Origin of the sequence: Limnobacter sp. CACIAM 66H1 (assembly GCF_001601825.1) — a bacterium.
Taxonomy (GTDB): domain Bacteria; phylum Pseudomonadota; class Gammaproteobacteria; order Burkholderiales; family Burkholderiaceae_B; genus Limnobacter.
Window position 1 is genome coordinate 1 of record NZ_LUJK01000003.1, and the last position, 55,925, is coordinate 55,925.

Genomic DNA, 55,925 nt, shown 5'->3' on the forward strand with positions numbered 1-55,925 from the left:
TGCTGGTTGTTGATGCTTCACAGGGGGTGGAGGCTCAAACCGTGGCCAATTGCTACACGGCGTTGGACCTCGGTGTCGAAGTTTTGCCCGTGTTGAATAAAATTGATTTGCCACAAGCTGATCCTGAAAATGCCAAGTCCGAAATTGAAGATGTAATCGGCATTGACGCATCAGAGGCCATCGCCATTTCAGCCAAAACCGGTCTGGGTATTGATGATGTGCTTGAGCTGATCGTCAACAAGGTGCCACCCGCTCGCGGCAGTCGCGATGCCCCTCTACAAGCCTTGATCATTGATAGTTGGTTTGACAATTATGTCGGTGTGGTGATGCTGGTTCGAGTAATCAATGGTGTGCTCAACCGCAAAGACAAAATCAAGCTGATGGCCACAGGCGACACCTACATTGCAGACGATGTGGGCGTATTTACACCCAAGTCAGTTGCGCGTGAATCGCTATCAGCGGGTGAAGTGGGCTATATCAACGCAGGCATCAAATTGCTTGAAAGTGCCAAAGTGGGCGACACCGTGACCTTGGCCGGCAAGCCTGCTGACAAACCCCTGCCAGGCTTCAAGGAAGTGCAGTCTCAGGTGTTTGCTGGCTTGTTCCCTGTGGAATCAAATCAATATGAAGCCTTGCGGGAGGCCTTGGACAAACTGCGTTTGAACGATGCGGCCCTGAATTACGAACCCGAAGTGTCTCAGGCCTTGGGTTTTGGTTTCCGCTGCGGCTTTTTGGGCATGTTGCACATGGACATTGTGCAGGAGCGCCTGGAACGCGAATTTGACATGGACTTGATTACCACTGCTCCTACGGTGGTGTACGAAATCAAGCAGCGAGATGGCACCATTCTTCGTGTGGACAATCCATCGAAAATGCCTGATCTGAGCCGCGTTGATGAAATTCGTGAACCGATTGTGACCGTGAATTTGCTGATGCCACAGGAGTATGTGGGGTCGGTGATGACGCTGTGTACGGGGCGGCGTGGTACGCAAACCAACATGGTTTACCACGGTCGGCAGGTACGCATCACATTTGAGATGCCGATGGCTGAGATCGTTCTCGACTTTTTCGACAAACTGAAATCGACTTCGCGTGGCTATGCGTCCATGGACTATTCCTTCAAGGAATACAGGCCAGCAGACATTGTGAAAGTGGACATGTTGATTAACGGTGAGAAAGTGGATGCCTTGTCGATCATGGTTCACCGAAGCAATGCGGTTTACCGTGGCCGTGCAGTGGCAGGCAAAATGCGGGAAATCATTTCCCGTCAAATGTTTGACGTGGCAATTCAAGCGGCGATCGGCGCCAATATTATTGCCCGTGAAACTGTGAAAGCCTTGCGTAAAAACGTGTTGGCCAAGTGTTACGGCGGAGATATTTCACGCAAGAAAAAGCTGTTGGAAAAGCAGAAGGCAGGCAAGAAACGCATGAAGCAGGTCGGTAACGTGGAAATTCCGCAAGAGGCGTTTTTGGCCATTCTCCAAGTGGAAGACAAATAACAATGAATTTTTCCCTGATCCTGTTTTTGCTGGTGTTGTTCACCGGCTTTTTCTATGTGCTTGATGTGTTTGTGTTCAAGCCAAAACGAAAAATGGCAGCAGAGCAAGCCTTGGCGGGTGCAGGTGCCACTGCCAACCTGAATGGTGATGCAGAAAGGCGAATTCGCCAGCAGTACATGAAGCAGCCCCTGTGGCTGGAATACAGTGCAAGCTTTTTTCCAGTCATTTTGTTTGTGTTTGTGTTGCGCTCGTTTGTAGTGGAGCCGTTCAAAATTCCATCAGGATCGATGATTCCGACGTTGCTGATTGGCGACCTTATTCTGGTGAACAAATTCACCTACGGCATTCGTTTGCCCATCGTCGATAAAAAGATCATTCCAATCAATGATCCTCAGCGTGGCGATGTCATGGTGTTTCGTTACCCGCTTGATCCCTCGCTTGACTACATCAAGCGTGTGGTGGGCGTGGGTGGTGACGTGGTCGAATATCGAAACAAGAAGCTGTCGATTAATGGTCAAGTTCTGCCGGTGAAAGAACTGGACAAGTACTACGATCCCAATAACTTCTCTTATTCACTGCAGTTTCAGGAAACCTTGGGTGGCAAAAAACACCTGGTGCTCAATGATGAAGACGCGCCGCCGTACGTGATTGGCGCGCAGACTTTCAAGAATCGGGACAACTGCAAGTACGACGTGACCGGCTTTCGTTGTGTGGTGCCACAGGGGCATTACTTTATGATGGGTGACAATCGGGACAATTCCAGCGACAGTCGCATTTGGGGTTTTGTGTCCGATGAGCAGGTTGTTGGCAAAGCGTTTTTGGTGTGGATGAACTTCAATGACTTTTCCCGAATTGGCTTGTTTCACTAAAGCCAGCCAGGAGGAATTGAGTGGATAGTTCAAAGTATTCAAGTCTTGAAGCGGCATTGGGGTACTCGTTCAAAGACCAGGCCTTGCTTCACCTTGCCTTGACACATCGCAGCTACAGCAGCCATCACAACGAGCGTCTGGAATTTCTGGGTGACAGTGTACTGAACTGCGCGGCTTCCATTTTGTTGTTTGAAACGCATCCCGACATGGATGAGGGCAAAATGTCGCGTGTGCGCTCGCATCTGGTCAAACAGGACTGCTTGGCCATGGTGGGTCGCAATCTGTTGCTGGATCAATATTTGTTTCTGGGTGCTGGCGAGCTTCGCAGTGCGAAAACCATCAAAGACAGCATTGTGGCAGACGCGCTAGAGGCACTTTTTGGTGCCATCCTCCTGGATTCGGGCTTTGAGGCCGCACGCGATTGCGTGGTGCGTTTGTTAAAGCCCGTGATGCTTGAAACTCCAATCGAGTCCATGGGTAAAGACCCCAAAACCCGCCTGCAGGAATTGCTGCAGGGTAAGCGCATGAAACTGCCCATGTACCGCGTATTGGTCGAGGGTGGAACTTCGGCCAGTCCCGAGTTCAGTGTGGAATGCGAGGTTGAAGACCTTGAAATTACCAAGGTCGGGCAGGGGCATTCTCGCCGGGTGGCTGAGCAGCACGCCGCGCAAGCGGTGCTTATCGAATTGCTTGAACGGGAGTATTCCGATCCCAATCAAGCCAGCAGGAGGCAATGACATGGCCGAATCAAAATGCGGCGTGATTGCCGTGGTGGGGCGACCCAATGTGGGTAAGTCCACGCTCATGAATGGAATGATCGGCGAACATTTGTCGATTACATCCAGCAAGCCACAGACTACCCGTCACCGGGTTCTCGGCGTGATGACTGAGACCGTCAAGGACGTGCCAACCCAATTTATTTTTGTGGACACCCCCGGCTTTCAAACCAAGCATTCAAACGCCCTGAATAAAACCATGAACCGAGCGGTGCTTACTGCGCTGGCCGATGTGAATGTCATTTTATGGGTAATTGAGCAAGGCAAACTCACGCCGGCTGACTTGAAAGTGCTTGAGCTCTGCCCCAAGGGTGTACCGTTGGTGGCGGTGGTGAACAAGGTGGATTTGCTCGACAAGAAAGCCGAGATGTTGCCCTTTCTTCAAAAGGTCAGTGGGCAACGTAATTTTGATGCCATCGTGCCGTTGAGTGCGCAGGCCATCAAGAATCTGGATGCGCTAAAAGAAGCTGTGTCAGCCTTGTTGCCCGAGCAGCCTTTTTTTTACGACGAAGACACTCTCACAGACCGTCCTGAAAAGTTTCTTGCTGCTGAGCGCATTCGCGAGAAGCTGTTTCGTCTGGTGGGCGATGAGTTGCCTTATACCTGCACGGTGGTCATTGATAAATTTGAGATTCAAGAAGGTCGCCGGGTTATCTATGCTTCGATTCTGGTGGATCGCTCCTCTCACAAGGCGATGATTATTGGCAAGGGTGGAGAAAAACTGAAGAGAATCGGCTCGGAAGCGCGGCAGGACATGGAGCGATTGTTCGGTGGCAGCGTGCATCTTGAAACTTGGGTGAAGGTGCGCAGCGGATGGGCTGACAACGCGACCCTGCTACAAAGCCTGGGGTATGAATAACACCCGATCCAACACGGATTTTGCCTATGTACTGCACAGCGTGCCGTACAAGGAAACCAGTTTAATTGTTGAGCTTTTTTGCAAGGAACACGGGCGCCTGCCAGTAGTTGCGAAGGGGGCGAAAAGGCCACATTCTGGCTTGCGGGCTGTTTTGGTCAGTTTTCAGCCCCTGTCTGTGCGTTTTACAGGCAAGTCTGAGGTAAAAACCCTGGTTCAAGCGGAGTGGCTGGGCGGTTTGATGTCCCCGGATGGTAAAGCTCTGTTTGCGGCTTATTATCTGAACGAGTTGTTAATGCGAGGGTTGAGCCGTGAGGACACGCATCCCGACCTTTTTGAGTTGTATCAAAATACTTTGCTGGGGTTGGCTGGTGGCGATGACATGAATGTGTGTATTCGTCAATTTGAGGTTGGATTGCTTCAGTCTCTTGGCTATGGTCTCGATTGGCAGCAGGACAAGGCGGGTGCGGCAATTGATCCTGATCGTCACTATGTGTGGCAAGACCAGGAAGGCTGGGCTCCCTCAGACGGGGTAAGTGTAAACAATTCGTTGAACAGCAGCGTTGAGCAAACGGTCCAAGGCTTGTGGATTGTTGAAATTCAGAATGGCATATGGTCAAAGTCCGCTGCGAGTGTCTTAAAACCGATTACCCGCAAACTGTTGATGGCTCACATCGCACCCAATGGTTTGATGTCTAGAGTCTGGATGGAGCATTTGTTAAGAGCATGATTGAACTTGGTGTAAACATTGATCACGTGGCCACGATTCGCCAGGCCCGTAGGGGGCACGAGCCCGATCCTTTGCGTGCTGCCTTGTTGGCGGAGGAATATGGCGCGGATGCGATTACTGTGCATGTTCGTGAGGACAGGCGCCACATGCAGGATGAAGACGTGCGCAGAATCAGGCCTTTGATCAGCACCCGAATGAACTTCGAGTGCGCAGTGGTTGAGGAAATGATTCGATTGGTTGAGGATGTGAAGCCTCAAGATGTGTGTTTTGTGCCCGAACGCCGGGAAGAGGTAACCACTGAAGGCGGCCTGGATGTGATTGGCGGTTTTCATCTGATTGCGCCTGCTGTGGCACGCTTGAAAGACCAGGGAATGCGAATTTCGCTGTTTATTGATCCAGACTTGGATCAAATTGAGGCTGCCTTGAAGTGCGGTGCGGACGCGATTGAGTTGCATACTGGGCGTTATGCCCATGCCTTGGGACCTGCGGTTGAGCTTGAGTTGTCAAGAATCCGCAAATCGGCCAATTTCGGGGTTGCCGAGGGCTTAAGGGTGAACGCCGGGCATGGCCTGAACTACGACAATGTGCAGCCTGTGGCCGCGATTGAAACCATTTCAGAGTTAAACATCGGGCACAGCATCGTGGCCAATGCGGTGTTCATGGGTTGGGAAGGTGCAATCAAGAAAATGAAAGAACTCATGATTTCGGCGAAGCTGGAATCAATTAGACCACGATAGGTGAACATAGGTTTGATTGCCTCATGATCGACGATATTCTAGGTTTGGGTTGTGACGTTCTAGAAGTGGACCGTTTGGAGGGTCTGCTGCGCAAGGGCAGGGATGTGTTTATCAAGCGCGTACTGACCCCGGCCGAAATTGATGAGTATGAGCGTCGGTCTGACAAATCGGCCATTCGAGGCACCTTGTTTGTTGCAACACGCTACTGCGCCAAGGAGGCGTTTTCCAAGGCCATGGGCACTGGAGTGGGTGCAGAATTTTCATTTCAGGATTTGTCGGTGTTGAACGGCGATTCCGGGGCGCCCGTTTTGGTCTATTCCGAACGTTTGCAGAATTGGTTACAGTCCCGCAGGGCTCAGGCGAGAATTTCAATCAGTGATGAACAAAATTACGTAATGTCCACGGTTATTTTGTATTCAAAACAATAATTTAAGTTAAGGAACTCAATCGATATGTTAGGTCCATTCATCATTGGTTTGACGGGTTTGACCTTATCCAAGGAGGACATTGAACGCATTCAAAATCCGGCCGTTGGCGGACTTATTCTATTCACGCGAAACTTTGAAAGTAAAGCCCAACTTATTGATTTGGTGGAATCTATTCGATCAAATGGTGGCTCGAACAAGCCGGTTTTTGTGGATCACGAGGGTGGCCGGGTGCAGCGCTTCCGGGATGGTTTTACCGCAATTCCCTCCATGCGCCAAATTGGTCAACGCGCTGAAACTGATTTTGATGATGCTGTGCTTTTGGCCAGAGAGGCTGGCTTTGTCATGGCCGCCGAGTTACGCGCCTGTGGCATCGACATGAGTTTTGCGCCAGTGCTTGATCTGGATTGGGGCAATAGCGAGATCATTGGTAACCGGTCGTTCGGTAAAGACGCCAGAATGGTATCCCGTCTTTCTGCAGCCTTGATGAATGGCATGGCCTTGGCAGGCATGCAAGCCTGTGGAAAACCACTTTCCTGGGCATGGTTGGGTGAGTTTGGACAGCCATTTGGCTTTGCCTCACGACAATCGCTCATTGAATGAAATTTTGAAGGTGGATGCGCTGCCGTATCAATTGAATTCGACCTTGAATATGGCCAGTATCATGCCGGCGCATGTGGTGTATTCGGAGGTGGACCCAATGCCGGCCTGTTTTTCCAGCTTCTGGATTCAAGAGGTATTGAGGGTGAAGTTCAGTTTTGACGGTGCAGTGATCAGCGACGACCTGGACATGGTGGGTGCACACGGTGTGGGGGATATTCGTGCCCGAGCCAGCGCCGCTTTGCAGGCGGGTTGTGATGCAGTGCTGGTCTGTAATAATTTTGATGACATCGATACCCTGGTAAATAACCCGGTGCCCGAAGTTCATGAGCATATGGAAGTGCGCAACCGTCGCCTGGGTCGTTTGTTGTCCGGGCAATCGCTGAATTGGGAAAACTTGCGCCAAAGTTACATGTACCAGGCTGCAATCGACCGAATTACCAATATTTGAAAACAGTCAGTAGCAGGGGTTGTGACGGTTTTTGAGGATAAAAAGAAAAAGCCGCCAGCGCATTAACTGGCGGCTTTTTCTTTGGGTTTGTTGCTTATTTGACTTTGGCGTTCGATAACAGCTTGCCCTGATACTCTTCCCACTTGTCATTGATCATTTTCTGTTCAAGTTGTGGGCGAATCTCTTCGAGCTTGGGTGGTGTGGCCTCCCTTGTGTCGGCCAGCAGGATCACATGGTAGCCAAATTGGCTTTTTACTGGAGCCTTGGTGTATTCACCTTTCTTCAAACCGACCATCGCTTGGGAAAACTCGGGTACAAAGCTGTTGGGGTTGGCCCAGTCGAGGTCACCACCATTGGGCGCTGAGCCTGGATCTTTCGACTTGGCCTTTGCGATGTCTGCAAACTTTCCACCTTTGCCCAACTGATCGATAATTGCTTTGGCCTCAGATTCCTGCTCAACCAGGATGTGGCTGGCGCGGAATTCGCTGCCACCCATCATTTTGGCGATTTCCGCGTAGGCTGCTTCGACCTCTTTGTCAGTCAATTTCGTGTTTTTGTAAAAGTCCTCACGCAATGCATTGGCCAAAATAGCCTGGTTCATCATTTGAACCTGGTACTTTACTTCGGGGGAGCTGCCCAGGCCTTTTTTAACGGCCTCTTGCTTCATCACTTCTTGATTGATCAGTTCTTGGCGAATGGTGGCGCGCATTTCGGGAGAGGCAGCCTGGCCGCGCTTTTCCTGTTCGGCCATGATGAAGTCAACCAGGGCGCTAGGAATGGACTGGCCATTCACCACAGCGGCGTTTTGAGCGTGTACGGGTGTGCCCAGAACCAAAACGGCGGCCAGGCAAGTTGCTTTCAGGGTGGTTTTCAACATAACAAAATAACCTTGTGTCTCAGAGAGTTAAAACAATGGGCTTGGCTCGAATCCCGGTGCGCGTCTTCTGTTCAGTTCCCTGTGGAGCCTTCGGTGGAGTCCTCAGTGGAATCTATAGCCAAAGCATGGATTTCTTTTTTCATCCATTCTGCCAAAGCATCATACACGAGACGATGGCGCGCTAATGTTCTTAGCCCATTGAAGCGTGCAGACTTCAGTTTGACCCGGTAGTGCCGACCGCCAGACTTCGCACCTTCATGGCCTGCATGCAAATGTGATTCATCAACCACTTCGACTTTGGCATTGAGTGCGGTTTCAAGACGCTGTTTGATGTCTTCACTGGTGACCATGTTTTACTTGGCCTCGCTGCTTTGTTCATTCGTTTGCTTCATGTGTTTGGACATGTAAAAACCTTGCCCAAACACGAAGATCAGAGTGGCCCCCAAGGAGCCGAACAATTTGAAGTCTACCCACACATCGGTTGAGAACGAGTAGGCAACCACGATATTCAAAACGGCCATCACCACAAAAAAGCCTACCCAAGCCCACAATAAATTGACCCAAACCGGGGCGGGAAGATCGACCTGGCCTTTCATCATCAATTCAATAGGATTGCGCTTGAAGGCGTAGGCGATCAGGAAGCCTGCTGCCATCGCGAGGTAGAGCACAGTTGGCTTCCATTTGATGAAGGTTTCATTTTGCAAAACCAGTGTGGCGCCACCAAACACCGCGATCAGGATCAGGCCGATCCATTGCATGTTTTCCACTTTTTTGCCGGTGGCTTTTTGGTAAACAATTTGCAGCACCGTGGCCACAATGGCGACTACCGTGGCCAGCAAAATTGGCAATTGCGCAGTTTGCACTTCCGCATTGGAAATGCTGCCCAATATGGGTTCAAGCATGGATTGCGCCTGTTCTGGGTTGCTGCCAGCCCATTTGAAGCTGACAAAGAACAGAACAATCGGTAGAAAATCGAGTAACAGTTTCATGTAGTAATTGTAGTTTGGTTATGCCGGTGCTTTACGCCGATGAGTCAGAGGCAAAGGGTTCAAACGCCAAGCTGACTGAGTTGATGCAGTAGCGCAGGCCCGTTGGGGCAGGTCCGTCCTCGAATACATGCCCCAAATGCGAATCGCATATCTTACAGGTCACTTCGGTTCGAATCATGCCGTAGCTGCGGTCTACGTGTTCTTCAACATTGTCGGGGTTCAATGGTGCGAAGTAGCTGGGCCAGCCGCAGCCGGAATCGAACTTGGTGTCGGATGCGAACAAAGCGGTTCCGCAGCAAATGCAACGGTAAATGCCGGGCTCGTGGTGATCCCAATACTGCCCGGTGAACGCACGCTCGGTGCCTTTCTTGCGGGTAACTTCGAAGCTGGTGGGCGTGAGTTCTTCGCGCCACTGGGCCTCTGTTTTGATAACTTTTTCAACCATGATCGTGTCTCCGTAATTCATGACGAACAGCTCAGCACCAATGATTTTGCCCAGTCGGGTGGCTGTGCCGTGTACTCATTTGGAAGTTGCGCCGCATTGTAGGGGTCAGACAATGCGGTGAACAATCGGTTCACCTCTGTAAATTCGCCTTGCTGCGCCCGCTCAATGGCGTTTTGAAGCAGATGGTTGCGCAACACGAAGGCTGGGTTGGTCTGGTCGAGTTTCTTTTTCCAAGCCTGGATATCCAGGTTTTGACGGTTTGTCGCCTCTCGCCATTGTTTAAGCCACAGTTTTGCGTTGTTCACCTGTGCCTCGTCGCCCAAAGCCAAAGGGAAGAAGGCGCTTTTCTGCCAACTGGCGAAGTTTTCCTCATGGGTAGCACTTGGATTCAGCGCTGAAATTGACCTGAAAAACCGCGTGAAATCGAGTGAATGTTCGTGCAGGAATTTCAGTGTGTTCTCAATCAGGCTGTCCACCGCATCGCCTTGCTCGTTGGGTAGGCCCAGTTTGCGCGCAAATAAAGCACTGTGTTCGGCATGAAATGCATCGGCAAAGCTGTCCAGCAGGTTTTGAAGCGTTTCTTTGCTGTCGGGGATCAGTGGGCTTAATGCTTGAGCCAGTGCGTATAAGTTCCAATGGGCAATTCTGGGCTGGTTGCGATAGCTGTAGCGGCCCTGGTGGTCGGAATGGTTGCAGATGTGGTCAATGTCGAAACCATCGATGAAACCATAGGGGCCATAATCAATGGTCAAACCCAGAAGGCTCATGTTGTCTGTGTTCATCACGCCATGGCAAAAACCCACGGCTTGCCACTGGGCAACCATGCGGGCAGTGCGCGCGATGACCACACCCAGCCACTGAAGCAAACCGGCATGGAAACTGGCTTCCGTATCACCAAGGTCGATTTCAGGATGATGTTGCTCAATGTGCCAGGTCAGCAAGTTTCGCAGCGCCTGGAGCTGGTTGGTGTAGCAAAAAAATTCCACATGGCCAAAGCGCATGAAGCTTTCGCTGACACGACACACAATGGCGGCTGTCTCCGTCGTTTCGCGAAACACCGGGTCCGCACTCGCCGTCAGGCTGAGTGCGCGGGTGGTGGGTATGCCAAGCGCATGCATGGCTTCTGAGGCAAGATATTCCCGAATAGACGAACGCAACACCGCACGGCCATCGGCATGGCGGGAGTAGGGGGTGGGGCCAGCGCCTTTGAGTTGTAGCTGACGGTATTGTTTGCCTTTGCGAATCTCGGCGATCAGCAAGGCGCGGCCGTCGCCAAGCTGTGGCACAAATTGCCCGAACTGGTGCCCGCAATATACGCTGGCTTTACTTTGGTAACCTGGAAATGGCGTGTTGCCAGAGAGAACATCAATACCCTGTGTGCTGCTCAATTCTTCAGCATTCAAGCCCACTTCGGTGGCCAAAGCGGTGTTGAGGTGAACCAGGCCAGCTTCTGTACGGAGGGGTGTGGTGGGCACCTCAGCAAGATAAGGCGTACCCAAACTTGCGTATTCTTGAACCAAAATAGAATCGTGATTATGAAACAAAGGGCGGTCCTGAAGTATAGTTTCGTTAAACAACCCCACCATTGTAGTCGGGTAAGGCGGAAGAACAAACGTAATAGCTGGAGGAGAGAGCGCAAATGCAAGGTTTGATGATGAACATGCCCCTGTTGATTTCATCGGTGATGGAACACGCGGAGCGGCACCACCCACACGTTGAAGTTGTATCACGCCGTACGGAAGGCGATATTCATCGAACCACCTATGGCGAAGTGGCCAAACGCGCCAAGAAGTTGGCCAACACCCTGACTGAACTTGGCGTACAGCAGGGTGAAAACATTGCGACTCTGGCGTGGAATGGTTACCGCCACGTTGAAATTTACTATGCTGTATCAGGCATGGGTGCGGTCGTACACACTTTGAATCCGCGTTTGTTTCCGGAGCAATTGGTGTACATCATTAACCACGCGAAAGACACCATGGTGTTTTTTGATAGTACGTTTGCGCCATTGATCAGGGCGATTGCGCCTGCGTGCCCCACCGTAAAGCGTTGGGTACAAATGTGTGACGAAGCTGTGATGCCCTCTGAACCAGCTGTGGCTGGCTGCCTGAATTACGAGGCCTTGATCAAAAACGCTTCAGACCAATACGTGTGGCCCCAACTGGATGAGAATACGGCCTCTGGCCTGTGTTACACCTCCGGTACTACGGGCAATCCCAAGGGTGCTCTGTATTCGCATCGTTCTACCGTGTTGCATGCGATGGCAGCCTGCACGCCCGATGCCCTGGGCTTGAGCAGCCGCGATACTATTTTGCCTGTCGTACCCATGTTCCACGTCAACGCATGGGGCATTCCCTACATTGCGCTGATGACCGGTGCCAAAATGGTAATGCCCGGTGGTGCTTTGGATGGGGCCTCCATTTTCGAATTGCTGGAAAGCGAGAAGGTAAACTTCTCGGCCGGAGTACCCACAGTGTGGTTGGGCTTGTTGAACCATGTGCAGCAAAATGGTTTGAAGTTCAATTATTTCAACCGTACGGTGATTGGTGGTTCTGCCGCGCCAGCGGCGATGATCAAAACGCTGAATAGCCTGGGTGTTGAAGTAATTCATGCGTGGGGAATGACTGAGTTGTCACCGCTCGGTACGGTGTGTCGACTAAAAGCTCAGCACCTGGATTTGTCTCTGGAAGAAAAGCAGAACATCCTGCAAAAGCAGGGGACTGCAATCTTCGGGGTGGACATGAAAATTGTCAGTGACGATGGTGAGGAATTGCCTTGGGATGGTGAGGCTTTCGGCGATTTGCTGGTTCGTGGCCATTGGGTAATCGACAGCTATTACGGCGGTGAGGGAGCGAAAGCATTCACGATCGATAAGGATGGCAAGAAGTGGTTTGCCACAGGGGATGTGTCGAAAATCAATCGTGAAGGCTTTATGCAGATTACGGATCGAAGCAAAGATGTCATCAAGTCGGGCGGTGAATGGATCAGCTCGATCGAGCTGGAAAATGTCGCCATGGCACACCCTGCGGTGCATGAAGCGGCGGTGATCTCCGTTTACCACCCGAAATGGGATGAGCGCCCTTTGCTTGTAGTGGTGCGTAAGCCTGGTATCGAAGTGAGCAAAGAGGAGCTACTGAACTTCTATGAAGGCAAAGTGGCGAAATACTGTTTGCCCAACGATGTTGCGTTTGTTGATGAATTGCCACACACAGCGACTGGTAAAATCCAGAAACTGAAATTGCGCGAGCAATTCAAAGACTATCAGTTACCAAACTGAGATTACCCAACCAAATCTAGAGAAGTTCAATGATTAAGCACATCGTATTCTGGCAGTTGAAAGACGAAGCCCTTGGCAACACCAAGGCCCGCAACATGGAACTGGTGAAGGAAAAGCTAATGGCTTGCGCCAACATCGTGCCGGGTATTGTGGACTTTGAAGTGGGTTTGGGTGGTACCAGCCTTGAGTGCACGTACGACGTGGTGTTGTACTCGACCTTCGAGAACAAGGCAGCGTTGGATGCCTACGCGGTTCACCCCACGCATGAAGCCATTAAAAGCTTCATTGGAGAGGTTCGCACGGCTCGGCAGTGCATGGATTACGAAGTTTAATGAATTGATTTGCGACCAGTGAGTCAATGGTTGGGCGGTAGGGGTATTTCAAACCTTTGCCGCCCAATTTCATTTCCGGCCGGGTTAAACGTCACTTCGGTGAAATGAACTGTATTACGGTGATCCAGCAGAATTACCGCGCTGGAGCGGGTGCCATACAAAGGCGACACAATTTTCACTGCCGACAGCATTTTTTCCCATTCGTAAGGCACCCCAGTGCTGGGCAATTCGGCATCCTCGGCAAGCTCGGTGTCGGCAAGCAAACCCAACAAGGTTTGTTCAAAAGCAGGCAATGAAGCGCGCTTTGTGCAATGCGCCTCGATTGTTTTTTCCAGCCCTGTTTTCAACAGGCGCGATTTTGGCCAGGGTGCATTCAAATAACCGTTGGAGAGGCTGTGCAGGCCCGACTGCACTGTGGTGGAGAAATTGAAACCGTTCTTCAGTTTGATGCCTTGGTTACTTGTGCAGTGAAAGTGAAGTGACTGCAAGTTTCCGTGAATCAAATTAAAACCCGCAAACTGGAGTGAGTTTTTTTCATTGGGCGCACTCCCGGTTTGAATGGCATCAAGTACGATCTGGCCCCGCGAAGGAGCTGTGCCCGGCATGTTGAGGGTGCTGTTTCTGACATTGGTTAAAAGGGCGAACTGTGAATTGCTGCCGATTCCCAGCCAGCTGCCACCGGATTGCAGATCTTTCCCTGCCCAGACCGAGCCATAGGGGGTTGACCAAACCTGCAAGGGGGCGGTGGGGCGATCGTGAAACTCATCCCGGTTGGCGAGGCAAATAAAGGGATAGTCAGGGTGTGCATGAATCGCAAGCACGGCCAGACACATTATTCATTCACCTCAATATCAACCTCTCCGAACAATTCAAGGTGTCGGCTGGGCATGGTTGGCAATTCCGCAAAACAATCGTTGGCCAGTTGCGCAAGTGCGTCGATGAAAACTGGCTCACAAAGCGAGTGTTCGGGTGCAGGGTGAATCACCTCCATCAGCGTGTAATAAGGTTTGTCCGCTTCCTCGCGTTGAAAAAGCTGGCTGCGGCCCAATCCCTGCTGTTGTAGACATGCAGCCATACGCCTTGCGCATCGCAAACCCAAGACAATGTTGGCTTTGGGTATTCGGTAGTAAATGAATAGCTGGCGATTCATTCAAATACGTTGCCTTTTTGATGCACATCGTAGGGAGGTGGCTGAACATTCAGTGCAATCAAACCTGTCTCGTTTTTGATGCAGAAAGCGGCACCGCTTTGCTCTGCGTCGTCCACTGGCAGTTCAACCAGCAAATACTGCTGACCATTGAAGTTCACCGCAGTGGCTACGGCACCTGCTGGTTCGTTTTCCTTTCCGGCAAGCCAAACATCCTGACCGGCTGTAATGGTTGAAGCACCTGTTGAGGTGGCCTGGAATACACGTCGTTTTACTTTGCCCAGGTAGTGGCTTCTGGCGACAATTTCCTGGCCGGGGTAGCAACCCTTGCTAAAACTGACACCGCCCACGAGGTCGAAATTAATGGCTTGTGGAATAAACATTTCAACCGTGGGTTGTGACACATAGGCAATCCCGAGTTGCTGCAGGACAAATTCGAATTGGTCGTCAGCCGCAGCTTGTTCAGCTTGTGCGTTGCCAGCGACTAGCTGAAAACCAGGTATTGCGCCATGGAGTGAACGCAAACTGGCAGTGGCGTTGCCTTGTTCGTCCCATTGAATGCGCATGGGTGAGGTCAAGAGCGAGTCGGGCAAAAAGGCGAGTTGATAATCAGCCGTGCAGTCGCGTACTGTGCATTTGCTGCGCAACACAAACATGCTCAGGCGTTTGACCAAAGCTGCAATGGTTTCCTTGCGGCATGCCAAATAAACCCGTTTGCCCTGACGTAGCACAAAAAAGCTACCCAGTAAGCGGCCTTTTGCGGTGCACAGGCCCGCCATGCGCAGCTGGCCTTCGGACATCCCGGCAACGTCATTGCTGAGTTGCGATTGAAGAAAAGTCACTGCGTCGTCTCCGTCCACGCCAATGACACCCCAACGCGATAAAAACTGTGCAGACATGTTCAAATCCTTAGTAACAAACAAAACAAACCGTGTCGACAGGCCATGGAAAAACTTTCCCGCTATCATGAACGGCAATGTCCACATTGTAGTGGCTTCTGGTAAGGTCTCGCCTTCCAACAACCCAAGGTGAAGCAAAGTCGTGCGCAAAGCTCAAAAAACAAAGAAGGCATTGAAAAAAACAGCGTTTGGTTGGCGTTGGTTCAAACGGACTATGATCGCCGCTGTCGTACTGCTGTCCGCAATTATTGTGGGTGTTTACTTTGTTCTGACCCTGCCAATCGGTCGTAGCCAACCCCGGGTGGATGCGCATGTGAGTTCAGGCTTGGGTGCACGCGCCATTGCGAATGAATTGAACCAGCAGGGTTTGAATGTCAGTCCTGATTTGTTTGTGTTGGCCGCTCGGTTAACCGGTAACGCTGGTCAGCTGAAAGCAGGCCGTTACGACCTTCCAGAGGGAATCAGTACCTTGGGTTTGGTGGATTACCTGAGCAAAGGGCAGGGGGTGCTAAGCAGCGTGGCCCTGGTGGAAGGGCAAACCGCCCGCGCCTTGTTGGCAAAATTGCGGACGCAACCAGACTTGATTGATGATTTGCCTGGCATGGACCACCGTGCAATTGCCGCAAAATTTGGCCTGGAAGGCGCAAGCCTGGAGGGCTGGATTTATCCAGATACCTACAAGTATTCACCGGGCTCGAAGTTGTCCGAATTGTTGCAAAGGGCAGTGCGTTTGCAGCAAGTAGAGCTTGATAAGGCTTGGGCGCAACGCGATCCCCAAACACCTCTGAAAACCCCCTACGACGCTTTGAAAATGGCCTCAATCGTCGAGAAGGAGACCGGTTTGGCGAGCGACCGTGGCAAAGTCGCCAGCGTATTTGTAAACCGATTGCGCGTGGGCATGTTGCTGCAAACCGACCCCACGGTAATCTACGGTGTTGGCGAGGCCTTTGACGGCAATTTGACTCGAAAACACCTTCAAACTGACACCCCTTACAACAGCTATACCCGGGCAGGTTTGCCTCCAACACCCATCTCAAACCCCGGCAAGGCGGCCTTGTACGCAGCGGTAAACCCTGACAAAACTCCGTATTTTTATTTTGTGGCCAAGGGTGACGGCGGTAGTTATTTCAGCAAGAATCTGAATGAGCACAACAATGCTGTACGGAAATACCAACTTGGGCGGTGACGGCGAGATGAAAAAGCAGAAGCAAGGTTACCTGATCAGTTTTGAAGGCGTGGACGGCGCCGGAAAGTCGTCGCACATTGCGCGGGTTAAAGCACGCCTTGAAGAATTGGGCTTTGAATGCCTGCAAACCCGTGAGCCTGGTGGAACACCTGTAGGCGAGGCCATTCGGGAACTGGTGTTGCACCATGACATGGATGTAAACACCGAGTTGTTGTTGATGTACGCAGCGCGCAGACAGCATATGGTCGAAACCATTCAGCCCGCCCTGGAGCGCGGTGTGTGGGTTATTACTGACCGGTTTGAAGACAGTAGTTTCGCTTACCAGGCCGGGGCGGGCGGTGCCAGTTGGGAGGACTGCCAACAATTGAGTAAGTGGGCGTTGAAGGGATTCGAGCCCACATTGACCTTTTTGTTTGATTTACCCATTGTCGTATCGCAAAGCCGCATTCAGGGCAGGGCGGGCGCTAGCGACAAATTTGAAGAAAAACCGACGAGTTATTTTGAAGCAGTGCGCGCGGGTTTTATCAAACGCTCGCAGTTGAACCCACGCCGAATTCGCCTGATCGACGCCCAGCCTCCTGAAGCGGAAGTCGGAGAAACCGTGTTGGCTGAACTCGACAAGTTCATGCGAACCCATTTAAACCTGGGTTTGGCATGAGTACTGCCAGCTGGTTGTTGCGCGCCCAGGCACAATTGGGCAATTTGATGCAGGCCACCACCGCGCCGATATTGGTGCATGGTCACCAGCCCAAAGGGCTTTATGAATTGGTAGGGCAACACCTGGCTGAATTGCTCTGTGAGGCTTCAGCCGGCAACAAGCCATGCCTGCAATGCCCCGGGTGCCACATGCGTGTAGCTGGCAATCACCCTGATTTGCGCTACCTGATGCCACAGACCGTTGCCCTTGAACTGGGTTTTAATGTGGAAGTAAAAACAGGCGTTAAACCCAGTCAGGATATTCGAATCGATGACGTGCGCGACCTGCAAAACTATTTCAATACCGCATCCAGTCGTGGCGCTTCCCGCTATGTGGTGGTCTATCCATTTGACAACATGAACGCCAACACGGCCAATGCGCTGCTCAAAACACTCGAAGAACCAGCCAATGGTCTTCGGTTTGTGCTGGTGGGTAGCCGTGTTGACAAACTGCTACCCACCATTCGTTCGCGTTGCCAGGAATTGACCATGCCCATGCCCGCTATTTCTGAATGCCTGGCCTGGCTGGAGACGCAGGGTGTGCAGCAGCCGGATGTCGCATTGGGTGTAGCCATGAACGATCCTTTTGAGGCGCTCAGCCTTGCCCAAGTGGCAGCGGACCAGCTAGATTTGCGCAAGAAGTTTTTGGAATGGCTTGCCAACCCCGACCAGCATGCCAACCCGCCTGCCGGTCTTGAAAAAGTGGGCTTGCCGGTGGTGCTCGAATTGGCCATGCGCCTGTGCAGCGACTGTGTTTCGCAGGCTCATGGCTTGAAGGGGACCAATTTCCCCTGGTTGGCCCCGAAACTCATGTGGGTTAAGTCGGTTGGTATGGATCGTTTCAGCCAGCTCTATCAAAATTTACAGAAAGAATTTCGCTTGGCGAATCATCCTATTAACCCCCGTTTGGCGCTAGAGTATGTGGGACAACAGTGGCAAAATTTAACGAAGTAATTCACTGAAGAATTTCCTTTCCGGACCGCACAAGCCATGACCAGCAACTTGATAAACAAACCGCGAAACAACAAGGAAGCCAGCCGCCCTTGGATGCTTTCTTTGACTTTGGGCGACAAAAACACGGCAGCGAACCTCTACATGCCTTTCATCAAGGGCGGCGGCGTGTTCGTGGAAAGTGACAAGGAATACAATTTGGGCGACCCGGTGTTCGTGTTGTTGACCGTCGGTGAAGAAGCCAAAAAGTTTCCTATTAACGGCAAAGTTGTGTGGATTTGCGGTGCAAATGCCCGTGGTGACAAAGCGCAGGGGATTGGCGTGCAGTTTCCGAAAGACGACAGTGGAGAAGGCGTGCGGGTGGCAATCGAGCAAATGATTGGTAAAATGCAGAATTCAATGAAGAAAACAGCAACCCTGTAGTGTTTACCGATTCACACTGTCATCTTGATTTTCCTGGTCTGGTCGAGCATCTCCCAGACATCCTGAGCCGAATGCAGACCGCGCAGGTGAACCGCGCCTTGTGCATTTCGGTACAGCTTGAAGATTTCCCCAACGTACTGGCGCTGGCCGAAAACCACGAGCAATTGTGGGCCACTGCGGGCGTGCATCCCGACTATGAAGACATTACCGAACCCACTGTAGAAAAACTGCTTGAATTGGCTGATCACCCCAAGGTAATTGGCATTGGTGAAACGGGTTTGGACTACTTTCGCTTGAAAGGCGATTTGGAATGGCAACGAGAACGCTTTCGGGTGCATCTGCGCGCGGCCAATCTGTGTAAAAAACCGGTGATTGTTCACACCCGTGCCGCGGGTGAGGACACCTTGAAAATTCTTTCTGAAGAAAATGTACAGGGTTGTGGCGGCATTATTCACTGCTTCACCGAGTCACTCGATTTCGCGCGTCAGGCGCTTGATTTGGGCATGTATTTGTCATTCTCAGGAATTGTCAGTTTCAAGAATGCGGGTGACCTTCGCGAAGTGGCCAAGTTTGCGCCAATGGACCGAATCCTGATTGAAACCGATTCGCCTTACCTTGCACCGGTTCCACATCGTGGCAAAACCAATGAGCCAAGCTTTGTGCCGCATGTGGCCAAGGTTATTGCGCAAGAGAAGGGGGTTGCCGTTGAAGAAATTGGTATTCAGACCTCAGCGAACTTTGATCGTTTATTTGGGTTTGCACCAACCGGAGTGAATGCGGTTTGAAGCGTCGTGCCTTTGCGGGTAGTTTGCTTCTGCTTGCCTTGCCAGGTGTTTCACTGGCAGGCGCCTTCGAAGATTTTTTCCTGGCAATTCAATTTGACGATGAATACCGCTTGAAATCTCTGTTGCTCAAGGGCATGGACCCCAACACAGTGAATGAACAAGGTTTTCCCGCCATCACCTTTGGCATGATGCAAGACTCGCCCAAGGCGGTGCGGGTGTTGCTGTCGTCTGGCAAACTGAACCCCAACCAGGCAGATCGCCGCGGTGAAACTCCTGTGATGGTGGCTTGTACGTTGAACAAGCCTGATTGGGTCGCGGCCTTACTGGCCAAGGGCGCCACAATCGGTGGGGACGGGCAGTGGACAGCCTTGCACAATGCAGCAGCCTCGGGTTCAAGTGAATCGATTGAATTATTGGTGAAGGCGGGGGCGAAAATTGATGTACTTTCGCCCAACGACACCACACCTTTGATGATGGCTGCACGTGAGGGCAGGGAGGCCTCCGCGCGAGTGCTCTTGAAGCTGGGGGCCAATCCAGCATTGAAAAACCAGGCTGGATACAACGCTGCGGGTTATGCCATGAAAGCCAATCAAAAAGAGCTGGCGTTTGAGATCATGAAAAAAGAAAGGGCGCTGCGAACAGCGCCCTTGAAGCCTAACAAGACGAACTAACCGTTCGTCTGATTGACGGGTGAAAACTCACAGACTTGCCTCAAAATGTTTGACCAGGGTACGCAAGTCGCCGGACGTTGAGGCCAGTTGTTTTGCTGCGCTGTCCAAATCGTTAATCGCAGCAACGTTGCTTTCGGTCAGCGCACTCATGCGCTCCATGCTGTTTGCTACTTCAAGCGATGCTTGTGACTGTTGTTCAAGCATGGCCGAAATATCCTTGGCAGATTGGGCTACGCCACGGCTGGCTACTTTGATGGCCTGCAGACTTTCACCTGCTTCTAGAATCAAGGTTGTGCCAATATTGACTTCGTCCACTGCGCGCCCCATGGTTTCAAGGCCTTTGTTGGTACCGCTTTGAACCTCTTGCACCGTGGCTGAAATTTCCGTGGTGGATTGTCGTGTCATTTCCGCCAACTTGCGCACTTCATCAGCCACCACAGCAAACCCCCGGCCTGATTCACCGGCTCTTGCTGCTTCAATTGCAGCGTTCAATGCCAGCAAGTTGGTTTTCTCGGCAATCTCGGTAATGGTCCGAGTCACGTTGCTGATTTTCACCACTGCGCGGTTCAGTTCTTCAATATTCTGTTTTGCATCTTGAACAACCTGTGCCACCTTCTGAGTGGCTTGGGTGGACTTGTCCATGCTTTGTGCTCCTGTGTCGACCACATCCATGGCGTTCTTCGCATGGGCCGAACTCTTGCCCGTGGCCTCTGAAATTTCAGAAACAGACACCGACAGTTCCTCCAATGCCGCCGCAACGCCATTGATGCCGTCTGATTGCTGCTGAGAGCGAGTCATCAAGTTGATTGCCAACTGGCTAAGGTGTTCGGCATTGTTCTTTACTTCGGATGAACTAGAAATGACGTCTGCAATAATGGCGCGCAGGTTTACTTGCATGCTCTTGAACGCGGTATGCACCTTGTTGAATTCGCGTGTGCTTGACTCTGGAATTTCATGCTTGAAATTGCCTTCTGCCAAGGCTCGCATGGCTTGTAACATCGAGTTGTTGGTGTGTTCAACACGGCCTTTCAGCCAAATCAAACCCAATGCCGCAGCTACAAATGATGCAGCAGCGCTGCCATAGCTGAGGGCAGGGATGTTGAACATCGACAGCAGGGCGATCATGACCGGTAAAAAGCCGACAATGACCAAATCAACAACAAATGGGCGCCCTTTTGCGGGCTTGGTGAACGGAAAGCTGGCGCTGCCAGCATTGATTGCCTTGTACAAGACCTCAGCTTCTGCTTTTTGTGTATCACTGGGCTTGGAGCGCACGGACATGTAACCAATCTTCTCGCCGTTCTGTGTCAACGGCGTGACGTATGCATCCACCCAGTAGTAACCGCCGTCCTTACAGCGGTTTTTTACCAGGCCTTTCCACGGTTCATCCCGGCGCGCCGTATCCCACAGGTCTTTAAACGCGTCACGGGGCATGTCCGGATGGCGAACCACGTTGTGTGGCTGCCCCAGTAACTCGTCAAGCGTAAAACCGGAAATTTCGACAAAGGCTGGGTTGGCGTAGGTAATGCGACCCTTCAAATCAGTTTTGGTCACAATGGGAATGCGTGGATCCAGCAGGCGTTCTACAGCAGTTGTAGGAGCGGCCATTCTTGCATTGCGGCCTTTGAGGTTATTTTGGGCAGATGTTGACATGAAGGTTCCATACCATGTGGGTCGATTTACCTTCTCATCATACGAATTCCCAGTGCAGATGAAGGCTTGCAACAGAGGCCTAAATCGGCCTCAATTTTATGCTTTACATGCTTTGGCCAACCACAATTACCTTGGATTGGAAGCCTTGAATAATGTCCTGACCTGCAGCAACTGCTTCAATGGGCCAGTCGGGATACAACGCGCAAGCCACAAAAGCGAAGAACATGAATTTGTACATAAGAATAGCCTCAGATAAAAGTGAACCAACCTATGTACTTTTTCGGCGATTGCAGACCGCAAAGCATCGCCAGTATTGGTGGGGGTCACTCTAGGTAACCCTTTTTATGATCATGGATATTTGTCGCATAATTTGTATTATGTAAACTAATGTATTTTTGAATGTGCTCCCACAGAAGCCAAACTGTCGTCTTATCGCGTACGAATTCTTCGGAGTAAGAAGAATTGACCCAACCGAATTTTTTAGTACTTCTGCAACTACCTTTGCTTTTTCGGCAAGTGCACCATCAATTGAGGTTTCGTCCCAGCATATGCCCACAAACTGCTTACCTAAAACACTGGGAAACCCGGCACCATCGATATAAAAGTCCTTGTCGGTGTGGTGTAGTTTTTTCTTCGCCCAGGGGGAAAGGGACTTCTTGATTACCCGAAGCACATCTTCTTTAGAAATCTCTTTTCGAAGACTCATGTGATATCCAAGCACCAATCGAGTCACCACCTCAATAATCACGATCACCCAGATTCTATGGATCAGTACGTTCTGGTAGCCACCCTCAAGTAAAGGAATCGCAACGGTGAAGCGCCCATCAATTTTGTGGGCGTCCATTTCTACACGTTGAAACGGGCGGTGAACTGGTCGATCAACACCATCTCCCGCCTGCATTTTCCTTTGAAGTTCATTTCCACCGTGTATCAGGATTGCCTTGCCAGGGTTTTCGTGAAGCACCTTATCAATGTATTTAATGATTGAGTGATATCCGTTCGTTTTAGTATTAAAAGGCCACTCCCCTTTGATTTCAAGACCTTTCTCTCTAAGACTTTGGAGAAACCAGAGCCAAATCGATCGTTTTGAAGTTGACAACATTCCAAGCTTTTTTTCGAGTATTGGGGACTTTAAGAATTTTTTTGTGTAAAGCCTCTCTGACGTCCGGATAGGTGTCTAGTAGCGTTTGAAAAGCGCCAACAGCACCGTGTCCCCACTGATTAATAACGATGGGTGAACGTCTCTTGAATTGAACTATTCTTGTTTGTGGGATCAGTGCTCGCCAGCCGTAAATTTGGCCGTCTGGGTGATTGCAAATACACCGTTCAGTGATTAAGCGATAGATTTGAGGCTCTGAGATACCATATTCTTTTCGAATCGTAGCGACTTTACTGCCGCTTAAATAGGCCTTGATTGCCTCTTTTCTATTGAGGAACTTGGCTAGCTTATCTGGAGCTAGTGAAGCTTCATCAAAGCCTGGCCAAACTGTAAAGTCAGCCCAGATGGTGTCACTTAAACCTTTGATGTGTCGAGTCGACTCGGAGGCCATGGTAGAGACTTAGGCAAAGTAGTTTCTATTTACTTTACCCGGTTTTTCTCAGGTCGTGCCGTCGGCTAGGCTAGTTCGCTTTTCAAAAGAATCCAAATATATCTTGTATCGATCACTACAAGTTGGTAGGATAAGCTACATGAATATGTGGCTTATCCTTATTATTAGCTTGTCAACTGAAAACGCAACTGCCCGCATGCGTGCCTGGCGCGCTTTGAAAGCAGCAGGCGCAGCGGTCTTACGGGATGGCGTTTATCTTTTGCCTAATCAGCCCAGCTTCCGTTCCACTTTCGATGCCGTCGCGGCAGATGTGGTTGCAAATGGCGGTAGTGCATATGTGCTAAGCGCCGGAGAGCCGTCTGACATCCATTTTCAAGAACAATTCGATCGCCGTGATGAGTATGCTCATTTGCTGGTTGACATCCAAACAGTGCGCAATGAGCTCACTGCCGATACAGCTTTGAGTGTTGCGAAACAAATCCGCAAGTTGCGCAAGACCTTTGCGGCAGTGATGGAAATCGATTTTTTCCCCGGCGAGGCGCAAAAACAGGCCGATGCCGCGCTTGTGGAATTGGAAGTGGCGGTCAATCGCGTCTTGTCACCTGATGAACCGCACCCCGTTATAGGGCAAGTTTTGAGCTTAAAGCTTGCCGACTATCAAGGCAAGACATGGGCGACTCGCCGCCGTCCCTGGGTAGACCGGTTGGCCAGTGCTTGGCTGATCCGTCGGTTTATCGACCAGGAGGCCACCATTCTCTGGCTTGCCCATCCATCTGACTGCCCGAGCGATGCATTGGGCTTTGATTTTGACGGTGCCACCTTCAGCCACGTCGGCGTCAAAGTGACGTTTGAAGTCTTACTCGCCAGCTTTGGTTTGGATCGTCCCGGCTTGCAGCGCATTGGCACATTGGTCCATTACCTAGATGTCGGCGGCGTACAACCGCCTGAATCCGTGGGTATTGAAACTGTCTTGGCAGGACTGCGGGAATCGATTACCGATGACGATCAATTATTAGCATTAGCCAGCGGTGTGTTCGATGGCTTACTGGTTTCTTTTGAAAAGGTGCAAACTAAATGAGTATTACCAATGCTGTGGCCGACGATGCGCCACTGACTAGGCCAGCCGATGTCGGCTTTTGGGAAGCGTTCAGATTATGGCTAAAACTTGGCTTCATGGGTTTTGGTGGGCCGGCTGCACAAATCGCGCTCATGCATCGGGAACTGGTTGAGCAAAGACGCTGGATTAGTGAGCGCCGGTTTTTGCATGCCCTTAACTATTGCATGTTGCTCCCCGGCCCGGAGGCGCAGCAGCTCGCCACTTACATGGGTTGGTTGATGCACCGCACCTGGGGCGGCATCGTTGCAGGTGCACTTTTTATCTTGCCGGGTCTCTGTTTCCTGATTGGGTTGTCGTGGCTCTATATCGCCTACGGGGACGTTCCCCTTGTAGCGGGACTGTTCTATGGCATCAAACCTGCTGTGACGGCTGTTGTCGTCTATGCGGTGCATCGCATTGGTTCGCGCACACTGAAAAATAATGTGCTGTGGGCGATTGCGGCCGCGGCATTCGTGGCGATCTTCGCGTTCAACGTGCCGTTTCCAGCCATTGTCGCGGGCGCCATAGTAGTCGGCTATATCGGCGGGCGCGTGGCACCCGACAAGTTTAAAACAGGGGGCGGTCATGGTAGTGCCAAGCAGTCGTACGGCCCGGCGGTCATTGACGATGAAACACCCACGCCGGCACATGCCTTGTTCCGCTGGTCGAAACTTGCGAGAGTATTGATCATCGGCGCAATCCTTTGGTCAGTGCCTATGGCCTTGTTAAACATGGTTTATGGCTGGGATCATACTTTCACCCAAATGGGCTGGTTTTTCACCAAGGCGGCGCTTCTGACCTTTGGCGGCGCGTATGCCGTGTTGCCCTATATTTACCAGGGAGCCATTACCAATCATGGCTGGCTCACACCGACCCAGATGATCGATGGCCTGGCATTGGGAGAAGCCAACCCTGGTCCGCTGATCATGGTGGTGGCCTTTGTCGGCTTTGTGGGCGCGTATGTCAAAACGCTGTTCGGCCCCGACATGCTGTTTGCCGCCGGCGCCTTTGCCGCCGTGCTGGTTTCTTGGTTCACCTTTTTGCCTTCGTTCATTTTCATTTTAGCCGGCGGCCCCTTTGTCGAGACAACCCATGGCAACCTGAAGTTTACCGCGCCATTGACGGCTATTACGGCGGCAGTAGTCGGCGTGATCTTGAATCTGGCCGTGTTCTTCGCGTATCACGTATTGTGGCCCAAGGGATTTGCCGGGTCATTTGATTGGGTCGCTGCCGTGCTCGTCGTGCTCGCTGCGGTGGCACTCGTGCGCTACAAGCGCAATGTCATGCAAGTCATTGCAGTCAGTGCTTTAATCGGCTTGCTTTTAAAAACTGTTGTCAACGTTTAAGTTAGGAGAACCCAGATGCCGTATGAATTATTGCCGTTACCAACCGACGCCAAAACCTTACATGGCTTGTCCGCGACCTTGATTGAAAGCCACCATGCGAATAACTATGGCGGCGCGGTCAAGCGCTTGAACCTGATTCAAGAGCAATTGGGGAAAACCGACTTCGACCAGGCGCCGGGATTTGTGCTAAATGGCTTAAAGCGTGAAGAGTTGATTGCATACAACTCCATGCTGCTGCATGAGATCTATTTTGATGGCTTGGGTGGCGATGGTGTTTTGCCATCCGGCTTGCTGCGGGACGCTATTGAGCGCGACTTTGGCAGTGTCGCGCGCTGGCAGTCCGAGTTTGTCGCCATGGGCAAAGCCTTGGGTGGCGGTTCGGGCTGGGTGTTGCTGGTGAAGTCGCCACGCGACGGCAAGCTGAGCAACCAATGGGCAGCCGACCATACCCAGACCTTGGCTGGCGGTATGCCAATTTTGGCTTTGGATATGTATGAACATGCGTATCACATTGATTTCGGTGCCAAGGCTGGTGAATATGTAGAGGCATTCATGAATAACGTGAACTGGACTACAGTAGAAGAGCAATTAGCGAGGGTCAGAAGCCATGCCTAGCGTTTTTATCTCGTTGATTGGGTTTGCTTTCGCTTTGAACACTCCGATCGCAACAGCGGAACCACACCGGAAAGTGCTATCCGGACAAGAAATCCGTAAGGTATTTATAGGGAAGATCACGACCGACAGTACCCATTTTGCTTATCACTTGAAGCCGGATGGGAAGATTATTGGCAACGAGTTGGGGCGCAGTCGTAAAGGAACCTGGGCAATACAAAGCAACCAACTGTGCCTGAGTGTTCCGATGGGCGCTCCTGCAGATTGCTGGACAGTTGTGTGCCTTGATGGCAATCTGGTTTTTCGGCGTGACGGCGTTGATGTCATGGAGGTCACGGTCGAAAAATTTAGCGCAAAGTACCACTTTGATTAGCAGTTGTCACTATGCTTGAAAGGAATGAAGTATGAAATGGGTTACCCGAGAACGCCCCAAAATCGACCGGATTGCCTGCCCGTGGCTGGTGGCCCGTTTCATCGATTCCGAAGCCGAGTTTTTATATGTGCCTTCAAAAGAGGTGCTGAAAACAGCTGAGGAGACCGGGGCGATTCCGTACGATGTGTCAGGGGTCGAGCTGACCCATGATGGAGAGCTGTGCAGCTTCGATGCCATCCTCAAAAAGTATAAGCTCGAAGATCCGGCGCTGCAGCAATTGGCTGCCATTGTGCGTGGCGCGGATACAGACAGACTTGACCTGACGCCGCAATCGGCCGGGTTATTTGCGATATCGCTCGGGCTGTCTGCCAATTTTGCCGACGACCATGAAATGCTCAGGCACGGCATGGTCATGTATGACGCGCTCTATGCCTGGTGCCAACAGTGTCAATCTGAAACGCACAACTGGCCACCCCAATGAACTAACGATTTTTCTATTTCAGGAGAAATGCTATGTCTAACTCCATTCTTTTGCGACGCTCTTTGCTTGCGCTCTCGCTTGCGGCAAGCACGGTACCCGTAGTTCCTATGTGATGGCGATCGTTACGCCGCCAGAGCGCGCGGCAGCGGCAAGCGTGACAGCAGTTCCACGCACCTTTGCCGCCGCCATGGCGCCATTGTTGGCGGGATATTTGCTAAGCGTTTCATCATTCGGCTGGCCGTTGATCATTGCCGGTGTGCTGAAAATAATCTACGACTTGTTGTTATTGAAGATGTTTCATGCCATTCGCCCACCAGAGGAGGTCCAATCTCGCGACAACAGGGCATGATGCAGCGCCGTATTATTTTTGCCAGCTGGTTGGCCTGCGATCATTTGTAACGGCTTGCAGCGGCAGAAAAATCCATTGCTATACCAGCATTTTGCGCAGTCTGACGTTCTCGGCCTCCTGTGTTTTTAGACGTCGAACTTCATCGGTTTCCAAGTCGCCAAATTTCTTGCGCCACGCATAAATTGTCGGTTCGCTTATCAATGTATTTAATAATTGAGTGATATCCGTTCGTTTTAGTGTTAAAAGGCCACTCCCCTTTGATTTCAAGACCTCTATCTCTAAGACTTTGGAGAAACCAGAGCCAAATAGATCGTTTTGAGATTGATAACATTCCAAGCTTTTTTCGGGTATTGGGGACTTTAAGAATTTTTTTGTGTAAAGCTTCTCTGACGTCTGGATAGGTGTCTAGTAGCGTTTGAAAAGCGCCAACAGCACCGTGTCCCCACTGATTAATAACGATGGGTGTACGTCTTTTGAATTGAACTATTCTGCTTTGTGGGACCAGTGCTCGCCAGCCGTAAATTTGGCCGTCTGGATGATCGCAAATACAGCGTTCAGTAATTAAGCGATAGATCTGAGGCTCTGAGATACCATATTCTTTTCGAATCGCAGCGACTTTGCTGCCGCTTAAATATGCCTTGATTGCCTCTTTTCTATTGAGGAATTTGGCTAGCTTATCTGGAGCTAGTGAAGCTTCATCAAAGCCTGGCCAAATTGTAAAGTCAGCCCAGATGGTGTCACTTAAACCTTTGATGTGTCGAGTCGACTCGGAGGCCATAGTAGATATTTGGGCAGAGTAATTTCTATTTACTTTACCTTTTTAATCTACAGTCTGTCTACTTTACAATTGTACTCTCACGGGAAGTTAGCTTACTTGTGAATTGGGTAAAAATAAATTGTTTATTATCAGCAGGTTGGGGGAACAATCTTCTTTACAACTCTAATAGAACAGGCGCCAAACCTTTCATTTTCCTGTTTCCTGTTCTGAATCCGCAAGCCCCTCTCCCCGGTATTATCTAATAACAACCACAATCAGGGTCTACCCATGCAGTTGCGTTTTGTAATTCAAAGCAGTTTATTCATGCTGCTTGCCATGTTCTCGACCATTTCTTGGTCGGCTGATCGTTGGGTAATCCAGTTCAAGGACAGTGCTGATCGCAGTGAATCTGTTATTCAATCATCCTCATTGGAATCACGAAAATCAGAATTGCGAGCCAAGCTTGCCGAGTTGTCCAAAGTTCACAAACGTACATTTCAGCTTGTCAGGCCGTTTGGTGAACGTGGTGCCGTGATCACAACGTCAAATATCAGTGATGCCGAACAAACCCGTCTTCGTTTATTGTCGGACCCGTTGATTGAGTCGGTAGAGCTGGATCGTCGAATCCGGCTTCGAGCACAGTCTCCCCTGATTGGTTTGTTGAACGCACTTGATTTGTCCAGACGCAGTCGGTCTTGGTTTCATCAAGATGTGAGTACTCAACCGGCTTCCATCAACACTGGTGCAATGTGGGCGAATTTTCACGGAACTGCACCCACTGTGGTAGCTGTGTTGGATACAGGTGTTTTGCCAAGCCACCCAATGCTTCAGGGTCATTTGCTGCCGGGCTATGATTTCGTTGCAGACCCTTCCATTGGAGCTGATGGGCAAGGTTCCGCAGGTTCAGACCGTGATTCCGATCCAACTGATCCCGGTGACGGTGTGGGTCCGGCAGACCTTTTGGCTGACCCAGTGTGCGGTGGTCTTAGTCAGTCAAGCTGGCACGGCACCTTTGTATCCGCCCTGCTTGCCGGAAACCCGGTTCCGGCTGAAGGTGTTTTCTCGGTCAACTGGAATGCGGTGGTATTGCCTGTTCGGGTGTTGGGCAAATGCGGTGGATTTTCCAGCGACCTTGCTGACGGAATTCGTTGGGCTGCAGGCCTGAGTGTGCCCGGCGTGCCCAATAACCCCTTCCCTGCCAAGGTAATTAATTTAAGTTTGGGTGCGGAGGGAGCTTGCGTGCCTTCCATTGAGGGCGCCGCAATTTCCGCTGCACGGCAGGCTGGCTCTTTGGTGGTGGTTGCTGCGGGCAATGATGGGAGCACTGTAGATTCTCCGGCAAATTGTCCTGGCGCTTTCGGTGTGGCTGCAATCGATCAAGAAGGCTTGAAGGCCAATTACAGCAACTTTGGTCCCACTATTCAACTTGCTGCGCCGGGTGGTGATGCGGCTTTCCCAATCTGGAGTGCCAGCAATACGGGTTTTGCGGGACCGTTAACCAACACCTACAACACCAAGATCGGAACCAGTTTTTCCTCACCGATGGTTGCGGGTGCAGCTTCTTTGTATTGGTCCCTGAATCCATCTGCATCGGTGGCAACTGTAGAGAACCTGTTAAAGACTTCTGCTCGACCTTTCCTATCCTTGGGGGGCAGCCCAACCTGCACCGTGGATACGGTCGGTATTGAATGCAACTGTACCCGCGCACTGTGCGGTGCAGGTATGCTGGATGTAGCCAATTTGATTAATACTCAGGCTGCAGGTGGTCTGACCAATCTGTTTTCCAACACCGGCAATGTGATTCCTCCGGGTCAAACGCGTACTTTTTCTGCAACCGGCACCTTAAATGCTTCTGGGCAAGAAGTGAGCGCGGTGAGTTTTGATGTAATCAATGTATTGAAATCGTCGGCAGATGCACCTGATCCCGTCCTTTCAATCAATGGGTTGAATGTGGACGTTACCGCACCAGCCGGTGTTGCAGGGTTCGACCTTCGTGCCCAGGTGTCCAATGGTCGAGCTGCAATTGCCTCGGTGGTTGTGGCCAATCAGGGTGCCACGTCCCCTACTTTGCTGGCCAGCCTGCTTTCACCATTGATCAATGGCGCTTCAGCCGGTGTGGGTGCGCCCTCTTCGGCCGTGGGCGATGGGGTGGTAGGCGATTCTGGCAGTGGTTCTGCCGCGGGCGGTTCCGGTGGCGGAGGGGGTGGTGGCGCTTTGAATTTACTGGGTTTGTTGACTTGTTTGTTTCTATTTCATTGTTTTAAAAAGAAAAACGTAATTTAACCTGTGATGCTTTGGTTAAATACAACGTTAGAAGTAGCGCTCCAATCTATGACATCGCTCGATGGTAGAGTTCAGTTGTTGACCCGTTGGTCAGCAATTGATGCAGTAAATTTTGAGAGGTGTCGTATGAAAGCTCTTCGTTCTTACCCAGGTGTGTTGGTCTTGTTGCTGATTGCCTCAGCCATGCTGGTGCATGGTCTGGTCGATTACATCAACTATGAAGTAGCAAGCCCGAGTATTCTGGCGGCCCTGGGCTGTCTATTCTCCGCAATTTTACTGGTGGGTGTGTATGAGTTCAAATCCTTCAAAGCCAACCGCAAAGTAATACGTGACAGCAATGTTTAATTGCGTTTGACACTTTCTGAAAGGCCTGTTTTCGCCGCATTTTGAGCGGCGATCACGGCCTGCAGGTTCTTTTGTGTACTCAATGTCAATGGGTCTTCGTTGCCCAAGGCATCCGCCCGAATAATGTAGGCGCGGCTGAGCGCTACTTCGGCACGCTTCAAGTCCCCTGCCCTGTAAAGTACAACCCCCAAGTTGTTTAAAGATTGGCTGGTTCGAATGTCGTTAGGACCGAATGCTGCTTGTCGCACTTCAAATGCAGTCTGATAATTTCTGGCGGCTTCTTGCAGTTGATCGTTACGCATTTGCAGCGTGCCTAAAAAAGTGAGTATTTCTGCACGAATTGGTTCGTCCTTGTAGTTGGGTGTGGAGTTGATAATCTCTGCAAGAATCTGGAAACTTTCCAGCGCCTCTTGCTCCTTCTCCATGTCCAGCAAGCCCACCGCGTGATTCATTCGGGTTTCTAGTGTTCGGGCATTGGTTTTCCCCAAACGTATTTCATAAACAATCCGCGATCTTTTGAATGCGGCTTCAGACTCTGCTGCCTTGTTCTGCAGCGCATAGTAAGTGCCGAGCGCGTCTTGAACCATACCTGCAGGCAAGGAATAACGCCCGATGGATTGCTCAACCGTACCGAGCGTTTTCTGAAAGTGTGCTTCGGCGCGTTCCATTTGATCGGCTTGTGCATAAGTTTGGCCAATGAGCACCTGCAAACGTGTCCAGGCTTCGGCCGCAGCTTGGTCTTCTCGGTTGAGCGGACTGTATTGGCTGGCTTCATTCCAGGTTGAAATGGCCAAGTCAGCTTCGTTTTGAGCCAGATAGGCTTTGCCCAGGGTTTCAAGAATTTTGACGCGTTTGGCCTGCGTGATCGGACCAGTCAACTCCAGGCGGCAAGTTTCAACAGTGATGCCTACCGCGTCCTTGCCGAAGCTGCTTTCACAACGGGTTAAATTTGAACTTGCTTCCTGAGCAGTGGCGGTAGGCACGTAAGCCAGTGCAAACAAACCCAGGAAAAAAGAAAAAGTCCAAGCGCGTTTCATAAACACCATTGTTGTGGTCATTCGATTGTTGTTACTGAAGAGTATTACTAAAACCGATTGCTGTGTTTGGCAGTACAAAGGTTAATAGCAACATTACTAGTCATCATGGGCCATCATTCAAGCGTTGAAGTAAACCGGATAGAAAGTTTGGGAAAGAAATTTGAAACTCTCGCACTGGTTGACAGACTCATGGAAGAGAACGAAGCTCTTAGACGTGAGCTTAACCTAAAAACTGCCCGGTTAAGAACTCTGCAAAAAGCAGTGCATGCGTTTTTGATGGGAACCGAAGATCAAGACAGCAACAAAGCCAAGCTCATTGAGCAAAGCAAGGAGCAGCCATGACACACTTTGATTTCAAGGAATGGGCCGACTTGTACCAGGTAGACCCTGTTGCCTTCGAGCAGCGCCGCGAGGCAGTGCTGGAAGGTTATGTAGCCAGTGTCGATCCCGAACACCGATTGGCGCTTGAGCAAACGTTGTTCAAGATCCGTATGATTCGCCAGCGCTCGAAAAGCCCATTGCAGTCGGCCATGGAATCGTCAAAGCTGATGTGGGAATCGTTTGGCAAATTGCGTGAGCAGGTACAAAAACTGGAACAGGAACTGAGCCCTGCCCCATTGAAGCAGAATGGTTTGCGTTTGATCGATCAGAATTACGCTGGCGACATTGAAAAGGTCACAGACGTTTCCAATGATCCACTAGAGCCAGTTGCCAACCTGGCCCGTGTTATTCCATTTACGGCTTCAGGCAAACGCGCCCATTAACCGAAACACTGACCCGGCTTGAACCAGCGGCCGGGGCCACTTCCATGCCTTTGCTCATCATGTCAGCCGATGCGGCATACATCCGTGGATAGGAAGGTGGACCTTGATTCTCATCATTGATTGACACTTCACCCAAGGTATAGCCAGTTTTGCCAAAACCTTTTGCAGCAACACTGGCTTTATTCTGAAACTCTCTCATTGCACTTTGCAGCAGTTTTTCACGACTTTGCTCGATACGGCCTTCGCTGGGAAAATATTCCAGATTGCTGAGTGTCAGGCCATCCGCCACATTCAAATTCTTCTGGGTTTTTAATGCCTGAACCGGTATTTCAAAAGTGAGCGAGCCCACACCTTGCCAAGTTTGGATGACATTGTTTTTGCCGTATTGCGGATAGGTTTGAATGTTGTTCTTCAGTTTGCTGATGTCTTTGTTCTTCGATAAATTGTTGATTGATTTTTCAAGCACGGTGTTGACGGCACTCATGGCCTCGTTGGCTGTACCTGCCTGAATTTGCACCTGCCAATTCAAACGCACCATGTCATTGTCCACCTCTTCGCTGCTAATGGCATTCAAGTTCACGGCGGGTGTTTTCTCGCACAGGTCTGCAAACGCGACCGACGGTGCCAACAAACCGATTGATGAACTGAACAGAGCGATTCTCAAAGTGTTGGATAATTTCATGTGTGTTCTCGTGAAAGTGAAATAACAGTCAATTTGCAATTCAGGCGTTGCTACAATGATTGAACCACAAACAAGCATTCCAATAACGCGTAATCCGCACGACTGGCTGACATGGCAGAACACCTGAGACAACCGAAGTCCCTGATCAGCACGCTGTTTACTGTGTTGATACTGGTTGGTGCTGCCATTGTATTGTCGCCATTCCTGTTGGCAATTTTGTGGGCGGGAATTATTGCCACCGCGTTTTGGCCACTTCACTGTCGCATTCGCGCACGATTTCCCGGAAAGCCCAATGGCGCCGCATTTCTGACCACCCTGGTTGTTGCATTCCTGTTGGTTGGACCAATGATCGGCCTGATCGTGTTTATGGTTCAAGACATTCTTGAAATTACCACCTTCTTGCGACAGGCCGATGACTCCGGCGTTGCTGTGCCCAACTGGCTGCCTCAAATTCCGGTGCTTGGCGAAATGCTCGTGGCCAGCTGGACAGAATATTTGAGTGTGCCCAAACAAATTTCCGGACTGTTGCGCGAAACACTTACCCAACGTTTGGGCGATGTGCAGGGCACCGCATCGGCCATTTTGCTTGAACTGCTGGGTCGTGTTGCCACCCTGTTTTTTGCATTGTGGGTGCTGTTCTTTTTTTACCGCGACGGCTCAAGCATCAGCATCCGCATGAACCGAATTGGCACTGACTGGCTGGGCCAACGCTGGAAACCTTATGTTTCACATATGCCACCTGCGCTGCGAGCTGCGGTTAACGGGTTGGTGATTGTCAGTTTTGCAGAGGCAGTCATCCTTTCTGTGCTGTTTGCTGCGTGTGGCGTCTATGCACCGGTGCTATTGGGCACTATCACTGCCCTGATTGCCTTTATTCCCATGGCTGCACCAGGCTTGCTCGCTATTTTGGGTATGATCCTGTTTTTAAGTGGCAACGGCGCGGAAGCAATTGTATTGATCTCCGTGGGCATGTTGGTGGTGTTGATTGCCGATTACCTGGTTCGCCCTTTGTTGATACAAGGCGGAACCCACTTGCCGTTTTTGGCCGTCTTGTTCGGTGTGTTTGGCGGCGTCATTACCATGGGTATTGTGGGCTTGATTATTGGCCCGGTGCTGCTGGTGTTGTTGGTGGTGTTTTTTGACGAAGCATCGCATGCACACCACCACGACACCCCCGAATCCATCAATTAATCAGTGATTTAATCAAGCGAGTTTGAGCATGACAACAGCGATTCAATTTCCAACACAGATCGGTACACCTTTGGCTGCAAACGCCGTCAAAGTGATGTTGCTGGGCAGTGGTGAGCTGGGCAAAGAAGTGATCATCGCCTTTCAGCGTCTGGGTGTTGAGGTTATTGCAGTGGACCGCTACCCCAATGCGCCAGGGCACCAGGTTGCGCATCGCTTTCATGTAATCGACATGACCAATGCCAACGCATTGAAGGCCTTGATTGCACAAGAGCGTCCCCACATTGTGGTGCCGGAAATTGAAGCAATTGCGACCCCTGCCCTGAAAGAACTTGAGGCTGAAGGCGTGGTGCGTGTGGTGCCTACAGCCAATGCGGCTTGGCTGACCATGAACCGTGAAGGAATTCGTCGCCTGGCTGCTGAGGAATTGAATTTAAGTTGCTCGCACTATGCTTTTGCGGATGATTTTGAAACCCTGAAGATGGCTGTAGAAAAAGGCGTTCATGGCAAAAAGCCGGTGGGCTACCCCTGCATCATCAAGCCTGTGATGTCATCCTCCGGAAAAGGGCAATCCAAGGTGGATAATGCAAGCCAACTTGAAGCAGCGTGGGATTACGCGGGTAGCGCCGGGCGTGTCAACTCAGGGCGGGTTATCGCCGAGTCGCTGATCGAATTCGAGTATGAAATCACTCTGTTGACTGTGCGTGCCCGCAACTCCAAAAGTGGCGCAATTGAAACCAGTTATTGTGAGCCAGTGGGTCATATTCAGGTAAGCGGCGATTATGTTGAAAGCTGGCAACCCCAAACCATGAACGCAAAGGCTTTGGATGAGGCCCGTAAAATGGCAGACCAGGTAACCACCGCTTTGGGTGGCACCGGTTTGTTTGGCGTTGAAATGTTTGTAAAAGGCGATCAGGTTTGGTTTTCTGAGGTGAGCCCTCGCCCTCACGACACCGGCATGGTCACCATGATTACGCAGTGGCAAAATGAATTTGAATTGCATGCACGTGCCATTCTGGGTTTGCCTGTTGACACCAGCTTGAAAACACCGGGCGCCAGTGCAGTGATTTATGGCGGTTTAGACAAAGTGGGCATCGCATTTGAAGGCGTGGCCGATGCCTTGGCCGAGCCCGGCACGGATGTGCGTTTGTTTGGTAAACCCGAGTCGTTTGTGAAACGACGAATGGGTGTTGCCTTGGCGCGTGATACAGATGTGGAAAAAGCCCGTGCGAAGGCCAAGCGGGTTGCTGCGAAGGTGAAGCCAGTTGGTTAACTTGCTCGGCGTTTCGGGAATGCGCATGGCGTTGTTGATTACGCTGGTCTGATGGGGCTGCACATGGTATTGCCCGTCTGCCTTGATCAAGTCGAATTCCCCTGTTCGAAACTGGCACGGGGCATGCGAAACGCGAGCGCGTCTTCGCATCGACCTTGCAGGTCGCCCCTTGCTGCGTTCCAAACCGGGCGACTTGATCTTGAATCGGCAGACTGAGCAAAACCATAAGCATCCCCGCCAATTCAGTATCTCTACCAGCAGCACTGTTCTATCAATTTAGCCCCAAACTCTCGCGGTATTCTTCGTAGGTACCGCGGTAATCGGTAATGCCGTCTTCACGCATTTCAAAAATTCTCGTGGCAATGCCAGAAACAAACTGGCGGTCATGTGACACCACAAACACTGTGCCTTCGTATTTCTCCAGTGCATATTGAAGCGACTCGATCGACTCCATGTCCAGGTGGTTCGTAGGCTCGTCCAGCAGCAACACATTGTGACGCCCCAGCATCAGGCGACCAAACACCAGTCGGTTTTTCTCACCACCTGAACACACTTTCACCTGCTTGGAAATTTCGTCATTCGAGAACAGCAAGCGCCCCAGAATGCCGCGAATGGCTTGATCGTCGTCGCCGTCCTGGGCAAAGCGCTCGGTCCATTCACGCAAATTCAAAGGCACATTGAATTCATCGCTTACGTCTTGTGCCATGTAACCCAGGTCTGCATTCTCTGACCACTTTACTTCACCATAAGTTGGCTCCAAAGCCTTGGCCAGCAGCTTCAGTAGTGTGGTTTTACCCATGCCGTTGGCACCCACGATACCCACTTTGTCGCCAGCTTCCACCATGATGGAAAAATCGCGAATCACTTTGTTATCGCCGTAAGCCAAACTGACGTTGTCGAGTTCAACAGCCAAACGATGCATCTTCTTTTTTTGTTCAAAGCGAATGAAGGGGTTTTGACGTGACGATGGCTTAAGCACCACTGTTTCCTGTTTGATTTTCTCGATCTGCTTTTGACGTGATGTCGCCTGACGCGCCTTCGATTTGTTGGCTGCAAAACGGCGTACAAAGTCTTGCAGATCGGAAATACGTTCTTTGGCACGCGCATTGGATGCTTGTGCTCGTTCGCGTGCCTGGGCTGCAGCCAGCATGTAATCGTCGTAATTACCGGGTACTACTTGCAATGTACCGTAATCCAGATCAGCCATGTGGGTGCACACTTCATTGAGAAAGTGGCGGTCGTGGCTGATGATGATCATGGTGCTCTCATACTGGTTTAGTACGTTTTCCAGCCAGGCAATCGTATTGATATCCAGGTTGTTGGTGGGTTCATCCAGCAACAGCACATCAGGTTTCGAGAACAGGGCTTGTGCCAGAAGCACCCGCAGCTTCCAGCCTGGGGCAATTTCACTCATTGGGCCATTGTGGTTTTCAAGCGGAATACCCGCACCCAGCAGCAACTCACCTGCCCGGGCCTCGGCTTCGTAGCCGCCGAATTCGGCATACACCGCTTCAAGGTCAGCTGCGCGCATGTAGTCGTCGTCGGTGGCTTCGGGGTTCGCATACAAGGCATCGCGTTCCGTCATTGCAGCCCACATTTCCTTGTGGCCCATCATGACCACATCCAGCACGCGGTGTTCTTCAAACGCAAATTGATCCTGGCTTAACTTTCCCAGCCGCACATTGGGCTCGATCACTACAGTGCCGCTGCTGGGCTCCAGGTCGCCACCCAGAATTTTCATGAAAGTGGATTTGCCGCAGCCGTTTGCGCCAATCAAACCATAGCGGTTGCCATCGCCAAATTTGGCATTGATATTTTCAAAAAGCGGCTTGGCGCCGAACTGCATGGTGATATTGGCTGCGGTGAGCATAAGTATTGGAAAATTCAGTGATTTTTAACGAAGGGGGCATTATACATGCCCGGGCTTTGAGTGCGTTGAATGTGGGCTCGGAGGTTGCGACTAGCGAACGGTTTGAACCAGGCGTGCGTTGAATTCCTTGTGCCCGCCAGTCATGGTCAAGGTGCCCTGCCCGCCCTGAAACCAGCAAGCCTTGGGGGTGCAGTGACCAAATGGAAAATTCAACAATACGGGTACATGTGTCAGTTGGCTTTGAACAAATTCAGCGGCGCTGCGCAAGTTGTAGCCATTGTCGTGTGCGCCAGGTTTGGGTTCACAAAAATTACCCAACACAATGGCCTTTTGTTGGGTCAACACGCCGGCGTGCAGCAACTGAAGCAGCATGCGCTCAATTTTGTAGGTTGGCTCGTTCACATCTTCAAGCACCAAGATGCCGCCAGACACACTGGGTAACCAAGGGGTTCCCAAAAGACTGCACAGCAAGGTGAGGTTGCCACCCCATACCGGACCTTCAATTGCACTGCTTTGTTGTTCTGCGCTCAGTCCGATGCATTCAGCAGGCCATTCAATATGTACTGCCTGTTTTTCTACGGCACGCAAAAAGTGTTCAAGCGTGAGTGGGTCGGCACCCTGCTCTGCTCCAAAATCGAAGCAAGCCATGGGCCCGTGCAACAAGGTGGCAGGTTGTGCGCCAACTTTCAGCAACGCCAATTGCAGGCTGGTAATGTCGCTGTGGCCGCACAACAGGTGCGCATTTGCATTCAGCAATGCAGCAAGTTCCGGAAAATTCAACAGCGGCAGCAGGCGGCTTAGGCCGTAACCCCCTCGGGTGGCCATCAGCAGGCTGGGGGTATTCATGGCAAATGCATTTTCAATGCTGGCCATACGCGTGGCTTCGTCACCTGCAAAGCGCTGTGTGCGCCGGCGTGATTCAGGCACTTCAATCACATTGAACCCATGTTGACTGCTCAAATGGTTGCAGGCCCGGTCGAGCAAGGTTTCATCAACCAGCGCGCCACTGGGCGAAAACATGACCAGCTGGTTCAGGGCCTGGTTTGTCGAGATGGGCGGTTTGCTGTTCAATTCAATTCCGGTTTAAAAAGTAAGCTTACAGATACTGTTTCCACGAACGCACGGGTTCTCCGTTGAAATAATCGCACAAACTGGCCAGAATGGCGGCCTGCTGGGTGTGCTGCCCTGCTTTCAACACGCGGCTATGTTCAGCCAATCTTTCACTGGCTTGCTGCAGTCCTGTCTGTAAAAAATCATGCGGAGTGTGAAAGCCAAGTTGCGCAAGTACGTCAATTGTTTGTTTGTTGGCATTGGGCAGGTGCATCAGACTGGCCAATTCAGCAACAGTTTCTTCTCGCTGCTTGCGGCGCGCTTTGAAAAAATTGCCCAGCAATTCTTCACTTTCCTGTCCCATACAATCAGTTTCAAAAACACAGGGGTGCCAGGCTTGCGCTTGCTCGAACACTGACAAGGACTGTTTCAAATCCCCGTTGTAGCGTGACTGTGCACAACCCACCACCACGCGACCCAGCCGCGCATGCAAAATTGCACCAATGCACATGAGGCAGGGTTGTAGTGTGACGTATAGGGTGGCTTGTGCACCCAGGCGGTAATTGCCAACCGCCTGACAGGCTTGGCGAATGGCCTGAATTTCAGCGTGTGCGCAGGCATCGTTCAATGAAACTGGTGCATTGTGTGCCCTGGCAACGGCTTTGCCATCGATTACCACGACTGCGCCAATCGGTACTTCGCCAGCCTGTGCAGCAAGCCTCGCCTGCTGCAATGCAAGTTCCATCCATGGCGTGTCCTCTGGCTGGCCTTGGTGGGCCAGTATCGAAAATTTGTCGGACAGCTTGCGGGTTTGCATTGTTTTCAAAGTAAGCCGAATAAAGTGTTCTCAGTTTGACATAAAAAAACCCGGCACCAGGCCGGGTTCTTGGTCAGTGGGCAGCTTCAGTTTACTGACCCGCTTTGAGCAGCCTGCGTTGGTTCCATGCAAGAATTTCTCCAACAATTCCACGCCGGAAGGCCAGCACCACCACAATGAAAATGAAACCAGTCACGATCGTGACCTGTTCCCCCAATGAGCGGAACCAGGCAATGTCGGTGGTCACTGCCATCCAGGTGCCAAATTCACCAATTCGATTTTCCAGGGCGATGATCACAATCGCACCCACAATGGGGCCCGCGAGAGTGCCCAGGCCGCCCACCAAGGTCATTAGCACCACCAGGCCAGACATCGTCCAGTGCACATCCGTCAATGTTTCAAAGCCAAGCACCGAGGCTTTGGTTGCACCGGCCAAACCCGACAACGCCGCTGACAGAACAAACACCAGCAACTTGTATTTGTCCACGTCATAACCCAGTGATATGGCGCGTGGTTCATTTTCCTTGATGGCCTTGAGAACCTGCCCGAATGGAGAATGCACAGTGCGAACAATCAGGGCGTAGCCTGCGATGCAAATGGCCAGTACGACGAAGTAAAGTGTCAAGTCGTTGCTGAGGTCGACAACACCAAACAAGGTGCCGCGCGGTATGCCTTGTAAACCATCTTCACCGCCAGTAAATGGCGCCTGTAAAAAAATGAAATACAGCATTTGTGCCAAGGCCAGTGTAATCATGGTGAAGTAAATGCCTTGCCGCCGAATGGCCAGAGCACCCATGACTAAACCAATGAGCGCTGCGAATGCTACACCTGCCAACAGGCCAAGCTCAAACGGCATGCCAAGATCTCGAATGACATAGCCCGCGATGTAGCCTGCACCACCCAGGAAGGCTGCATGACCGAAGGAAAGTAAACCGGTGTAGCCAATCAACAAGTTGAATGCACACGCAAACAGCGCGAAACACAGCAGTTTCATGAGCAGCACCGGGTACATAAAGAACGGCGCCGCTAGGGCGAGAATAATTGCAGCAATCGAGATAATTGTATTTTTGTTCATCATGTCAAACCCTTTATTTCTCGCGACCGAACAGACCGGCCGGGCGAATCATGAGCACAATCGCCATGATGATGAACACTACTGTGGCTGACAATTCCGGATAAAACACACGGGTCAATCCTTCCACAATGCCCAAGGTGAGCCCGGTAATGATTGAACCGAGAATAGATCCCATTCCACCAATCACCACAACCGCAAACACGGTGATGATGAGGTTGGAGCCCATCAACGGCGAGATCTGAATGACTGGCGCAGCCAGCACGCCCGCGAATGCGGCCAGTGCCACACCAAAGCCGTAGGTCAGCGTCACCATCAAGGGCACATTGATACCGAAGGCCTCCACCAGTCGCGGATTCTCAGTACCGGCGCGAAGCAAGGCTCCAAGTTTTGTTTTTTCAATCATGATCCACGTGGCAAAACAAACTACCAGCGAGGCCACCACGACCCAGGCGCGATAGTTCGGCAAAATCATGAAGCCTAGGTTGGTCGCACCCTGCAAGGCCTCTGGCACTGAATAGGGTTGACCGGATACACCATAAATCGAGCGGAATATTCCTTCCAGCATTAAGGTAATGCCGAAGGTCAGCAACAAGCCATACAAGTGGTCAAGCTTGTAAAGCCAGCGCAACATTGTTTTTTCAATCAGTATCCCGAAGGCGCCCACAAGAAGCGGCGCAAGCAACAACATCACCCAATAATTCAGGTTGAAATAGGCCATGCCCATCCAGGCGAAAAATGCACCCATCATGTACAGCGCGCCGTGGGCAAAATTGATCACGTTGAGCAAGCCAAAAATAACAGCAAGACCGAGTGACAACATGGCATAAAACGAGCCATTCACCAAACCAAGCAGTAACTGCCCAAGAAAGGCCTGCAAGGGAATTCCAAAAATTTCCATGAGTACGTGTCCCGCAAAGCCCCTGGGTCGTTAAACCTCAGGGGCATTGGTATTGTGTTGGTTTTAATGCATCACTTCCACAACGCACACTTGGTCTCAGCTTTGGTGGTAAACGCCTGTTCGCCTGGAATGGCTTGAACAACCTTCAGATAGTCCCACGGCTTTTTGGATTCCTTGGGGTCTTTTACCTGCATCAGGAACATGTCGTGAATCATGCTGCCATCGGCACGGTAGTATCCGTTCTTGGCATACATGTCGTTCACCTTTTGCTTGCGCAGCGTTTCCATTACTTTGGCGCCATCATCCGTACCTGCTGTTTTCACTGCATTCAAATATTGCAAAGTCGCAGAGTAATCGGCCGCTTGCAAGCTACTGGGCATTTTTTTCATTTTGTCGAAGAAGCGCTTGGACCACTTGCGCGTTTCATCATTTTGATCCCAATACCAACTGTCGGTGAGGTACATGCCCTTGGTTTGTCCCAAGCCCAATGCATGCACGTCGTTAATGAACATCAGCAAACCGGCGAGCTTCATGCTGCCTGTGACACCAAATTCATTGGCGGCCTTGATGGAGTTGACTGTATCTCCGCCAGCATTGGCCAAGCCCAGAATTTGAGCGCCGGACGCCTGTGCCTGAAGCATGAAGCTGGAGAAATCCGACGCTGACAGTGGATGGCGGATAGCCCCTTTCACCGTGCCACCGTTGGCCTTAACGACTGCGGTGGTGTCGGTTTCCAGCGAGGTGCCAAAAGCATAGTCCGCGGTCAGGAAATACCAGCTTTTTCCGCCTTGTTTGACCACTGCCGAGCCGGTGCCTTTGGCCATCGCTACTGTGTCATAGGCGTAGTGGATGCTGTATGGGTTGCATTCTTCATTGGTGATGCGGGCGGTACCAGCACCAATTACAAAGTTGGGCTTTTTCTTTTCATCCGCTACTTTGGCCATTGCCAAAGCCGTTCCGGAGTTGGTACCTGAAATCAGCATGTCGACACCTTCAGTGTCAAACCACTCGCGTGCCTTGCTGGCTGCAATATCGGCTTTGTTTTGGTGGTCAGCAAACACCAACTCAATTTTTTTGCCATTCAATGTGCCACCGAAGTCGGCAATCGCCATTTTCACGGCTTCTACACCACCAGGCCCATCAATGTCGGCATATAGGCCAGACATGTCAGTGATGATTCCAATCTTGATCGTGTCATTGGAAATTTGTGCCTGAGCTGAGCCGACAGCGAATGCAAAAAGCGTGGCCAGTCCGGTTGCGATTGGTTTTAATTTCATCATCATCTCCTTTGGTTTAAGTCCAATCCCTTGAAAGGTTGGTTTTTATACGCCCAGCAGCGAATGCAGAACGGGCATTTTTTCATCGAGTTCCGAGGAAGCAAAAGCCTCCACAATTTGGCCGTGTTCCACCACGTAAAACCGGTCAGCCAGGGGGGCTGCAAAACGAAAATTCTGTTCTACCATCACAATGGTGTAACCCTTCGATTTCAGGGTGGTGATCATTTTGGCCAGAGCTTGAACAATCACCGGTGCAAGCCCCTCAGAAATTTCATCCAGCAGCAAGAGTTTGGCGCCAGTTCTCAGAATGCGTGCGACGGCCAGCATTTGCTGTTCACCGCCAGACAAACGCGTGCCCTGGCTTTTCTTGCGTTCGGCCAGGTTGGGGAACATCTCATATATTTCTGCAACACTCATACCCCGGTCGGCATTTGAAACATAGGGGGGAAGCATCAGGTTCTCTTCAGCAGACAGCGAGGAAAATATGCCACGTTCTTCCGGGCAGTAACCTACACCCAAGTGGGCAATTTTGTGGGTGGGCATATTGATTGCCTCGGTGCCGTTGATCTTGATCGATCCTTTCCGTGAACCTGTCAATCCCATGATTGCGCGCAGGGTACTGGTGCGCCCTGCTCCATTTCGCCCAAGCAATGTGACCACCTCCCCGGTTTTAACGGTCAGGTTCAGGTTGTGCAAAATGTGTGATTCGCCATACCAAGCGTTAAGCCCGGCGATTTCAAGCGCAGTGCCCGTCGATACTTTATTCATCAGTGCGCACCCTCAAGTACGCCGGTGCTTGAGCCCATGTAGGCCTCCATCACCTCGGGGTTACGTGAAACCTCGGCATAACTGCCTTCAGCCAGCACTGCACCGCGTTGAAGCACGGAGATGCGATCGCTAATACCCGCCACCACATTCATATTGTGTTCAACCATCAATATGGTTCTGCCGACGGATACTTTCTTGATCAATTGGGTTACGCGGTCCACATCCTCGTGGCCCATGCCCTGGGTGGGTTCATCCAGCAGCATCAATTCAGGTTCCATGCCCAATGTGGTTGCAATTTCAAGCGCACGTTTTCTACCGTACGGCAGGTCCACGGTCAGAGTGTCTGCGAAGCTTTCCAGATCAACCAGCGCGAGCAAAGCCATGGCCTTGTCATTGAGCACCGAGAGTTTTTTCTCACTTTTCCAGAAATGAAACGAATTACCCAATGGACGCTGCAGGCCAATACGTACATTTTCAAGCACAGTGAGGTGTGGGAATACTGCGGAAATTTGAAACGACCGAATAATGCCTTGCCTGGCGATTTGGGCTGGCTTTGCACTGGTGATGTCTTTGCCGTTGAACAGAATTTGGCCCGAAGTGGGCGTTAAAAATTTAGTCAACAAATTGAAGCAGGTCGTTTTACCCGCACCGTTGGGGCCGATTAGCGCGTGTATGTGTCCCCGCTGTACCTTTAAATTCACATCGCTGACTGCAGTGAATCCTTTGAATTCCTTGGTCAGCGCCCTTGTCTCCAACACTACTTCTGCCATGGGTTCTCCATGTTGTCATTGTCGTTGTGCCAACCGGTGCCGGGCTGCGCCGATGGTTAAATATTGTCAGCGATGGTGGCATGTGTGTTTTCATTCGGGAATTAGGGCAAACCTCACCCCCTGAATGGAAAAAAGCCCGCATTTGCGGGCTCTTCTGTAAGGGTGGGGTAAGTGATGGGATGTGCTTTATTGGCTTATTCCCACTCAATGGTCGCAGGTGGTTTGCCCGATACGTCGTAGACCACCCGGTTTACACCTTTTACTTCATTGATGATGCGATTGGAGATACGGCCCAACAACGCATAAGGCAGGTGAGCCCAGTGTGCTGTCATGAAGTCTTGGGTTTGTACTGCGCGAATGGCCACCACGTATTCGTAGGTGCGACCATCGCCCATCACACCCACCGATTTCACTGGCAAGAACACTGCAAAGGCCTGGCTGGTCAGGTCATACCAGCTTTTTCCGATTTGTTCCTCGGTGCACAATTCAGCCGCGGCGTCTTTGGCTGTGGCTTTGGTATTTCGCAATTCTTCAATGAATACGGCATCGGCACGCTGCAAAATTTCCGCGTATTCGGCTTTTACTTCACCCAAAATACGAACACCAAGACCAGGCCCGGGGAATGGGTGGCGGTAAACCATTTCAGGGTCAAGGCCAAGTTCAACGCCAAGCTTACGCACTTCGTCCTTGAACAAATCGCGCAAGGGTTCAAGCAATTTCAGGTTCAGCGTATCCGGCAAGCCGCCCACGTTGTGGTGGCTCTTGATGCTGGTGGCTTTGCCTGTTTTTGCGCCTGCTGATTCAATGACGTCCGGGTAAATGGTGCCCTGTGCAAGCCACTTGGCGTTGGCTCGCATACCAGCCTCGCGCTGGAATACATCCACGAATGCTTTACCAATAATTTTGCGTTTGGCCTCGGGGTCGGTAACGCCTTTCAGCTGTCCCATGAATTCCTCCGTGGCGTTGACATGCACAACACGCACACCCAAATGTTTGGCAAAGGTTTCCATGACCTGTTCGCCTTCTTTAAAACGAAGCAAGCCGTGGTCTACAAATACGCAGGTTAGTTGGTCGCCAATTGCCTTGTGAATCAATGCGGCTGCCACTGAAGAATCTACGCCACCGGAAAGGCCCAGAATCACTTCATCGGTGCCGACTTGGGCACGAATCTTTTCAACCGCTTCATCCACAAAACCGGGCATGGACCAATCACCTTTACAGCCGCAAATATCGCGAACAAAGCGAGCCAGTATCTCCTTGCCCTTCTTGGTGTGTGTCACTTCGGGGTGAAACTGCACGGCATAAAACCCGCGTGCTTCATCCGCCATGCCGGCGATTGGGCATGAGGGTGTAGAAGCCATCAACTTGAAGTTTGGGGGAAGCTCGGTCACCTTGTCACCGTGGCTCATCCACACATTCAACAGACCATGGCCTTGCTCGTTGGTCTCGTCTTGAATGCCATCAAACAGTTTTGTGTGGCCGTGAGCCCGAATTTGGGCATGGCCAAATTCCCGAACCGTACCCGCTTCAACTTTGCCGCCGAGTTGCATGGCCATGGTCTGCATGCCGTAGCAAATACCCAGCACAGGTACGCCAAGATTAAACACCAACTCGGGCGCCCGGTCGGTGCTTTCTTCATAAGCAGACTGGTGGCTACCCGACAACACAATGCCAGATGCTCCGTATTCCCTGATGCGTTCCGGGTCTACGTCGCAGGGCAAAATTTCGCAGAAAACCCCACATTCACGCACGCGTCGAGCAATAAGTTGTGTGACCTGTGACCCGAAGTCGAGTACCAAAATTTTCTGATGATTCATGAAGCGTTCTTTGAATGTATTAAAGGTAATTGGCCCAAGGCAACGTTGTACCTGGTTTAGCTAAGGCTGAGTATGCGATCCACTGCCTGCACGGCCGTACACCGTAGGTCCTCGCCGGACAGGGTGAGAAAATTGATTTCCACGTCAACCAGTGCTTTTACGCCATGTGTTTCCAGAGTTGTTTCAGCAAAGCTTGTTTTGAGTTGCTCCAGTATACGAGCCACCTCTGAACTGGTCATGCCTGAGCAAACTGCTACAAAAGCATCCGCCCCCAAAGAGCCAACGCTCGATCCATTTGGCAAAGCATCCCGAATGATGGCCGCGGTGAATTTGGTGAAGTCAATGATTCGATCATGACCAAACCTGTTCAAAATCAAGTCAAATGAACTGAGTTTGACATGCAACAGGGAAAGATCTTCTCCCTTTCGCGAAGCATGCTCCAGCTCTTTGTCCAGAAGTGCCTCAAAGCCGCGTCGGTTCCAAGAACCCACAATTGGGTCAATCAGCAAGGACCGTTGGTGCTCGTTGAGTGAGCGAACGAACCGCGTGACGATGTTATCGTCCACAGGTTTCGCAATTTCCGCCTCAACCAGGCGTGCAAAATCTCGCAAATCCTGCCGATCTTCCTGAGAAAAAGCCCGTGGCACGCTGTCAATCACGCAAAGTGTACCAATGGTAATACCGAATGCATCCCGGATGGGCTGACCTGCATAAAACCGGATTCTAGGTCCGTCAACGACCAATGGATTGTCCATGAACCGGGGGTCCAGCAGCGCATTTTCCACAATCAGTGGTTCATCGCTGAGAATCGCGTGTCCACAGAAAGATACCTCCCTGTCAGTGGAGCAGGCATTCAGGCCCTGCAGGGATTTGAACCATTGAATTTCCTTGTACACAATGGTGACCAGCGCCGTGTCGATATCAAAATGCCGACAAACCAAACGCGTGATGCGATCAAACCGGGCTTCAGAGGGCGAGTAAATCATCCCCAAGTTCTGGATAGCCCGTGTTCTTTCTTCTTCGTTGTGCGGAATGTCAGGTTTTTGCATGGTTGCTTCGCTGTGCTCAGGCCTTGTCAATCGACATGATAGTTCGGTGCTTCCTTGGTAATTTGAACGTCATGCACATGTGATTCTCGAATGCCAGCTGAAGAAATTTCAACAAACTCAGCCTTCTCATGCATTTCCGAGATTGAGCGACAACCGACATAACCCATAGATGACCGAACGCCACCGACCAACTGGAAAATAATGGACAGCACAGAGCCTTTGTAAGGCACTCGACCTTCAATTCCCTCGGGTACCAGTTTGTCGGCATTGTTGGCTGGGTCTTGGAAGTAGCGGTCTGCAGACCCCTGTGTCATGGCGCCCAAGGACCCCATGCCGCGGTAGGCCTTGTAGCTGCGGCCCTGGAACAAAACCACTTCACCTGGCGCTTCTTCAGTACCGGCGAACATACCACCCATCATGGCGGCACTTGCACCTGCTGCCAGAGCCTTGGAAATGTCACCAGAGTAACGAATGCCGCCATCTGCAATCACGGGCACGCCGGTGCCCTTTAGGGCCTTGGCCACATTGGCGATTGCGCTGATTTGGGGAACACCCACGCCAGCCACAATGCGGGTGGTACAAATTGAACCTGGGCCAATACCCACTTTCACGCCGTCTGCACCATGTTCCATCAAGGCCAACGCAGCACTGGCTGTGGCGATGTTGCCGCCAATTACGTCCACCTGTGGGTAGTTTTGCTTTACCCAGCGAACCCGGTCTAACACGCCTTTGCTGTGACCGTGGGCTGTATCAACAACGATGACGTCCACGCCAGCAGCCACCAGCTTTTCAACACGTTCTTCAGTGCCATCACCCACACCAACCGCTGCGCCTACACGCAATTTACCGTGGATATCCTTGCTGGCCCATGGGTGCTCAGTCGCTTTTTGAATGTCTTTAACTGTGATCAAGCCTTTCAGCGTGTTGTCCGCGTCCATCACCAGTACCCGCTCCAGGCGGTGCTTGTGCATCAGCGCTTTGGCCTGCTCCAGGCTGTCGTCTTCCGACACGGTGACCAAGCGCTCGCGTGGTGTCATGACATTGGAAACGGGTTGGTCCAGTTTGGTTTCAAAACGCAAATCGCGATTCGTCACAATACCAACCACTTTGCCGTTTTTAACGACTGGCAAACCTGAAATTTTGTGTTGCTGTGTCAGGGCAATTACCTGTCGGACGGTGAGTTCAGGCTCGATCGTGATCGGGTCGCGAAGCACGCCAGACTCGTGGCGTTTTACTTTGGCTACCTCAGCGGCTTGCTGCGTTGCAGTCAGGTTCTTGTGAACAATACCAATACCACCTTCCTGCGCCATTGCAATGGCCAGCCTTGCCTCAGTGACTGTGTCCATGGCGGCAGACACCAAAGGAATATTCAGGCTGATGTTTCGGGTCAGTTGGGTAGACAGGGATGTGTCTTTGGGAAGAACGTCTGAGTACGCAGGAACCAGCAATACATCATCAAACGTTAACGCTTTCTGCGTGACACGCATGCAATTTCTCCTTGCGCAAAAGCGAATTATAAAGGATACCCGGCGTGCCTGTTTTGGTTTGCAAACAGAAAAACCGGGGAATTTAAGTTTTAGAGAGCCGTTTTCGATTGCTTGCGGCTTCGGCGCTCGTATTTGGCCAATTCTTTCTGGCGTTTTGTCAGCACCTTGTGCTGGGCACGCCTACGGCGACTTTCCATTGGGTCAAAACTCAGGCCATCCAGAATTTCGATGCGATCGCCTGAGTGAAGCACCATACCTTCCGTGGCGTAAAGGCCATACACTGCGACCGCTCGCTCTCTGAGTAAATGTTGAATTCGGTCGTTGCTTAAGCCAATTGCTTGTAGTGCATGCTCCACAGTGGCTGTTTCTGGCAGATTCAGTGGTGAGGGCCTCGACGTGAGCACGCCGCCATCGCCAGAGCCAAGTTCAAGCCAGTGCACAAGCATTATCGCCCTGCTCCCGTGCTGTGTAGTGATTCAGCACGTTTAATGAATGAATCCACAAAACTGTTGGCCAAGCTGGTAAAAACAGGTCCTACGAGTTGCTCGAGCACTTTGCTTGAAAACTCATACTCCAGTTTGAAATGTACTTTGCAGGCCTCAGGCGTGAGTTCAATGAACTGCCAGATACCTTCCAGATGCGTGAACGGACCCTCTACCAAGGTCATGTGAATTTCCGTGCCGGGGTTGAGCCGATTCATGGTGCAAAAGCTTTGCTTGACACCTTTGAATGCAATTTCTACGGTCGCTTTTTCTGTATGGATATCGACAGGCTCCACGCTTCCGGCGCCGCACCAAGGTAAAAACTGAGGATAATCGGCCACGGCCCGCACCAAATCAAACATTTGTTGCGTGGAAAAATGAACCAACACGGATTTTTCTACAATGGCCATGAATGCTGAAGGGTTTGTTTCCCGCTCGGAGAAAGGATTAAACTCTCTATTTTAGCGTTTTTCACGCTGCGCCGCACCCAAAGGACGTTTTCACCGAATTCATGAGCATTATTGACAACAAAAAAGCAGGTTTTGATTACTTCATTGAAGAGAAGTATGAGGCGGGTATTGTGCTGGAAGGCTGGGAGGTCAAATCCATTCGCGATGGCCGCGTTCAAATCAAGGAAAGCCACATTGTGGTTCGCAATGGTGAGTTGTGGTTACTGAACTGCCATATTTCGCCACTGACCAGTGCGTCAACTCACGTCAATCCCGTCAATACCCGTACACGCAAGTTATTGATGCACAAAAAGGAAATTAACCGGCTAATTGGTAAGGTCGAACAAAGGGGTTATTCACTGGTACCCCTGAACCTGCATTTCAAAAATGGCCGGGTGAAAGTAGACATGGCTCTTGCTAAGGGCAAAAAGCAGCATGACAAACGGGATACCCTGAAGGACAAGGATTGGAAGCGAGAGCAGGAACGGTTGATGAAGATTCACCGCACCTGAACTCGCCGCAGGAGAATTATTTCCCCTGCTTCACCACCTGCATCGCTGCCGCCACCATGGAACCCATGTTGGAAAGGTCGCCCGGCAGTATCAAGGTATTGCCAGCCTTGGCCACTCCAGAAAAGGCCTCGATGTACTGCTCTGCCACCTTCAGGTTCACTGCTTCCATACCCCCAGGTTCCGCCACCGCTGCGGCCACTTTTCGCAATGCATCGGCAGTGGCTTCGGCAATTTCCCGAATCGCGCCCGCTTCACCCTGGGCGCGGTTGATGGCAGCAATTCGGTCACCTTCGGAGCGGGCAATTGCAGATTCCCGTTCACCGTTGGCAATATTGATTTGCTCCTGCTTGCGCCCTTCTGAAGCGGCAATCAGGGCGCGCTTTTCACGTTCCGCCGTAATTTGCGCCTGCATTGAAAGTAAAATCTCACGTGGTGGCGTCAAGTCTTTGATTTCATATCGCAATACCTTAACGCCCCAGTTCAGTGCCGCTTCATCCAAAGCATTTACAATCGCCGCGTTGATCATGTCGCGCTCTTCAAAGGTTTTGTCCAACTCCATGCGACCAATAATCGATCGCAAGGTGGTTTGCGCCAGTTGGGTGATCGCACTGATGTAGTCGCTTGAGCCGTAGCTGGCCCGCATCGCGTCAGTCACCTGAAAATACAAAATGCCATCAACCTGAAGCTGAGTGTTGTCCTTGGTAATACACACCTGGCTGGGTACATCCAAGGGAATTTCTTTTAACGAATGTTTGTAGGAAACACGCTCGATGAATGGCACTAAAAAGTTCAGACCAGCCTGCAAGGTGCGGTCGTATTTGCCCAAACGCTCAACCACCCATGCACTTTGCTGAGGCACAATACGCAGCGCCTGGCTGACGAACACAATCGCCAATATCAATATGACAATTGAAACTTCCATGAATTTTCTCCTTTGATTGGCGGACCCGGGGACGAGGCTTGGCCGATTACGCGTGTGTCGATACGCTTTTAACTTTCAGGACATTGCCCTGAACATCGACAATTTGATGCAGGCCAGTTACAGGCGTGCTGTCGGTGCTCTCTGCTGCCCAAGTGGCACCACGGTATTGAACATTGGTACGTCCACCCGTATTCCAGCTAGGAATTTCAAGTTTGTTGCCAATGTCGAGCACATCGTGTTGTTTGTCTGTGGTGCTTCGTTTGACTGAACGGTTACGAAGAAGAAGGCTGCCAGCCACTGCAAACACAGCGGCTGCGCCAATTTGAATTTCAAGACCGTAGCCTAGATAGGCCATCAATGCACCGATGGCCGCTCCCAAGGACACCATGAGCAGATAAAACGTGCCTGTGGTCATTTCGGCAATCAACAAAATACCCGCCAATACCAACCACAGTGACAAATTGCTCAATGGTGTAACTCCTGTTTACTTTTTGTTGAACTTGTCAGCCAATTTCTGCCAAGTGTCAATCACGGTATCGGGGTTCAAGGAAATCGATTCAATTCCCTCGCCCGCCAGCCACAACGCAAAATCCGGATGATCGGAAGGTCCTTGCCCGCAAATACCCACGTATTTGCCTTTGGATTTGCAAGCCTCGATGGCCTTGCTCAACAGGGCGCGCACGGCAGGGTCTCGTTCGTCGAAATCAGCAGCCAAAATATCCAGCCCTGAATCCCGGTCCAGGCCCAGGGTAAGCTGGGTCAGGTCGTTGGAACCCACCGAGAAACCATCGAAATATTCGAGGAACTGGTCGGCCAGCACTGCATTGGAAGGTACTTCGCACATCATGACCACTTTCAACCCGTTATCGCCGCGCTTCAAACCGTTTCGTGCCAACAGGTCAACCACCCGTGCGGCCTGATTCAAGGTACGAACAAATGGAATCATGATTTGCACATTGTCCAGGCCCATTTGCTCACGAACTCGCTTGAGGGCCAAACATTCCATTTCGAAACACTCTGCGAATTCCTCAGAGATGTATCTGGCTGCGCCGCGGAAGCCGAGCATCGGGTTTTCTTCTTCAGGTTCGTAGCGACTGCCGCCGATCAGCTTGCGGTATTCATTGGACTTGAAATCGGACATGCGAACAATAACCGGCTTTGGGTAGAACGCAGCGGCGATTGTGGCCACGCCCTCCGCCAATTTATCCACAAAAAATGCAACCGGGCTGGCATGGCCACGCGCCACACTTTCCACGGCTTTCTTCAAGTCGGCATCCACGTTCGGATAATCAAGAATTGCTTTCGGGTGAATGCCGATGGCGTTGTTAATAATAAATTCCAAGCGTGCCAAACCAACGCCCTTGTTGGGCAATTGGCAAAACTCAAAGGCCAACTGAGGGTTGCCCACGTTCATCATGATCTTCACAGGAATTTCAGGCAATGCGCCGCGCTTGACTTCACTGACTTCGGTTTCCAGAAGACCTTCGTAAATATAGCCGGTGTCACCTTCGGAGCAGCTAACCGTCACCAGCATGCCTTCCGTGAGTTTCTCGGTGGCATCGCCACAACCTACAACCGCGGGAATACCAAGTTCACGGGCGATAATTGCGGCGTGGCAGGTGCGGCCACCTCGGTTGGTCACAATGGCTGCCGCGCGCTTCATGACTGGTTCCCAGTTGGGGTCGGTCATGTCGGTCACCAAAATGTCGCCGGCCTGTACACGGTCCATTTCCGAAGAATCATTGATCACCCGCACTGAGCCCGCGCCAATCTTCTGACCGATGGCGCGGCCAGAGCTCAGAATCGCAGAGTTGCCTTTGAGTTTGTAGCGCAGCTGCACATCATTGTCTTTTTGGGAATTTACGGTTTCAGGACGAGCTTGCAAAATATAGAGCTTGCCATCGATCCCGTCTTTGCCCCACTCAATATCCATTGGACGGCCATAATGCTTCTCGATGATCATGGCGTACTTGGCCAGTTCGATGACGTCATCGTCATTCAGCGAATAACGGTTACGCTGTTCGGCAGGCACGTCCACGGTGCGAACACTCTTGCCGCTTTCCTTCAACGCATCAAATTCCATCTTGATCAATTTAGATCCAATTTGACGGCGAATGATGGGGTATTTTCCCGCAGCCAATGTGGGCTTGAATACGTAGAACTCATCGGGGTTCACTGCGCCTTGCACCACGGTTTCACCCAATCCGTAGCTGGAAGTGATGAACACCACTTGATCAAATCCGCTTTCAGTGTCCATGGTAAACATGACACCAGAGGCAGCTTTGTCAGAGCGAACCATGCGCTGCACACCTGCACTCAAAGCCACGTCCGCGTGCGCAAATCCTTTGTGTACGCGGTAAGAAATGGCGCGATCGTTGTACAACGAAGCGAACACTTCCTTGATTTTTTCCAGAACATCATCGATGCCCGTCACGTTCAGGAAAGATTCTTGCTGACCGGCAAAAGAAGCATCCGGCAAATCTTCAGCGGTGGCGGAGGAGCGAACAGCCACCGAAATGTCACCGCCGCTTTGAGCCATCATCGTGGCGTAGGCGCTGCGAATTTCCTGTTCGAGATCCGCTGGCAAGGGAGCCTCGACAACCCATTGGCGAATCTCGGCACCTGCTTGGGTCAGTGCGCGAACATCGTCTACGTTCAGGGCGTCCAGCTTGGCGTTGATACGCTCAACCAGATTGTTGGCTTTCAGGAATTCGCGGAAGGCATGGGCTGTGGTGGCAAAGCCGCCAGGCACTCGCACGCCAGTTTCGGCCAATTGGGAGATCATTTCTCCCAAAGACGAGTTTTTACCGCCGACAGTTTCTACATCTTCCATTCGAAGCTTTTCGAATGGCGCAACAAGAGCTGTTGGGCTAACTCCTTGATTTGTTGACATTGATTCACCTTATAGTTCAAAAGAAATAGTGAATGCGGCGATTTGGGAGCACGCGCATCGACTATTTCCCCTGATTTCTTTTTATGATTGTAACTGTAACCCGATCTTTTGCCACCGATACACACAGGATTGATTCATGTCAGAAAATGTAAGCCAGGAGCGCACCGTGGTTTTTGTGTCAGACGGCACTGGCATTACGGCGGAAACCCTCGGCCACTCGGTGTTGTCCCAATTTGAAGGCATACGTTTCAAGCAAATTCGCATTCCCTTTATTGATTCAGAAGTGAAGGCAATTTCAGCCCGACAAAAGATCAATGACATTGCGAAATACGATGGCCAAAAACCCATCGTGTTCAGCACCCTGGTGAACACGGTCATCAACGACGTCGTGAAACAGGCTGATGGTGTGTTCATGGATTTGTTCCTCACCTTTGTGGAACCCTTGGAAAAAGAACTGGACATCAAAAGCACACATCGCATTGGCCGTTCGCACACCATTGCTGACAACGAGCAGTACAAAAACCGCATTGAAGCGATTAACTACACACTGGCGCATGACGATGGTCAAACTCACAAGGACCTACAGGCAGCCGATGTCATTTTGGTGGGTGTTTCCCGGTCTGGTAAAACACCAACCAGCCTTTATCTGGCAATGCAATATGGCATCAAGGCCGCCAATTACCCATTGATTCCAGAGGACTTTGAGCGTGGAGAGTTGCCAGCGGCCCTACCCCCGTTCAAGGACAAGATTTTTGGACTTTCAATATCACCAGAACGCTTGAGCGAGATACGCAACGAGCGACGTCCGGGCAGCAAGTATGCGTCGCTTGAAAATTGCAGGCAAGAAATCCGGGCAGCCGAGTTCATGATGCGCCGAGAGGGAATCAGCTGGCTTAGCTCGACCAGCAAATCCATTGAAGAAATCTCGACCACGATTCTGCAACAATTGAATTTGGGCTCCCCAATTTACTGAGTTTGCGCCTTCATCAATCTGGTTCAAAATAAACTTTGCTGTATATCGGTCTCGATCATTGACTCGTCGGATCGTTTCTTCTGGCTGCGCCGTTTAGGGGTGACACTGCCATTGCGGTTGGGGTTTCTGGAGCCGTGTTTTTCATAAACACGCTGTGATTCCTCCACAAAACCTTTGCGGTGCCTGAATTCGGTAATTTTGGACCGCGCTTTCGAAATGGCTGAGTCGGGATCCACTACAGGCCACGGGTAGTCCACCCCAATCACGCATCCGCACTCTTGCTGAATGAGTTGTGGCGTATTCCAGGGCTCCCCTATCCATGGATCGGGGATGTTTTTCAGCTCTGGTATCCAGCGCCTGATGAACACTCCTTTGGGATCATGATCTTTGGCTTGTTTCACCGGGTTGTAAATGCGCAAGGTGTTAATACCTGTGACGCCCGACTGCATTTGAAATTGCGGGTAGTGAATGCCAGGCTCGTAGTCGAGAAATTCACGCGCCAACATGGGCGCCGTGTGTCGCCAATCCAGCCAGAGTTGGTAAGACGCAAATGCCACAAGCATGGCACGCATGCGGAAGTTAACCCAACCCGTGGCGCGCAACATTCGCATGCAGGCATCCACCATGGGAAAACCGGTACGCCCTTCTATCCAGGCCAGTGCTTTTTGATTTTCTTCCGGGCCAAGCTCGGCGAAATTGCGCATGGCATTCAAACCACGATGGGCTGATCGAAATTCAAGCTCGGGTTCGCTTTCCAGTTTTTGAATGAAGTGGCAATGCCAATGCAAACGGCTCTCGAACGATTTCAGGGATTGCTTCCACTGTGTTTGTGCTTTGGGTGACAATCCGCTTTCTGCCAGTTGCTGACGGGCCAAGCCCAATGCCTCCAGCACTTCCCGAATGGAAATGACACCAAAAGCAAGGTAAGGCGACAGGCGTGAGCAGGCTGACTCAGCGCTCAAGGGGCTGGACATCTCAAAACGGTAGTTCATACCGCGCTCATTCAAAAACTCCTTCAAACAGGCCTGTGCCTGTTGGCGCCCACCACGTTGACGTAAAGCCTTGTCAGTTAAATGTTTCGGGTAAAAATGTACAAATTGTGCCCATTGCGGCCAAAGTGAACGGTTTAGCTGCACACAAGGCAATCCGTTGACTTCCAGCTTTTCTTGCAATTGTTGGGGAAAGTCAAACCAGGTGACTTGGGGTAATTCTGAAAAATCCGGTACCGGCAGCAGGGGTTTACGCATGGTGTCCAGCCACAACTTACCCCATTCATCGCGATTTTTTAGCCTGCGTATCACTGCATTGTTTTGGAATTCAAACCAAGGTATCGACTCGCGTTCACACCAGACCCTCACTTCCTTGTCACGCTCATAGCTGGCCCAATTACCTGTTTCCTCATGGCT

General features: G+C 51.2%; 62 protein-coding genes and 1 pseudogene (1 of these 63 running past the window's edge). 31 read left to right on the forward strand and 32 right to left on the reverse strand.

Annotated features, from left to right (window positions below; all coding sequences use genetic code 11):
* The 9 genes from lepA to A0129_RS01250 form a co-directional block, all read left to right on the forward strand.
* A partial coding sequence (gene lepA, locus A0129_RS01210) for a translation elongation factor 4 (RefSeq protein ID WP_291711654.1) occupies positions 1-1,499 on the forward strand: 1,499 nt, incomplete at its 5' end.
* Positions 1,500-1,501: 2 nt separating this feature from the next.
* Complete coding sequence (gene lepB / locus A0129_RS01215; RefSeq protein WP_291711656.1) at positions 1,502-2,368, forward strand: signal peptidase I; 867 nt, start codon at positions 1,502-1,504, stop codon at positions 2,366-2,368.
* 20 nt (positions 2,369-2,388) lie between these two features.
* A complete protein-coding gene (rnc, locus tag A0129_RS01220; RefSeq protein WP_291711658.1) occupies positions 2,389-3,105 on the forward strand; it encodes a ribonuclease III in 717 nt (238 codons plus the stop codon).
* A 1-nt stretch (position 3,106) separates the two neighbouring features.
* Entirely contained in the window at positions 3,107-4,003 is an 897-nt protein-coding gene (gene era / locus A0129_RS01225; protein ID WP_291711660.1) for a GTPase Era, read from the forward strand.
* Positions 3,996-4,730, forward strand: coding sequence for a DNA repair protein RecO (recO, locus tag A0129_RS01230; RefSeq protein WP_291711662.1), 735 nt, complete (start codon positions 3,996-3,998; stop codon positions 4,728-4,730). The genes era and recO overlap by 8 nt, the downstream gene beginning before the upstream one ends.
* Positions 4,727-5,467, forward strand: coding sequence for a pyridoxine 5'-phosphate synthase (locus A0129_RS01235; RefSeq protein WP_291711664.1), 741 nt, complete (start codon positions 4,727-4,729; stop codon positions 5,465-5,467). The genes recO and A0129_RS01235 overlap by 4 nt, the downstream gene beginning before the upstream one ends.
* Positions 5,468-5,490: 23 nt before the next feature.
* Positions 5,491-5,895 (forward strand): holo-ACP synthase, encoded by a 405-nt coding sequence (gene acpS, locus A0129_RS01240; protein ID WP_291711666.1) that lies wholly within the window; start codon positions 5,491-5,493, stop codon positions 5,893-5,895.
* A gap of 24 nt (positions 5,896-5,919) precedes the next feature.
* The gene (nagZ, locus tag A0129_RS01245; RefSeq protein WP_291711668.1) at positions 5,920-6,495 is read left to right on the forward strand and encodes a beta-N-acetylhexosaminidase; all 576 of its coding nucleotides are present in this window, start codon (positions 5,920-5,922) and stop codon (positions 6,493-6,495) included.
* Complete coding sequence (locus tag A0129_RS01250) at positions 6,383-6,943, forward strand: glycoside hydrolase family 3 N-terminal domain-containing protein (RefSeq protein ID WP_291711669.1); 561 nt, start codon at positions 6,383-6,385, stop codon at positions 6,941-6,943. The genes nagZ and A0129_RS01250 overlap by 113 nt, the downstream gene beginning before the upstream one ends.
* A gap of 94 nt (positions 6,944-7,037) precedes the next feature.
* Here the strand turns inward: A0129_RS01250 and A0129_RS01255 are convergent, their stop codons facing one another.
* The 5 genes from A0129_RS01255 to A0129_RS01275 form a co-directional block, all read right to left on the reverse strand.
* Entirely contained in the window at positions 7,038-7,820 is a 783-nt protein-coding gene (locus tag A0129_RS01255; RefSeq protein WP_291711671.1) for a peptidylprolyl isomerase, read from the reverse strand.
* Positions 7,821-7,891: 71 nt separating this feature from the next.
* Positions 7,892-8,170, reverse strand: coding sequence for a BolA family transcriptional regulator (locus tag A0129_RS01260; RefSeq protein ID WP_105029047.1), 279 nt, complete (start codon positions 8,168-8,170; stop codon positions 7,892-7,894).
* Between the two features lie 3 nt (positions 8,171-8,173).
* Positions 8,174-8,809: a septation protein A gene (locus A0129_RS01265; RefSeq protein ID WP_291711673.1), complete on the reverse strand. Its 636-nt coding sequence runs from the start codon at positions 8,807-8,809 to the stop codon at positions 8,174-8,176.
* A gap of 31 nt (positions 8,810-8,840) precedes the next feature.
* Positions 8,841-9,254, reverse strand: a complete 414-nt coding sequence (gene msrB, locus A0129_RS01270; protein ID WP_291711676.1) for a peptide-methionine (R)-S-oxide reductase MsrB — start codon at positions 9,252-9,254, stop codon at positions 8,841-8,843.
* Positions 9,255-9,271: 17 nt separating this feature from the next.
* Entirely contained in the window at positions 9,272-10,798 is a 1,527-nt protein-coding gene (locus A0129_RS01275) for a YdiU family protein (protein ID WP_291711678.1), read from the reverse strand.
* 95 nt (positions 10,799-10,893) lie between these two features.
* Between A0129_RS01275 and A0129_RS01280 the strand changes: the two genes are divergently transcribed.
* Both A0129_RS01280 and A0129_RS01285 read left to right on the forward strand, forming a co-directional pair.
* Positions 10,894-12,531, forward strand: a complete 1,638-nt coding sequence (locus tag A0129_RS01280; RefSeq protein WP_291711679.1) for a 3-(methylthio)propionyl-CoA ligase — start codon at positions 10,894-10,896, stop codon at positions 12,529-12,531.
* Between the two features lie 29 nt (positions 12,532-12,560).
* Positions 12,561-12,863, forward strand: coding sequence for a Dabb family protein (locus tag A0129_RS01285; protein ID WP_105029050.1), 303 nt, complete (start codon positions 12,561-12,563; stop codon positions 12,861-12,863).
* 23 nt (positions 12,864-12,886) lie between these two features.
* Here the strand turns inward: A0129_RS01285 and A0129_RS01290 are convergent, their stop codons facing one another.
* The 3 genes from A0129_RS01290 to A0129_RS01300 are packed head-to-tail and all read right to left on the reverse strand — an operon-like array spanning position 12,887 to position 14,909.
* Positions 12,887-13,696, reverse strand: a complete 810-nt coding sequence (locus A0129_RS01290; RefSeq protein ID WP_291711681.1) for an NRDE family protein — start codon at positions 13,694-13,696, stop codon at positions 12,887-12,889.
* On the reverse strand, positions 13,696-14,013 hold the full coding sequence (locus A0129_RS01295; RefSeq protein WP_291711683.1) for a hypothetical protein: 318 nt from the start codon (positions 14,011-14,013) through the stop codon (positions 13,696-13,698). The genes A0129_RS01290 and A0129_RS01295 overlap by 1 nt, the downstream gene beginning before the upstream one ends.
* Positions 14,010-14,909 carry a hypothetical protein gene (locus tag A0129_RS01300; RefSeq protein WP_291711685.1) on the reverse strand — a complete coding sequence of 300 codons (900 nt, stop codon included), beginning with the start codon at positions 14,907-14,909 and terminating at the stop codon, positions 14,010-14,012. Before A0129_RS01300 ends, A0129_RS01295 begins: the two co-directional genes overlap by 4 nt.
* A 142-nt stretch (positions 14,910-15,051) precedes the next feature.
* Between A0129_RS01300 and mltG the strand changes: the two genes are divergently transcribed.
* From mltG to A0129_RS01330, 6 genes are read left to right on the forward strand one after another with little or no spacing between them, the layout of a single operon-like run.
* Entirely contained in the window at positions 15,052-16,095 is a 1,044-nt protein-coding gene (gene mltG / locus A0129_RS01305; RefSeq protein WP_291711686.1) for an endolytic transglycosylase MltG, read from the forward strand.
* Entirely contained in the window at positions 16,052-16,753 is a 702-nt protein-coding gene (gene tmk, locus A0129_RS01310; protein ID WP_291711688.1) for a dTMP kinase, read from the forward strand. Before mltG ends, tmk begins: the two co-directional genes overlap by 44 nt.
* On the forward strand, positions 16,750-17,745 hold the full coding sequence (locus A0129_RS01315) for a hypothetical protein (RefSeq protein ID WP_291711690.1): 996 nt from the start codon (positions 16,750-16,752) through the stop codon (positions 17,743-17,745). Before tmk ends, A0129_RS01315 begins: the two co-directional genes overlap by 4 nt.
* A 36-nt stretch (positions 17,746-17,781) precedes the next feature.
* Positions 17,782-18,165, forward strand: coding sequence for a PilZ domain-containing protein (locus A0129_RS01320; protein WP_291711691.1), 384 nt, complete (start codon positions 17,782-17,784; stop codon positions 18,163-18,165).
* Positions 18,165-18,950 carry a TatD family hydrolase gene (locus A0129_RS01325; protein WP_291711693.1) on the forward strand — a complete coding sequence of 262 codons (786 nt, stop codon included), beginning with the start codon at positions 18,165-18,167 and terminating at the stop codon, positions 18,948-18,950. Before A0129_RS01320 ends, A0129_RS01325 begins: the two co-directional genes overlap by 1 nt.
* Positions 18,947-19,621 carry an ankyrin repeat domain-containing protein gene (locus A0129_RS01330; RefSeq protein WP_291711695.1) on the forward strand — a complete coding sequence of 225 codons (675 nt, stop codon included), beginning with the start codon at positions 18,947-18,949 and terminating at the stop codon, positions 19,619-19,621. The genes A0129_RS01325 and A0129_RS01330 overlap by 4 nt, the downstream gene beginning before the upstream one ends.
* Before the next feature lie 27 nt (positions 19,622-19,648).
* On the opposite strand, the gene A0129_RS01335 is transcribed toward A0129_RS01330, so the two are convergent.
* From A0129_RS01335 to A0129_RS01350, 4 genes are all read right to left on the reverse strand, one after another.
* Positions 19,649-21,274 carry a PAS domain-containing methyl-accepting chemotaxis protein gene (locus tag A0129_RS01335; RefSeq protein WP_291711697.1) on the reverse strand — a complete coding sequence of 542 codons (1,626 nt, stop codon included), beginning with the start codon at positions 21,272-21,274 and terminating at the stop codon, positions 19,649-19,651.
* 103 nt (positions 21,275-21,377) lie between these two features.
* Positions 21,378-21,512 carry a hypothetical protein gene (locus A0129_RS01340; RefSeq protein WP_291711699.1) on the reverse strand — a complete coding sequence of 45 codons (135 nt, stop codon included), beginning with the start codon at positions 21,510-21,512 and terminating at the stop codon, positions 21,378-21,380.
* Between the two features lie 90 nt (positions 21,513-21,602).
* Positions 21,603-22,376, reverse strand: a complete 774-nt coding sequence (locus A0129_RS01345; protein WP_291711701.1) for a hypothetical protein — start codon at positions 22,374-22,376, stop codon at positions 21,603-21,605.
* Positions 22,324-22,824 carry a hypothetical protein gene (locus A0129_RS01350; RefSeq protein WP_291711703.1) on the reverse strand — a complete coding sequence of 167 codons (501 nt, stop codon included), beginning with the start codon at positions 22,822-22,824 and terminating at the stop codon, positions 22,324-22,326. Before A0129_RS01350 ends, A0129_RS01345 begins: the two co-directional genes overlap by 53 nt.
* A 139-nt stretch (positions 22,825-22,963) precedes the next feature.
* Between A0129_RS01350 and A0129_RS01355 the strand changes: the two genes are divergently transcribed.
* From A0129_RS01355 to A0129_RS01380, 6 genes are all read left to right on the forward strand, one after another.
* Positions 22,964-23,902 carry a chromate resistance protein ChrB domain-containing protein gene (locus tag A0129_RS01355; RefSeq protein WP_171099046.1) on the forward strand — a complete coding sequence of 313 codons (939 nt, stop codon included), beginning with the start codon at positions 22,964-22,966 and terminating at the stop codon, positions 23,900-23,902.
* A complete protein-coding gene (gene chrA / locus A0129_RS01360) occupies positions 23,899-25,266 on the forward strand; it encodes a chromate efflux transporter (RefSeq protein ID WP_171099048.1) in 1,368 nt (455 codons plus the stop codon). The genes A0129_RS01355 and chrA overlap by 4 nt, the downstream gene beginning before the upstream one ends.
* A gap of 15 nt (positions 25,267-25,281) precedes the next feature.
* Positions 25,282-25,881, forward strand: a complete 600-nt coding sequence (locus A0129_RS01365) for a superoxide dismutase (protein ID WP_171099050.1) — start codon at positions 25,282-25,284, stop codon at positions 25,879-25,881.
* Positions 25,874-26,251: a hypothetical protein gene (locus A0129_RS01370; protein WP_291711704.1), complete on the forward strand. Its 378-nt coding sequence runs from the start codon at positions 25,874-25,876 to the stop codon at positions 26,249-26,251. The genes A0129_RS01365 and A0129_RS01370 overlap by 8 nt, the downstream gene beginning before the upstream one ends.
* 31 nt (positions 26,252-26,282) lie before the next feature.
* Positions 26,283-26,732 carry a chromate resistance protein ChrB domain-containing protein gene (locus A0129_RS01375; RefSeq protein ID WP_171099054.1) on the forward strand — a complete coding sequence of 150 codons (450 nt, stop codon included), beginning with the start codon at positions 26,283-26,285 and terminating at the stop codon, positions 26,730-26,732.
* Between the two features lie 154 nt (positions 26,733-26,886).
* Positions 26,887-27,081 (forward strand): hypothetical protein, encoded by a 195-nt coding sequence (locus A0129_RS01380; protein WP_367189680.1) that lies wholly within the window; start codon positions 26,887-26,889, stop codon positions 27,079-27,081.
* 84 nt (positions 27,082-27,165) lie between these two features.
* On the opposite strand, the pseudogene A0129_RS01385 reads toward A0129_RS01380, so the two are convergent.
* Positions 27,166-27,279: pseudogene (locus A0129_RS01385) on the reverse strand (transposase); the annotation flags it as partial.
* Positions 27,280-28,126: 847 nt separating this feature from the next.
* Between A0129_RS01385 and A0129_RS01390 the strand changes: the two are divergent.
* Positions 28,127-30,121 (forward strand): S8 family peptidase, encoded by a 1,995-nt coding sequence (locus A0129_RS01390; protein ID WP_291711706.1) that lies wholly within the window; start codon positions 28,127-28,129, stop codon positions 30,119-30,121.
* Positions 30,122-30,247: 126 nt separating this feature from the next.
* Positions 30,248-30,466 (forward strand): hypothetical protein, encoded by a 219-nt coding sequence (locus A0129_RS01395; RefSeq protein WP_291711708.1) that lies wholly within the window; start codon positions 30,248-30,250, stop codon positions 30,464-30,466.
* On the opposite strand, the gene A0129_RS01400 is transcribed toward A0129_RS01395, so the two are convergent.
* Positions 30,463-31,524, reverse strand: coding sequence for a tetratricopeptide repeat protein (locus A0129_RS01400; RefSeq protein WP_291711710.1), 1,062 nt, complete (start codon positions 31,522-31,524; stop codon positions 30,463-30,465). The two genes, A0129_RS01395 and A0129_RS01400, sit on opposite strands and share 4 nt — an antisense overlap.
* A gap of 84 nt (positions 31,525-31,608) precedes the next feature.
* Between A0129_RS01400 and A0129_RS01405 the strand changes: the two genes are divergently transcribed.
* Positions 31,609-31,845 (forward strand): hypothetical protein, encoded by a 237-nt coding sequence (locus A0129_RS01405; protein WP_291711712.1) that lies wholly within the window; start codon positions 31,609-31,611, stop codon positions 31,843-31,845.
* Positions 31,842-32,267: a DUF3135 domain-containing protein gene (locus tag A0129_RS01410; protein WP_291711714.1), complete on the forward strand. Its 426-nt coding sequence runs from the start codon at positions 31,842-31,844 to the stop codon at positions 32,265-32,267. The genes A0129_RS01405 and A0129_RS01410 overlap by 4 nt, the downstream gene beginning before the upstream one ends.
* Here A0129_RS01410 and A0129_RS01415 read toward each other — a convergent pair.
* On the reverse strand, positions 32,239-32,949 hold the full coding sequence (locus A0129_RS01415; RefSeq protein WP_291711715.1) for an SIMPL domain-containing protein: 711 nt from the start codon (positions 32,947-32,949) through the stop codon (positions 32,239-32,241). The genes A0129_RS01410 and A0129_RS01415 overlap by 29 nt on opposite strands.
* 111 nt (positions 32,950-33,060) lie before the next feature.
* On the opposite strand from A0129_RS01415, the gene A0129_RS01420 reads away from it, so the two are divergent.
* Together A0129_RS01420 and purT are read left to right on the forward strand one after the other, a co-directional pair.
* The gene (locus A0129_RS01420; protein WP_291711717.1) at positions 33,061-34,140 is read left to right on the forward strand and encodes an AI-2E family transporter; all 1,080 of its coding nucleotides are present in this window, start codon (positions 33,061-33,063) and stop codon (positions 34,138-34,140) included.
* 40 nt (positions 34,141-34,180) lie between these two features.
* Positions 34,181-35,410, forward strand: a complete 1,230-nt coding sequence (gene purT, locus A0129_RS01425; protein ID WP_291711859.1) for a formate-dependent phosphoribosylglycinamide formyltransferase — start codon at positions 34,181-34,183, stop codon at positions 35,408-35,410.
* Positions 35,411-35,681: 271 nt separating this feature from the next.
* Here the strand turns inward: purT and A0129_RS01430 are convergent, their stop codons facing one another.
* The 13 genes from A0129_RS01430 to A0129_RS01490 form a co-directional block, all read right to left on the reverse strand.
* On the reverse strand, positions 35,682-37,280 hold the full coding sequence (locus A0129_RS01430; RefSeq protein WP_291711719.1) for an ABC-F family ATPase: 1,599 nt from the start codon (positions 37,278-37,280) through the stop codon (positions 35,682-35,684).
* Positions 37,281-37,370: 90 nt separating this feature from the next.
* Positions 37,371-38,351 carry an LD-carboxypeptidase gene (locus A0129_RS01435; protein WP_291711720.1) on the reverse strand — a complete coding sequence of 327 codons (981 nt, stop codon included), beginning with the start codon at positions 38,349-38,351 and terminating at the stop codon, positions 37,371-37,373.
* Between the two features lie 25 nt (positions 38,352-38,376).
* The gene (locus A0129_RS01440; protein WP_291711722.1) at positions 38,377-39,147 is read right to left on the reverse strand and encodes a nucleoside deaminase; all 771 of its coding nucleotides are present in this window, start codon (positions 39,145-39,147) and stop codon (positions 38,377-38,379) included.
* A 91-nt stretch (positions 39,148-39,238) separates the two neighbouring features.
* Entirely contained in the window at positions 39,239-40,222 is a 984-nt protein-coding gene (locus A0129_RS01445; RefSeq protein ID WP_291711723.1) for a branched-chain amino acid ABC transporter permease, read from the reverse strand.
* A gap of 13 nt (positions 40,223-40,235) precedes the next feature.
* Positions 40,236-41,120, reverse strand: a complete 885-nt coding sequence (locus tag A0129_RS01450) for a branched-chain amino acid ABC transporter permease (RefSeq protein ID WP_008249371.1) — start codon at positions 41,118-41,120, stop codon at positions 40,236-40,238.
* A gap of 71 nt (positions 41,121-41,191) precedes the next feature.
* Positions 41,192-42,397, reverse strand: a complete 1,206-nt coding sequence (locus tag A0129_RS01455) for an ABC transporter substrate-binding protein (RefSeq protein ID WP_291711726.1) — start codon at positions 42,395-42,397, stop codon at positions 41,192-41,194.
* A 45-nt stretch (positions 42,398-42,442) separates the two neighbouring features.
* Positions 42,443-43,165: an ABC transporter ATP-binding protein gene (locus tag A0129_RS01460; RefSeq protein WP_291711728.1), complete on the reverse strand. Its 723-nt coding sequence runs from the start codon at positions 43,163-43,165 to the stop codon at positions 42,443-42,445.
* Positions 43,165-43,935, reverse strand: a complete 771-nt coding sequence (locus tag A0129_RS01465) for an ABC transporter ATP-binding protein (protein WP_291711731.1) — start codon at positions 43,933-43,935, stop codon at positions 43,165-43,167. Before A0129_RS01465 ends, A0129_RS01460 begins: the two co-directional genes overlap by 1 nt.
* A gap of 194 nt (positions 43,936-44,129) precedes the next feature.
* Complete coding sequence (guaA, locus tag A0129_RS01470) at positions 44,130-45,752, reverse strand: glutamine-hydrolyzing GMP synthase (RefSeq protein ID WP_291711734.1); 1,623 nt, start codon at positions 45,750-45,752, stop codon at positions 44,130-44,132.
* A gap of 56 nt (positions 45,753-45,808) precedes the next feature.
* Positions 45,809-46,801: a GAF domain-containing protein gene (locus A0129_RS01475; RefSeq protein WP_291711738.1), complete on the reverse strand. Its 993-nt coding sequence runs from the start codon at positions 46,799-46,801 to the stop codon at positions 45,809-45,811.
* A 26-nt stretch (positions 46,802-46,827) separates the two neighbouring features.
* Positions 46,828-48,288: an IMP dehydrogenase gene (guaB, locus tag A0129_RS01480; RefSeq protein ID WP_291711740.1), complete on the reverse strand. Its 1,461-nt coding sequence runs from the start codon at positions 48,286-48,288 to the stop codon at positions 46,828-46,830.
* 89 nt (positions 48,289-48,377) lie between these two features.
* Positions 48,378-48,734, reverse strand: coding sequence for an RnfH family protein (locus A0129_RS01485; RefSeq protein ID WP_291711742.1), 357 nt, complete (start codon positions 48,732-48,734; stop codon positions 48,378-48,380).
* Complete coding sequence (locus A0129_RS01490) at positions 48,734-49,180, reverse strand: type II toxin-antitoxin system RatA family toxin (protein WP_291711745.1); 447 nt, start codon at positions 49,178-49,180, stop codon at positions 48,734-48,736. The genes A0129_RS01485 and A0129_RS01490 overlap by 1 nt, the downstream gene beginning before the upstream one ends.
* Positions 49,181-49,281: 101 nt before the next feature.
* On the opposite strand from A0129_RS01490, the gene smpB reads away from it, so the two are divergent.
* The gene (smpB, locus tag A0129_RS01495) at positions 49,282-49,731 is read left to right on the forward strand and encodes an SsrA-binding protein SmpB (protein WP_291711746.1); all 450 of its coding nucleotides are present in this window, start codon (positions 49,282-49,284) and stop codon (positions 49,729-49,731) included.
* A 16-nt stretch (positions 49,732-49,747) separates the two neighbouring features.
* Here smpB and A0129_RS01500 read toward each other — a convergent pair whose 3' ends face one another.
* From A0129_RS01500 to ppsA, 3 genes are read right to left on the reverse strand one after another with little or no spacing between them, the layout of a single operon-like run.
* On the reverse strand, positions 49,748-50,653 hold the full coding sequence (locus tag A0129_RS01500; RefSeq protein WP_105029107.1) for an SPFH domain-containing protein: 906 nt from the start codon (positions 50,651-50,653) through the stop codon (positions 49,748-49,750).
* Positions 50,654-50,699: 46 nt separating this feature from the next.
* Positions 50,700-51,122: an NfeD family protein gene (locus tag A0129_RS01505; RefSeq protein ID WP_291711748.1), complete on the reverse strand. Its 423-nt coding sequence runs from the start codon at positions 51,120-51,122 to the stop codon at positions 50,700-50,702.
* 15 nt (positions 51,123-51,137) lie between these two features.
* Positions 51,138-53,546, reverse strand: a complete 2,409-nt coding sequence (ppsA, locus tag A0129_RS01510) for a phosphoenolpyruvate synthase (RefSeq protein WP_291711750.1) — start codon at positions 53,544-53,546, stop codon at positions 51,138-51,140.
* 136 nt (positions 53,547-53,682) lie between these two features.
* Here ppsA and A0129_RS01515 point away from each other — a divergent pair, with 136 nt between their 5' ends.
* Positions 53,683-54,519 carry a pyruvate, water dikinase regulatory protein gene (locus tag A0129_RS01515; RefSeq protein WP_291711752.1) on the forward strand — a complete coding sequence of 279 codons (837 nt, stop codon included), beginning with the start codon at positions 53,683-53,685 and terminating at the stop codon, positions 54,517-54,519.
* A gap of 23 nt (positions 54,520-54,542) precedes the next feature.
* Here A0129_RS01515 and A0129_RS01520 read toward each other — a convergent pair whose 3' ends face one another.
* Positions 54,543-55,925, reverse strand: partial view of a cryptochrome/deoxyribodipyrimidine photo-lyase family protein gene (locus A0129_RS01520; protein WP_291711754.1) — the 3' portion only. It continues 297 nt past the right edge of the window; only the last 1,383 of its 1,680 coding nucleotides appear in the window; the start codon falls outside the window, past its right edge; its stop codon occupies positions 54,543-54,545.

Excerpts from the sequence above, each read along its gene's own strand:
- A0129_RS01400 (WP_291711710.1), bottom strand. The coding sequence starts at position 31,524 with ATGACCACAACAATGGTGTTTATGAAACGCGCTTGGACTTTTTCTTTT.
- A0129_RS01460 (WP_291711728.1), bottom strand. The coding sequence starts at position 43,165 with ATGAATAAAGTATCGACGGGCACTGCGCTTGAAATCGCCGGGCTTAAC.
- A0129_RS01320 (WP_291711691.1), top strand. The coding sequence starts at position 17,782 with ATGACCAGCAACTTGATAAACAAACCGCGAAACAACAAGGAAGCCAGC.
- A0129_RS01295 (WP_291711683.1), bottom strand. The coding sequence starts at position 14,013 with ATGAATCGCCAGCTATTCATTTACTACCGAATACCCAAAGCCAACATT.
- nagZ (WP_291711668.1), top strand. The coding sequence starts at position 5,920 with ATGTTAGGTCCATTCATCATTGGTTTGACGGGTTTGACCTTATCCAAG.
- A0129_RS01300 (WP_291711685.1), bottom strand. The coding sequence starts at position 14,909 with ATGTCTGCACAGTTTTTATCGCGTTGGGGTGTCATTGGCGTGGACGGA.
- A0129_RS01370 (WP_291711704.1), top strand. The coding sequence starts at position 25,874 with ATGCCTAGCGTTTTTATCTCGTTGATTGGGTTTGCTTTCGCTTTGAAC.
- A0129_RS01365 (WP_171099050.1), top strand. The coding sequence starts at position 25,282 with ATGCCGTATGAATTATTGCCGTTACCAACCGACGCCAAAACCTTACAT.
- ppsA (WP_291711750.1), bottom strand. The coding sequence starts at position 53,546 with ATGTCAACAAATCAAGGAGTTAGCCCAACAGCTCTTGTTGCGCCATTC.
- A0129_RS01235 (WP_291711664.1), top strand. The coding sequence starts at position 4,727 with ATGATTGAACTTGGTGTAAACATTGATCACGTGGCCACGATTCGCCAG.
- A0129_RS01340 (WP_291711699.1), bottom strand. The coding sequence starts at position 21,512 with ATGTACAAATTCATGTTCTTCGCTTTTGTGGCTTGCGCGTTGTATCCC.
- smpB (WP_291711746.1), top strand. The coding sequence starts at position 49,282 with ATGAGCATTATTGACAACAAAAAAGCAGGTTTTGATTACTTCATTGAA.
- A0129_RS01440 (WP_291711722.1), bottom strand. The coding sequence starts at position 39,147 with ATGCAAACCCGCAAGCTGTCCGACAAATTTTCGATACTGGCCCACCAA.
- A0129_RS01265 (WP_291711673.1), bottom strand. The coding sequence starts at position 8,809 with ATGAAACTGTTACTCGATTTTCTACCGATTGTTCTGTTCTTTGTCAGC.
- A0129_RS01405 (WP_291711712.1), top strand. The coding sequence starts at position 31,609 with ATGGGCCATCATTCAAGCGTTGAAGTAAACCGGATAGAAAGTTTGGGA.
- A0129_RS01395 (WP_291711708.1), top strand. The coding sequence starts at position 30,248 with ATGAAAGCTCTTCGTTCTTACCCAGGTGTGTTGGTCTTGTTGCTGATT.
- A0129_RS01290 (WP_291711681.1), bottom strand. The coding sequence starts at position 13,696 with ATGTGTCTGGCCGTGCTTGCGATTCATGCACACCCTGACTATCCCTTT.
- msrB (WP_291711676.1), bottom strand. The coding sequence starts at position 9,254 with ATGGTTGAAAAAGTTATCAAAACAGAGGCCCAGTGGCGCGAAGAACTC.
- A0129_RS01250 (WP_291711669.1), top strand. The coding sequence starts at position 6,383 with ATGGCATGGCCTTGGCAGGCATGCAAGCCTGTGGAAAACCACTTTCCT.
- A0129_RS01410 (WP_291711714.1), top strand. The coding sequence starts at position 31,842 with ATGACACACTTTGATTTCAAGGAATGGGCCGACTTGTACCAGGTAGAC.
- A0129_RS01315 (WP_291711690.1), top strand. The coding sequence starts at position 16,750 with ATGAGTACTGCCAGCTGGTTGTTGCGCGCCCAGGCACAATTGGGCAAT.
- A0129_RS01500 (WP_105029107.1), bottom strand. The coding sequence starts at position 50,653 with ATGGAAGTTTCAATTGTCATATTGATATTGGCGATTGTGTTCGTCAGC.
- A0129_RS01390 (WP_291711706.1), top strand. The coding sequence starts at position 28,127 with ATGCAGTTGCGTTTTGTAATTCAAAGCAGTTTATTCATGCTGCTTGCC.
- lepB (WP_291711656.1), top strand. The coding sequence starts at position 1,502 with ATGAATTTTTCCCTGATCCTGTTTTTGCTGGTGTTGTTCACCGGCTTT.
- A0129_RS01445 (WP_291711723.1), bottom strand. The coding sequence starts at position 40,222 with ATGAACAAAAATACAATTATCTCGATTGCTGCAATTATTCTCGCCCTA.
- guaB (WP_291711740.1), bottom strand. The coding sequence starts at position 48,288 with ATGCGTGTCACGCAGAAAGCGTTAACGTTTGATGATGTATTGCTGGTT.
- A0129_RS01475 (WP_291711738.1), bottom strand. The coding sequence starts at position 46,801 with ATGCAAAAACCTGACATTCCGCACAACGAAGAAGAAAGAACACGGGCT.
- A0129_RS01485 (WP_291711742.1), bottom strand. The coding sequence starts at position 48,734 with ATGCTTGTGCACTGGCTTGAACTTGGCTCTGGCGATGGCGGCGTGCTC.
- A0129_RS01430 (WP_291711719.1), bottom strand. The coding sequence starts at position 37,280 with ATGCTCACCGCAGCCAATATCACCATGCAGTTCGGCGCCAAGCCGCTT.
- A0129_RS01415 (WP_291711715.1), bottom strand. The coding sequence starts at position 32,949 with ATGAAATTATCCAACACTTTGAGAATCGCTCTGTTCAGTTCATCAATC.
- A0129_RS01280 (WP_291711679.1), top strand. The coding sequence starts at position 10,894 with ATGCAAGGTTTGATGATGAACATGCCCCTGTTGATTTCATCGGTGATG.
- A0129_RS01420 (WP_291711717.1), top strand. The coding sequence starts at position 33,061 with ATGGCAGAACACCTGAGACAACCGAAGTCCCTGATCAGCACGCTGTTT.
- tmk (WP_291711688.1), top strand. The coding sequence starts at position 16,052 with ATGAGCACAACAATGCTGTACGGAAATACCAACTTGGGCGGTGACGGC.
- A0129_RS01355 (WP_171099046.1), top strand. The coding sequence starts at position 22,964 with ATGAATATGTGGCTTATCCTTATTATTAGCTTGTCAACTGAAAACGCA.
- chrA (WP_171099048.1), top strand. The coding sequence starts at position 23,899 with ATGAGTATTACCAATGCTGTGGCCGACGATGCGCCACTGACTAGGCCA.
- A0129_RS01515 (WP_291711752.1), top strand. The coding sequence starts at position 53,683 with ATGTCAGAAAATGTAAGCCAGGAGCGCACCGTGGTTTTTGTGTCAGAC.
- A0129_RS01490 (WP_291711745.1), bottom strand. The coding sequence starts at position 49,180 with ATGGCCATTGTAGAAAAATCCGTGTTGGTTCATTTTTCCACGCAACAA.
- A0129_RS01455 (WP_291711726.1), bottom strand. The coding sequence starts at position 42,397 with ATGAAATTAAAACCAATCGCAACCGGACTGGCCACGCTTTTTGCATTC.
- recO (WP_291711662.1), top strand. The coding sequence starts at position 3,996 with ATGAATAACACCCGATCCAACACGGATTTTGCCTATGTACTGCACAGC.
- A0129_RS01465 (WP_291711731.1), bottom strand. The coding sequence starts at position 43,935 with ATGGCAGAAGTAGTGTTGGAGACAAGGGCGCTGACCAAGGAATTCAAA.
- A0129_RS01260 (WP_105029047.1), bottom strand. The coding sequence starts at position 8,170 with ATGGTCACCAGTGAAGACATCAAACAGCGTCTTGAAACCGCACTCAAT.
- A0129_RS01450 (WP_008249371.1), bottom strand. The coding sequence starts at position 41,120 with ATGGAAATTTTTGGAATTCCCTTGCAGGCCTTTCTTGGGCAGTTACTG.
- A0129_RS01350 (WP_291711703.1), bottom strand. The coding sequence starts at position 22,824 with ATGGCCTCCGAGTCGACTCGACACATCAAAGGTTTAAGTGACACCATC.
- A0129_RS01345 (WP_291711701.1), bottom strand. The coding sequence starts at position 22,376 with ATGTTGTCAACTTCAAAACGATCGATTTGGCTCTGGTTTCTCCAAAGT.
- era (WP_291711660.1), top strand. The coding sequence starts at position 3,107 with ATGGCCGAATCAAAATGCGGCGTGATTGCCGTGGTGGGGCGACCCAAT.
- guaA (WP_291711734.1), bottom strand. The coding sequence starts at position 45,752 with ATGAATCATCAGAAAATTTTGGTACTCGACTTCGGGTCACAGGTCACA.
- A0129_RS01335 (WP_291711697.1), bottom strand. The coding sequence starts at position 21,274 with ATGTCAACATCTGCCCAAAATAACCTCAAAGGCCGCAATGCAAGAATG.
- A0129_RS01375 (WP_171099054.1), top strand. The coding sequence starts at position 26,283 with ATGAAATGGGTTACCCGAGAACGCCCCAAAATCGACCGGATTGCCTGC.
- A0129_RS01285 (WP_105029050.1), top strand. The coding sequence starts at position 12,561 with ATGATTAAGCACATCGTATTCTGGCAGTTGAAAGACGAAGCCCTTGGC.
- acpS (WP_291711666.1), top strand. The coding sequence starts at position 5,491 with ATGATCGACGATATTCTAGGTTTGGGTTGTGACGTTCTAGAAGTGGAC.
- A0129_RS01255 (WP_291711671.1), bottom strand. The coding sequence starts at position 7,820 with ATGTTGAAAACCACCCTGAAAGCAACTTGCCTGGCCGCCGTTTTGGTT.